General features: G+C 35.5%; 48 protein-coding genes and 1 riboswitch (1 of these 49 cut by a window edge). Of the genes, 28 read left to right on the top strand and 20 right to left on the bottom strand.

The window, feature by feature from the left end; translation table 11 throughout:
* Window positions 1–143 precede the first annotated feature (143 nt).
* The 5 genes from EKL97_RS09250 to EKL97_RS09265 form a co-directional block, all read right to left on the bottom strand.
* The gene (locus EKL97_RS09250; protein ID WP_126457436.1) at window positions 144–1316 is read right to left on the bottom strand and encodes a trans-sulfuration enzyme family protein; all 1173 of its coding nucleotides are present in this window, start codon (window positions 1314–1316) and stop codon (window positions 144–146) included.
* Between the two features lie 142 nt (window positions 1317–1458).
* Window positions 1459–1887 carry an OsmC family protein gene (locus EKL97_RS09255; RefSeq protein WP_126568707.1) on the bottom strand — a complete coding sequence of 143 codons (429 nt, stop codon included), beginning with the start codon at window positions 1885–1887 and terminating at the stop codon, window positions 1459–1461.
* A 193-nt stretch (window positions 1888–2080) separates the two neighbouring features.
* Window positions 2081–4495 carry a bifunctional aspartate kinase/homoserine dehydrogenase I gene (thrA, locus tag EKL97_RS09260; protein WP_126554984.1) on the bottom strand — a complete coding sequence of 805 codons (2415 nt, stop codon included), beginning with the start codon at window positions 4493–4495 and terminating at the stop codon, window positions 2081–2083.
* An 18-nt stretch (window positions 4496–4513) separates the two neighbouring features.
* A complete protein-coding gene (locus tag EKL97_RS15850) occupies window positions 4514–5476 on the bottom strand; it encodes an alpha/beta fold hydrolase (RefSeq protein WP_233588570.1) in 963 nt (320 codons plus the stop codon).
* A gap of 78 nt (window positions 5477–5554) precedes the next feature.
* A riboswitch (SAM riboswitch) is annotated at window positions 5555–5662 on the bottom strand.
* A 232-nt stretch (window positions 5663–5894) separates the two neighbouring features.
* Window positions 5895–6104 carry a hypothetical protein gene (locus EKL97_RS09265; protein WP_126568708.1) on the bottom strand — a complete coding sequence of 70 codons (210 nt, stop codon included), beginning with the start codon at window positions 6102–6104 and terminating at the stop codon, window positions 5895–5897.
* Window positions 6105–6852: 748 nt separating this feature from the next.
* Between EKL97_RS09265 and metK the strand changes: the two genes are divergently transcribed.
* Complete coding sequence (gene metK / locus EKL97_RS09270) at window positions 6853–8103, top strand: methionine adenosyltransferase (RefSeq protein WP_126568709.1); 1251 nt, start codon at window positions 6853–6855, stop codon at window positions 8101–8103.
* A 216-nt stretch (window positions 8104–8319) separates the two neighbouring features.
* On the opposite strand, the gene EKL97_RS09275 is transcribed toward metK, so the two are convergent.
* Entirely contained in the window at window positions 8320–8646 is a 327-nt protein-coding gene (locus EKL97_RS09275) for a hypothetical protein (RefSeq protein ID WP_199742829.1), read from the bottom strand.
* Between the two features lie 114 nt (window positions 8647–8760).
* Here EKL97_RS09275 and EKL97_RS09280 point away from each other — a divergent pair, with 114 nt between their 5' ends.
* Together EKL97_RS09280 and EKL97_RS09285 are read left to right on the top strand one after the other, a co-directional pair.
* Window positions 8761–9552, top strand: a complete 792-nt coding sequence (locus EKL97_RS09280) for a hypothetical protein (RefSeq protein ID WP_126457444.1) — start codon at window positions 8761–8763, stop codon at window positions 9550–9552.
* Window positions 9552–10166 (top strand): deoxynucleoside kinase, encoded by a 615-nt coding sequence (locus tag EKL97_RS09285; RefSeq protein ID WP_126452993.1) that lies wholly within the window; start codon window positions 9552–9554, stop codon window positions 10164–10166. Before EKL97_RS09280 ends, EKL97_RS09285 begins: the two co-directional genes overlap by 1 nt.
* A 111-nt stretch (window positions 10167–10277) precedes the next feature.
* Here the strand turns inward: EKL97_RS09285 and EKL97_RS09290 are convergent, their stop codons facing one another.
* From EKL97_RS09290 to EKL97_RS09310, 5 genes are all read right to left on the bottom strand, one after another.
* Window positions 10278–12737, bottom strand: coding sequence for a sodium-translocating pyrophosphatase (locus EKL97_RS09290; protein ID WP_126568710.1), 2460 nt, complete (start codon window positions 12735–12737; stop codon window positions 10278–10280).
* 112 nt (window positions 12738–12849) lie between these two features.
* A complete protein-coding gene (locus tag EKL97_RS09295; RefSeq protein WP_126452987.1) occupies window positions 12850–13380 on the bottom strand; it encodes an inorganic diphosphatase in 531 nt (176 codons plus the stop codon).
* A 107-nt stretch (window positions 13381–13487) separates the two neighbouring features.
* Window positions 13488–14090: a DNA-3-methyladenine glycosylase family protein gene (locus tag EKL97_RS09300; RefSeq protein WP_126568711.1), complete on the bottom strand. Its 603-nt coding sequence runs from the start codon at window positions 14088–14090 to the stop codon at window positions 13488–13490.
* Between the two features lie 99 nt (window positions 14091–14189).
* The gene (locus tag EKL97_RS09305; protein WP_126568712.1) at window positions 14190–16676 is read right to left on the bottom strand and encodes a DUF5686 and carboxypeptidase-like regulatory domain-containing protein; all 2487 of its coding nucleotides are present in this window, start codon (window positions 16674–16676) and stop codon (window positions 14190–14192) included.
* A 221-nt stretch (window positions 16677–16897) separates the two neighbouring features.
* Window positions 16898–17878, bottom strand: coding sequence for a pyruvate dehydrogenase complex E1 component subunit beta (locus EKL97_RS09310; RefSeq protein ID WP_126568713.1), 981 nt, complete (start codon window positions 17876–17878; stop codon window positions 16898–16900).
* Window positions 17879–18188: 310 nt separating this feature from the next.
* On the opposite strand from EKL97_RS09310, the gene EKL97_RS09315 reads away from it, so the two are divergent.
* The 5 genes from EKL97_RS09315 to EKL97_RS09335 all read left to right on the top strand — a co-directional run bounded on the left by EKL97_RS09315 (window position 18189) and on the right by EKL97_RS09335 (window position 23082).
* Window positions 18189–18935: an electron transfer flavoprotein subunit beta/FixA family protein gene (locus EKL97_RS09315; protein WP_126452978.1), complete on the top strand. Its 747-nt coding sequence runs from the start codon at window positions 18189–18191 to the stop codon at window positions 18933–18935.
* Between the two features lie 102 nt (window positions 18936–19037).
* Window positions 19038–20018, top strand: a complete 981-nt coding sequence (locus EKL97_RS09320; protein ID WP_126457448.1) for an electron transfer flavoprotein subunit alpha/FixB family protein — start codon at window positions 19038–19040, stop codon at window positions 20016–20018.
* Between the two features lie 138 nt (window positions 20019–20156).
* Window positions 20157–20786: a bifunctional nuclease family protein gene (locus EKL97_RS09325; protein ID WP_126452972.1), complete on the top strand. Its 630-nt coding sequence runs from the start codon at window positions 20157–20159 to the stop codon at window positions 20784–20786.
* A 153-nt stretch (window positions 20787–20939) separates the two neighbouring features.
* Window positions 20940–22244: a metal-dependent hydrolase family protein gene (locus EKL97_RS09330; protein WP_126562103.1), complete on the top strand. Its 1305-nt coding sequence runs from the start codon at window positions 20940–20942 to the stop codon at window positions 22242–22244.
* A 13-nt stretch (window positions 22245–22257) separates the two neighbouring features.
* Window positions 22258–23082 carry a thymidylate synthase gene (locus EKL97_RS09335; protein WP_126452966.1) on the top strand — a complete coding sequence of 275 codons (825 nt, stop codon included), beginning with the start codon at window positions 22258–22260 and terminating at the stop codon, window positions 23080–23082.
* 22 nt (window positions 23083–23104) lie between these two features.
* On the opposite strand, the gene EKL97_RS09340 is transcribed toward EKL97_RS09335, so the two are convergent.
* Window positions 23105–23401 (bottom strand): isoamylase early set domain-containing protein, encoded by a 297-nt coding sequence (locus EKL97_RS09340; RefSeq protein WP_126562104.1) that lies wholly within the window; start codon window positions 23399–23401, stop codon window positions 23105–23107.
* Between the two features lie 238 nt (window positions 23402–23639).
* Between EKL97_RS09340 and EKL97_RS09345 the strand changes: the two genes are divergently transcribed.
* From EKL97_RS09345 to EKL97_RS09365, 4 genes are all read left to right on the top strand, one after another.
* Complete coding sequence (locus EKL97_RS09345; RefSeq protein ID WP_126568714.1) at window positions 23640–23972, top strand: 2TM domain-containing protein; 333 nt, start codon at window positions 23640–23642, stop codon at window positions 23970–23972.
* Window positions 23973–23974: 2 nt separating this feature from the next.
* The gene (locus EKL97_RS09350) at window positions 23975–24457 is read left to right on the top strand and encodes a dihydrofolate reductase (protein ID WP_126457453.1); all 483 of its coding nucleotides are present in this window, start codon (window positions 23975–23977) and stop codon (window positions 24455–24457) included.
* Between the two features lie 598 nt (window positions 24458–25055).
* Window positions 25056–25787, top strand: coding sequence for a bifunctional demethylmenaquinone methyltransferase/2-methoxy-6-polyprenyl-1,4-benzoquinol methylase UbiE (gene ubiE, locus EKL97_RS09360; protein ID WP_126564324.1), 732 nt, complete (start codon window positions 25056–25058; stop codon window positions 25785–25787).
* 1 nt (window position 25788) lies between these two features.
* Window positions 25789–26493 (top strand): porin family protein, encoded by a 705-nt coding sequence (locus EKL97_RS09365; RefSeq protein WP_126457455.1) that lies wholly within the window; start codon window positions 25789–25791, stop codon window positions 26491–26493.
* Between the two features lie 53 nt (window positions 26494–26546).
* Here EKL97_RS09365 and EKL97_RS09370 read toward each other — a convergent pair whose 3' ends face one another.
* On the bottom strand, window positions 26547–27272 hold the full coding sequence (locus EKL97_RS09370; protein WP_126457456.1) for a TrmH family RNA methyltransferase: 726 nt from the start codon (window positions 27270–27272) through the stop codon (window positions 26547–26549).
* A gap of 37 nt (window positions 27273–27309) precedes the next feature.
* On the opposite strand from EKL97_RS09370, the gene EKL97_RS09375 reads away from it, so the two are divergent.
* The 3 genes from EKL97_RS09375 to accD all read left to right on the top strand — a co-directional run bounded on the left by EKL97_RS09375 (window position 27310) and on the right by accD (window position 31967).
* Window positions 27310–29877: a BamA/TamA family outer membrane protein gene (locus EKL97_RS09375; protein WP_126568715.1), complete on the top strand. Its 2568-nt coding sequence runs from the start codon at window positions 27310–27312 to the stop codon at window positions 29875–29877.
* A gap of 59 nt (window positions 29878–29936) precedes the next feature.
* Window positions 29937–31004 carry a class II fructose-bisphosphate aldolase gene (gene fbaA, locus EKL97_RS09380; RefSeq protein WP_126562105.1) on the top strand — a complete coding sequence of 356 codons (1068 nt, stop codon included), beginning with the start codon at window positions 29937–29939 and terminating at the stop codon, window positions 31002–31004.
* Window positions 31005–31112: 108 nt separating this feature from the next.
* The gene (gene accD / locus EKL97_RS09385) at window positions 31113–31967 is read left to right on the top strand and encodes an acetyl-CoA carboxylase, carboxyltransferase subunit beta (RefSeq protein WP_126452945.1); all 855 of its coding nucleotides are present in this window, start codon (window positions 31113–31115) and stop codon (window positions 31965–31967) included.
* A gap of 152 nt (window positions 31968–32119) precedes the next feature.
* On the opposite strand, the gene EKL97_RS09390 is transcribed toward accD, so the two are convergent.
* Entirely contained in the window at window positions 32120–33370 is a 1251-nt protein-coding gene (locus EKL97_RS09390; protein WP_126452943.1) for an ABC transporter permease, read from the bottom strand.
* Between the two features lie 197 nt (window positions 33371–33567).
* On the opposite strand from EKL97_RS09390, the gene purH reads away from it, so the two are divergent.
* From purH to rodA, 6 genes are all read left to right on the top strand, one after another.
* Entirely contained in the window at window positions 33568–35094 is a 1527-nt protein-coding gene (purH, locus tag EKL97_RS09395; protein ID WP_126568716.1) for a bifunctional phosphoribosylaminoimidazolecarboxamide formyltransferase/IMP cyclohydrolase, read from the top strand.
* A 53-nt stretch (window positions 35095–35147) separates the two neighbouring features.
* Entirely contained in the window at window positions 35148–36176 is a 1029-nt protein-coding gene (locus EKL97_RS09400; protein ID WP_126452939.1) for a rod shape-determining protein, read from the top strand.
* Window positions 36177–36282: 106 nt separating this feature from the next.
* Window positions 36283–37107 (top strand): rod shape-determining protein MreC, encoded by an 825-nt coding sequence (gene mreC, locus EKL97_RS09405; protein ID WP_126457462.1) that lies wholly within the window; start codon window positions 36283–36285, stop codon window positions 37105–37107.
* A complete protein-coding gene (locus EKL97_RS09410) occupies window positions 37100–37606 on the top strand; it encodes a rod shape-determining protein MreD (RefSeq protein ID WP_126457463.1) in 507 nt (168 codons plus the stop codon). Before mreC ends, EKL97_RS09410 begins: the two co-directional genes overlap by 8 nt.
* Window positions 37603–39552: a penicillin-binding protein 2 gene (mrdA, locus tag EKL97_RS09415; protein ID WP_126554942.1), complete on the top strand. Its 1950-nt coding sequence runs from the start codon at window positions 37603–37605 to the stop codon at window positions 39550–39552. The genes EKL97_RS09410 and mrdA overlap by 4 nt, the downstream gene beginning before the upstream one ends.
* Window positions 39553–39557: 5 nt before the next feature.
* Window positions 39558–40793, top strand: a complete 1236-nt coding sequence (gene rodA, locus EKL97_RS09420; protein ID WP_126457465.1) for a rod shape-determining protein RodA — start codon at window positions 39558–39560, stop codon at window positions 40791–40793.
* Window positions 40794–41149: 356 nt separating this feature from the next.
* Here rodA and EKL97_RS09425 read toward each other — a convergent pair whose 3' ends face one another.
* On the bottom strand, window positions 41150–43408 hold the full coding sequence (locus tag EKL97_RS09425) for a carboxy terminal-processing peptidase (protein WP_126568717.1): 2259 nt from the start codon (window positions 43406–43408) through the stop codon (window positions 41150–41152).
* 206 nt (window positions 43409–43614) lie between these two features.
* Between EKL97_RS09425 and surE the strand changes: the two genes are divergently transcribed.
* From surE to EKL97_RS09450, 5 genes are all read left to right on the top strand, one after another.
* Entirely contained in the window at window positions 43615–44394 is a 780-nt protein-coding gene (gene surE / locus EKL97_RS09430; RefSeq protein WP_126457467.1) for a 5'/3'-nucleotidase SurE, read from the top strand.
* A complete protein-coding gene (locus tag EKL97_RS09435) occupies window positions 44387–44659 on the top strand; it encodes a hypothetical protein (protein WP_126453152.1) in 273 nt (90 codons plus the stop codon). The genes surE and EKL97_RS09435 overlap by 8 nt, the downstream gene beginning before the upstream one ends.
* 101 nt (window positions 44660–44760) lie before the next feature.
* The gene (gene lpxB / locus EKL97_RS09440; protein WP_126457468.1) at window positions 44761–45873 is read left to right on the top strand and encodes a lipid-A-disaccharide synthase; all 1113 of its coding nucleotides are present in this window, start codon (window positions 44761–44763) and stop codon (window positions 45871–45873) included.
* Between the two features lie 49 nt (window positions 45874–45922).
* On the top strand, window positions 45923–46441 hold the full coding sequence (locus EKL97_RS09445) for a C40 family peptidase (protein ID WP_126562109.1): 519 nt from the start codon (window positions 45923–45925) through the stop codon (window positions 46439–46441).
* Window positions 46442–46536: 95 nt separating this feature from the next.
* A complete protein-coding gene (locus tag EKL97_RS09450) occupies window positions 46537–48573 on the top strand; it encodes a ComEC/Rec2 family competence protein (protein ID WP_126568718.1) in 2037 nt (678 codons plus the stop codon).
* 4 nt (window positions 48574–48577) lie between these two features.
* Here EKL97_RS09450 and EKL97_RS09455 read toward each other — a convergent pair whose 3' ends face one another.
* The 4 genes from EKL97_RS09455 to EKL97_RS09470 are packed head-to-tail and all read right to left on the bottom strand — an operon-like array spanning window position 48578 to window position 54616.
* Window positions 48578–49036, bottom strand: coding sequence for a thioredoxin family protein (locus EKL97_RS09455; protein WP_126457471.1), 459 nt, complete (start codon window positions 49034–49036; stop codon window positions 48578–48580).
* A gap of 44 nt (window positions 49037–49080) precedes the next feature.
* Window positions 49081–50886 carry a peptide MFS transporter gene (locus EKL97_RS09460; RefSeq protein WP_126554931.1) on the bottom strand — a complete coding sequence of 602 codons (1806 nt, stop codon included), beginning with the start codon at window positions 50884–50886 and terminating at the stop codon, window positions 49081–49083.
* Window positions 50887–50890: 4 nt separating this feature from the next.
* A complete protein-coding gene (locus tag EKL97_RS09465; protein WP_126568719.1) occupies window positions 50891–52435 on the bottom strand; it encodes a peptide MFS transporter in 1545 nt (514 codons plus the stop codon).
* Between the two features lie 9 nt (window positions 52436–52444).
* Window positions 52445–54616: a S9 family peptidase gene (locus tag EKL97_RS09470; RefSeq protein WP_126562111.1), complete on the bottom strand. Its 2172-nt coding sequence runs from the start codon at window positions 54614–54616 to the stop codon at window positions 52445–52447.
* Window positions 54617–54795: 179 nt separating this feature from the next.
* Between EKL97_RS09470 and EKL97_RS09475 the strand changes: the two genes are divergently transcribed.
* Together EKL97_RS09475 and EKL97_RS09480 are read left to right on the top strand one after the other, a co-directional pair.
* Window positions 54796–56112, top strand: a complete 1317-nt coding sequence (locus EKL97_RS09475) for a hydroxymethylglutaryl-CoA reductase, degradative (protein WP_126568720.1) — start codon at window positions 54796–54798, stop codon at window positions 56110–56112.
* Between the two features lie 51 nt (window positions 56113–56163).
* Entirely contained in the window at window positions 56164–57078 is a 915-nt protein-coding gene (locus EKL97_RS09480; protein WP_126568721.1) for a GYDIA family GHMP kinase, read from the top strand.
* A 58-nt stretch (window positions 57079–57136) separates the two neighbouring features.
* Here EKL97_RS09480 and EKL97_RS09485 read toward each other — a convergent pair whose 3' ends face one another.
* Window positions 57137–57671: the 3' portion of a hypothetical protein gene (locus EKL97_RS09485; protein ID WP_126568722.1), read on the bottom strand. 14 nt of this gene lie beyond the right edge of the window; only the last 535 of its 549 coding nucleotides appear in the window; its start codon lies off the right edge, out of view; it ends in the stop codon at window positions 57137–57139.

Consider the following 57671-nt stretch of genomic DNA (forward strand, 5'->3'; position numbering starts at 1 on the left):
GCAATCACATCTTTTACGGTTTCCAATCCTACTGAAACACGAACTAAACCATCGGTAATACTCACTGCTAAACGTTCTTAAATAAACCACATTGACCACGGTTTAAACCCTGGACTATTGTATGGCTTCAATCGTCATGAACTTTACGAAAGCGCCTGCTCCAAATCAGCAATCACATCTTTTACGGTTTCCAATCCTACTGAAACACGAACTAAACCATCGGTAATACTCACTGCTAAACGTTCTTCAACAGATAATTTGCTATGTGTTGTCGATGCTGGATGCGTAACGATTGTTCTGGTATCTCCTAAATTTGGTGATAAAGAACATAATTTTATTTTATCCAAAAAGTTTCTTCCGGCTTCAAGCCCCCCTTTTATTTCAAAAGCAACAATATTTCCGCCCAACTTCATTTGCTTTTGAGCAATTTCGTATTGTGGATGCGATTTCAAAAACGGATATTTCACGCGATTCACATTCGGATGCTGCTCTAAAAACTCCGCTACTTTCATCGCATTTTCACAATGCCTGTCTAAACGAATCGCCAAAGTTTCTAAACTTTTTGATAATACCCAAGCATTAAAAGGCGATAAAGAAGGACCGGTAAGTCGAGAAAACAAATAGATTTTTTGAATCAATTCAGCATCACCAACTGTTATTCCTCCCAACACTCTACCTTGACCGTCCATTAACTTTGTAGCGGAATGCACCACTAAATGCGCACCCCATTTTATTGGTTGTTGCAGATAAGGTGTTGCAAAACAGTTATCAATTACCAAAATCAAATTATGTTTTTTAGCAATCGTTCCTAAAAGTTCTAAATCGATAATATCAACAGCAGGATTGGTAGGTGATTCCGCAAAAAGAATCTTTGTATTTGGTGTGATGAAACTTTCAATTGTTTCCGGCTTATTAATATCAAAATAGGAGGTTTCAATATTCCATTTTGGAAAATAATTGATAAATAAAGAATGTGTCGCTCCAAAAACACTACTCGAAGAAACAATATGATCTCCAGATTTCAATAAAGCTGCCAAGGTTGAATACACTGCTGCCATTCCTGAAGCAAAGGCAAAACCAGCTGCCGCACCTTCCATTATACACACTTTATCAACAAATTCGTTCGTGTTTGGGTTGCTGTAACGGCTATATATATTTCTGTCTTTCTCTTCGGCAAAAGAAGCACGCATATCTTCGGCATCCTCAAATACAAAACTAGAAGTTAAGTACAAAGGAACCGAGTGCTCTAAATATTGTGTTCTTTCTAATTGGGTACGGATGGCTGAGGTTTCAAAACCAAATTCTTGATCGTTCATTATTATTAGATTTCAAAGAGTTGTTTCACAAAGATTCGCAAAGGAATCACAGAGATTCACAAAGTTTTTCCGCATAATTTTTCTATAAAAAAAAGCTCTTTATTGTTTAAAATTAAAGTTTTAGAAGTTGACTATTTTAGCTTTACGCCAATTCAACTCCGTTCAAAACTACTTTATAGTGTATGGTTGCTGTTGGCTCTAATGTTTTAGAAACCGAACAGTATTTTTCGAAAGAAAGTTGTGCGGCTCTCGTTGCTTTTTCTTCATTAATAGGTCCTTCCAAAAAGAATACTACAGTAATATCCTTGAATGGTTTTGCTTCTCCTACTTGTACCCGTTCTCCTTCGACCTCAGCTTTGAAAGAAGTGATTTCCTGACGCTGTTTTTTTAAAATCGAAATCATATCAATCGCACTGCAACCCGCAACACCCATCAATACTAATTCCATTGGACTTGCGCCTTTATCGTCTCCGCCAAATTCTGGTCGGCTATCCACATTTACTAAGTGACCACGCTCGTTTTTTAATTCAAAGTGGAAGTTGTCGTTTACTCTGTTTAATGTTATTTTCATATTATTCCCCTCCCCAACCCTCCCCGAAGGGAAGGGAGCCAAGACTGGAGGCAGTCCCTTTTTTATTATTTATATTTATTTGGACGCAGATTTTACTTTTATATATGTTAAATCAAAAATCGTCACCCGAGAGCTTGCTCGAACTGGCGAAGCAATCTGCAATCTTTTTATTCCCCCTTCAGGGGTATGGGGGCTACCCTTTATCCGACAATCTCAAAATATCACCAAAAACACCTCTCGCCGTTACCGCAGATCCTGCACCTGCACCTTGAATTACGATTGGTCTGTCGCCATACGATTCAGTGTAAATTTCGAAGAAAGAATCAGAACCTTTTAAGCCTCCCAAAGCAGTATCCGAAGGTACGGAAACTAATTTTACTTCTAGATTACCTTTGTCATTTTGCAAATCGCCTGACAATTCGCCTATGTATCGCAGGACGTGATTGGGCTTTTGGTCGGCTTTTATTTTAGCATAAATTGGATCAAACTCGGTCAATTTATTCAAGAAATCCGAAACATCGCCTTCACGCAAATGTTCTGGAATTAAATTTTGAATATCAATTTCTTCAAACTCATTTTGCAAGTCTAATTCTCTTGCCAAAATCAATAATTTTCTACCTACGTCGTTCCCGCACAAATCTTCTCTTGGATCCGGCTCGGTATACCCATTGTCAATGGCCTCCTTCAATATTTCGCTAAACGAAGCCTCTTTTGCAGAAAAATTATTGAACAAATAACTCAATGTTCCAGAGAAAACACCTTTAATCTTCGTGATATTTTCACCCGAAAGGTGCAATAATTTAATCGTATCAATCAATGGCAATCCTGCACCCACATTAGTTTCATAAAGATAACTCTTTTGATTATCCGCCAGCACTTTTCGTAATTTTTTATAAAAACTATAGCTTAACGTATTAGCCACTTTATTAGACGAAATCAAATCAAAACTGTTTTCAGCTAATTTTATATAATTCCCAACAAATTCAGCACTTGCCGTGTTATCAATCGCAATCAAATTCTCCAAGTGATGCTCATTTGCGTAGGCAATTACATCATCTATAGTATAAGAAAAGCCATTGTTCTGGATTTCATTTTTCCAATTTGGAGTAACGCCATTTTTATTCAAAAGTACATTACTTGAATTGGCAATTGCAAAAACATTCAGTTTGATATCTTTTCTTTTCTCGATAGTTGCTGCTGATTCCAATATTTGGTTAATCAACGTTCCACCAACTAATCCATGTCCGAAAATAGCGATATTGATTTTCTTAGCTACTCCAAAAATCTCTCCGTGAATTACGTTTAAGGCTTTGTTCAATTGCGATTTTTTGACCACCAAACTCACGTTTTTACCCGTAACGGTATTATTGAAAAGAATCGGGACAATTTTATTTTTTATCAACGCCGTGTATGGCTTGTGAAAAGTACTTAAATCCTGACCAATGATAGAAATCACCGAAACATCATCCGTCACCGTGATTTTATTTACATCTTTCGAATAGAAATCATTTTCGAATTCTTTCTCTAATTCAATCATTGCTTTTGTCGCTTTATCAGTGGCAACAACTAAACCAATTCCTCTTTCTGACGAACCTTGAGAAATGATACTTACGCTAATATCATTATCGCCCATCACTCTGAAAATACGGGCATCAACACCTGTTTTTCCCAGTAATCCTCTTCCTTCCAGGTTCACTAACGAAACATTTTCAAGCACCGAAAGTGTTTTGATCCCTTCCTTGTTTGAATTGGAAGTGATTAATGTTCCTTTATTTTCATGGTTGAACGTATTCAAGATACGAAGCGGAATGTTTTTTTCCAACAAAGGAATGATCGTTTTGGCATGAAGAATCGTAGCACCAAAATTGGCTATTTCATTGGCTTCATTAAACGACAAATGGTCAATTTTCTTTGCATCAACTACTAAATCCGGATTAGCGGTATAAATTCCGTCTACATGCGTATAATTCTGTAATTCGTCCGCATTCAAATAATTCGCAATCAACGAAGCGGTGTAATTGCTACCGTTTCTTCCTAAAGTGGTCGTGTCATTATTTGTGTTTGAACCAATGAAACCTGTAACAATATTTACGGTTGTTCCGTTATTTTGTTTGAAATAATTGATGACATTTTTCTTCGAAATTTGTTCCAAAGGTTGTGCATCACCAAATTTCGAATCGGTTTTTATCAATTCCCGAGTATCTGCAAAACGGGCATTTATCCCATTTTCGACCAAAATTGCCGTCAGTAATTTTGCCGAAAGTAGTTCCCCTTTTGATAAAATTTGGTCTTTTATTTTGTTGCTGTAATCACCAATTAAGCTGACGCCTTCGAATAATTTTTCAAGAACATGGAACTCTTCGGATAAATCTACGTCTTGATATTCGTCTTGTTGGTATTTTTTGAAATCATCAAAAAGAGGTTTATAAACTCCGTTTTTAGCGGCAATACTTAAAATTTCTTCTAATTCATCCGTAGCATTTCCTCGCGCCGAAACCACAATAGCAATTTCCTCTCCTTGATTTACTTTATCAATAATAATTGCAACCACCTTATTTATTCCGTCGCCATTCGATAACGATTTTCCTCCAAATTTTAATATTTTCATTGTGTTGTGTTTTTTGGCTTAGAATATATCCTGAAGCAAATTGTGTAATTGTTTGTATTCTATCAAAAAAGCGTCGTGTCCGTGGATGGAAACTATTTCCTGATAGGTAACCCTCTTTTTATATTTTTTTAATTCCTCGTACGTTGCTTTATTTTCATTTGCCGTAAAAAACAAGTCGGAATTGATTCCAATAATATGAATCTCGGCTTCAATTTTTGAAGTTATCTCTTCGAATGATGTGTAGTTTCTGGTGATATCGATTGTTTTCAACAGTTGATTCATCATTTTATATGACGAAATTTGAAAACGTTTCTGCAATTTTTCGCCGTGATGTAGCAACCAGCTTTCTACATTAAAAATCCCCAATTCTTCATTGGTGGTTCGCTGAAATTTTGCAGCAAATGATTCCGGAGTTCTATAGCATAACATAGCATGAGTGCGAGCGTCTTCAATAGGTTTCGAAGAGTTGTTGAGAATTTGTTCCTGCAAAAAGCAATTGGCAATTAGCCAATCCGTCGATTTCCAATCCGTTGCGATAGGAATTAAATGTTGTGCGATTTTTGGTTCTAAAGCGACCATCTCCCAAGCAATTCCGCCACCTACAGAACCCCCAATAATGGCGTATAGTTTTTTAATATCCAGAACCCGAATCCCTTCAATAAAAATCCTGGCAATGTCTCTGGCAGTAAAATCTAAATAATCTTCGATCTCAAAACCATCAAAACCATTTCCGGGAACATTAAATGCGAGTATTGTATATTTTGTTGTATCTATGGTTTTGTGTGCTCCAATTAAATCATTCCACCAACCGTTTTCGCCCACAACTTGTGAATTTCCGGTTAAAGCATGGTTGACCAAAACAATTGGTGCCGTATGCAATTCTGGCCCAAAAACTTGAAAACTTACGTTTAAGGTAGCATAAAAAGCGCCACTTTTAGTGGTGAAATTTTGAAATGTAATAGAGGTTGGTTTATTTTCCAATGGCAAATCTTTTATGATTTTTGATCTGTGTTTGGAAATATTATAAAGAAAGTCAGGCGTTATCTAGACTAATTCTTAGTGTTATCTTTCCACGATGAGCGTGGTAGAATGCAGCACCTTCTTCGATAAATCGAAGGGTTGCTAAGGCTTCATCGGGTCTAATCCCTCTGCCTTTCTTTATAACATTTCAATACGTTTTTGAACTTAAAGAAGCAAATTAACCACTATTTTTTGTAACAACCAAATTTTTATGTGGATTCGTTTATTTCTTTGGGCACCATAAATACAAAAAACAATTCACACGCAATTGTTATTCTGACGAAGTAATGAGAATACTCATCCCGTTTTCTTACTTCGTCAAAACAACACTTTTAAACATCCTTTGAAAATCTCAAAACCAAAAATAAATTCGGATTTATTAAATAAAAAGCGCTTCATTCTCTTGGGAATACATTAGGAAAAGCAATGAATTAGTCACTATTTTTTGTGCCAAAACATCGTTCTTTGAGATCTCAAATCTAGGATGAATCAATCCATTCTTAGAATCGTTTTCCTTTTCTTTTTTATTTCTGAAATTAATACTTTTTAATAACCGAAATGTCTTTGTAAAATACTTTGTTGTGCTCATAATTTTTAGGTGTTAGGTGTTAATATTCATTTTTGGTCTCCTTGTATGAATTGTTGTGAGATTTGAAAAAATCAGAAAAACAAAAAACCCTTTTAGATCCATATCCAAAAGGGTTTTAAGTTATACACTTACTTTTGGAATCAACAGCCGCGAATACACATAATGGCATTGACACAAATCATGTTATTGACTGTTGCGTTATTTATTTTTTGGCTTTTTAGGTTATTCATCGAGGCTTTTTGTGACTAAAAAATCTATTCTGTTTATTACTATTCAAAAAAAAAGCTTCCCGTTATCCGGGAAGCTTTTGATATATAATTTGATTTAAATTATGCAATAAGCAACCCTCAGGAATTTTCCTGTGCGACCTTAAACATATTACAAATATTAAATTTCATTTTTACTTTATTAGAATTTCAAAATTGCAAATTATTTTTTAAATATCCAAATAAGTTTAAGAAAATAATAGCGAAACTATTTTAAATATTATTTTTTCTTAATAATTTAGAACCCGATAAATATTTATTCTCAAAAAAAACAAAAGATTAATTTGCAATTCAAAATGGTTTCATACATTTGCAACCAAATACAAGAGGAAAAATTTGAACTGATTGCAACCTCTTCATAATGAAACAAATTCATTATGAATACTGAACGTTTTTCAGTAGAAAAAATGCTAAAGCAGAAACTCTTCTTTAGTCCTTTTTAGCAATTATTTTTTCTCGCTTAATTTAAAATAATAATTATTATGGCCTATTTATTTACGTCAGAATCTGTAAGCGAAGGACATCCAGACAAAATTGCAGATCAAATTTCAGACGCATTAATTGATAATTTTTTGGCATTTGATGCTGACTCAAAAGTAGCTTGCGAAACTTTAGTAACTACAGGTCAAGTAATCTTGGCAGGTGAAGTAAAATCAAATACCTATTTAGATGTGCAACAAATCGCTCGCGATGTAATCAAGAAAATTGGTTACACAAAAAGCGCCTACATGTTTGAAGCGGATTCTTGTGGTATTCTTTCTGCTATACACGAACAATCTGCTGACATCAATCAAGGTGTTGATAGAGCAAATCCTGAAGAACAAGGTGCTGGTGATCAAGGAATGATGTTTGGTTACGCAACAAATGAAACAGAAAATTACATGCCTTTGGCACTTGATTTATCTCATAAATTATTAAAAGAATTGGCCGTTTTAAGACGTGAAAATAACGAAATCACCTATTTGCGTCCGGATGCTAAATCTCAAGTGACGTTAGAATACAGTGATGACAACAAGCCAACTCGAATTGAAGCTATTGTAATTTCGACACAGCACGATGACTTTGACGAAGAAGCTACTATGCTTGCTAAAATCAAAAAAGACATCATCGAAATTTTGATTCCAAGAATCATTGCAAAAAATCCAACGAGTGCTCATTTATTTAATGATCAAATTAAATACCACATCAATCCAACGGGAAAATTTGTAATTGGAGGACCTCACGGAGATACTGGACTAACAGGTAGAAAAATTATTGTAGACACTTACGGTGGAAAAGGTGCTCACGGTGGTGGTGCATTCTCTGGTAAAGACCCTAGTAAAGTAGACAGAAGTGCAGCTTATGCTACTCGTCACATTGCTAAAAATCTAGTTGCAGCAGGTGTTGCTGACGAAATTTTAGTACAGGTTTCCTACGCAATTGGTGTTGCTAAACCAATGGGGATTTTTATAGAAACTTATGGGACTTCAAAAGTAACCTTAACCGATGGAGAAATTGCTAAAAAAGTAGAAGCTATTTTTGACATGCGCCCGTACTTTATAGAGCAACGTTTGAAATTAAGAAATCCAATCTACAGCGAAACTGCTGCTTACGGGCACATGGGACGTACTCCAGAAACGGTTACTAAAACTTTTACTGCTCCAGGAGGATTAACAAAAACCGTGACTGTTGAATTGTTTACTTGGGAAAAATTAGATTTTGTTGACCAAGTTAAAACTGCTTTTGGATTGTAATTCAGTACAGATTTAAAATGAAAAAGGGGATTTTGTTCAGTCAAAATCCCTTTTTAATTTGGCTATAATTGTACTTTAAAATAAAGGTCACAAATCGTGGTAAAATAATCGTTTCATTCGCATTAAAGCCATTTACGCTAAAGGAGTTGTTCAATCTAGACCTTGTATTTAGTAAATTGTAGGCCTGAATTCTGTATTCAAATTTGGCGTCCTTTTTTAATAAGTTCCGCCGCCGCCACTCATTGCATTCATTATGCGCATTCCACCTCCAGCTTGACCTGTAGCCTCTAACTTTTCTTCTTCTTTATAAATTGATGTCGATTTATCAAAATTAAGAATGAATGTTTTTTCGAACATTTTCTTCATTCTTTCCTCAATCATTTTTTGCACATCAGGAGTCATATCCTTATTGCCTTCCATTCGTGTTTTGAAATCGGAGGTACTGCTTTTCGATTCATACACTGCCATTCCTTGAAATTCCTGAGCGCGAAGCCCCAAAAACGATGCAATTGTTACTATTATTGAGTAAATTACTTTATACATAACTATTGGGTTTTAATGAATAAGAGTGAAAAATACTATTTTTGTTACAAGTATTCTGTTAAAATATTAATAAAACAATCAAAATTATATACCGTTTAATTGTAATTTCGCTGTATGAAAAAAGTAATATTATTGCTGTTTATCGCTTCATTTTCAGTAATTTTTAGTCAGAACCAAAAACTAACAGCCATTAAAATCGATTCTATTCGTTTTGATGGAGATGCGTTTTTAGGTTATGATTCATTTGGTTTTTACTACACCATCCATAACAATGTTTTTTCTAAAATTGGAACACGGAATACTTTAGAATACAAAAATATTTCTTTGGGTAGAATCACAAAAATAGATTTGCATAACCCTTTGAAAATTGTTTTATTTTACGAAAATTTCAATACAGTTATCATCTTGGACAATCAATTGAATGAAACTCAGAAAATCAATTTTTCAGAAAATACAATTCCAATCGTAGCCACTGCAATTGGTATTGCTGCTCTAAATCAGTTGTGGGTTTACAACAGTATGAATCAGCAACTGGGATTATATGATTATTTGAACAAGGATTACAAAACTATTTCAGTTCCTTTTACTGAAAGTATTAAGAATTACGCTTCAGATTTCAACATCTTCTATTGGATGGACGGTAAAAACAACTGGTACACTTGCGATATTTTTGGCAGAATAGCAAACAAAGAAAAAGTTTCTGATTTTGACTCGATTGAAATTATAAATGAAAATCAGATCATCTATTCTAAAAATGGGATTTTAATTTTGCAGGATTTGGAAAAAAACCAAAAAACTGAAATTGAAATTTCAGAAAAATCCTTTAAAAAATTCTATTACAAAGACCAAATTTTATCTATTTTTACAGCTGAAGGAATTACAAATTATAAAATCATACTACCGTAATGCACATAGCAATAGCAGGAAACATAGGCTCTGGAAAGACAACTTTGACACGCTTATTAGCGAAACATTTCAAGTGGGAACCACATTATGAAGACGTAGTAGACAATCCGTACCTAGATGATTTTTACCACCAAATGGAGCGCTGGTCGTTTAATTTACAAATTTATTTCTTGAATAGTCGCTTCCGTCAGGTGATGCAAATTCGTGAAAGTGGCAAAAAAATCATTCAGGACCGAACTATTTATGAAGATGCCCATATTTTTGCTCCTAATTTATATGCAATGGGTTTGATGACCAATCGTGATTTCCAGAATTATTCGTCTCTTTTTGAATTAATGGAATCTACTGTTAAAGCCCCTGATTTATTGATCTATTTAAGGAGTTCTATTCCTAATTTAGTCGGTCAAATACACAAACGCGGCCGTGAATATGAAAACTCAATATCCATTGAGTATTTGAGTCGTTTGAACGAACGCTACGAAGGCTGGATTCAAACCTATGACAAAGGAAAATTATTAATTATTGATGTGGATAACATGAATTTTGTTGATAATCCCGAAGATTTAGGAACTATTTTTAATAGAATTGATGCTGAATTGAATGGGCTGTTTTAGAATCCTCTCCCCAACCCTCTCCGAAGGAGAGGGAGTAGAAACTGGTGATAAAATACATAAAAACAAAAAATGCCTCACAATTGTGAGGCATTTATATTTACAAGATATTGATTACTTTAAAGCATCAATTTTAGCCTGAACTTCTGCGTCAGTTCCCTCAAAACTTTGAATGTTTTCTTTTCCGTTAATATTAGTTTTAATAGTTGCTTTTACTTCTCCATCAACATTGGTTTTTTCTATCGTAACTTTTTCCGAAACCATTTCAGTTACTGCTGCGGAAGCATTTATAAATCTACACGTTTTACTGTCACATCCTTTAGCAAGACACTCTTCTTTAGATATTGAAGTACACATTTCAGAAGCAGCACAACAAGCGGCTTTATTAGCCAATGTATGATTGCCACTACCTAAAATTGGTGCAATTACCAAACCAATCAAACAGGTCAATTTAATTAAAATATTCATTGATGGTCCAGAAGTATCTTTGAACGGATCACCAACAGTATCGCCAGTAATGGCCGCTTTATGCGCATCAGAACCTTTATAGGTCATTTCTCCATTAATCAGAACTCCCGCTTCAAAAGATTTTTTAGCGTTGTCCCAAGCACCACCGGCATTGTTTTGAAAAACAGCCCAAAGCACACCCGAAACGGTAACTCCGGCCATATAACCCCCTAACATTTCGGCGATTAGCTGGTTGTTGTCTCCGTAAACTAATTTGCCAAGCAAAACAATTGCAATTGGAAAACCAATTGTCAATATTCCCGGCAACATCATTTCGCGCAATGCAGCTTTCGTCGAAATATCAACACACTTAGCATATTCCGGTTTTCCGGTTCCTTCCATAATTCCGGGAATCTCCCTGAACTGACGACGTACTTCATACACCATGTCCATTGCGGCTTTCCCGACAGAATTCATCGCTAATGCCGAGAAAACTACAGGTATCATGCCTCCCACGAATAGCATTGCTAAAACTGGTGCTTTAAAAATATTGATTCCGTCAATTCCTGTAAAAGTTACATACGCAGCAAATAGAGCTAGTGAAGTTAATGCTGCCGAAGCGATAGCAAATCCTTTTCCCGTTGCTGCTGTTGTATTTCCTACGGCATCTAAAATGTCGGTTCTTGTGCGTACTTCTTTAGGCAATTCGCTCATTTCAGCAATTCCACCGGCGTTATCCGATATGGGTCCAAAAGCATCGATTGCCAATTGCATGGCCGTTGTTGCCATCATCGCTGAAGCAGCTAAAGCCACACCATAAAATCCTGCTAATGCGTAGGAAGTCCAAATTGCAGCTGCAAATAATAAAACCGTTGGAAACGTAGAAATCATTCCGGTTGCCAATCCTGCAATTACGTTTGTTCCTGCTCCAGTTGAAGATTTTTGAACAATTGCCATAACAGGTTTTGTACCCAATCCTGTATAATACTCAGTTACTGACGAAATGAGTCCACCTACTGCCAAACCTACAATTGTAGCATAAAAAACACGCATGGATGAAATTTCTTTAGTTCCTTCACCAAAAAAATCCATTTTCATGGTTTCTGGCAACATGTATTGCACTAAAAAATAGCAGGCAATAAGGGTTAATCCTATTGAAAGCCAGTTTCCCCTATTTAAAGCGCTTTGCACTTGCGCTTCTTTTGCATTATCATCTGTAATTTTTACCACCATTGTTCCGATAATCGAAAATAAAATACCAAAACCAGCGATTGCCATTGGCAATAAGATAGGTCCTATTCCTCCAAAAGCATCTTGAATAGTTCCGCCCATGTCTTTGATTACATAATTTCCTAAAACCATGGCCGCTAAAACGGTTGCGACATAAGAACCAAATAAATCAGCTCCCATTCCGGCAACATCGCCTACATTATCCCCTACATTGTCCGCAATTGTAGCCGGATTACGGGGATCATCTTCCGGAATTCCAGCTTCTATTTTCCCCACCAAATCAGCTCCAACATCGGCCGCTTTAGTGTATATTCCTCCACCAACTCTAGCGAACAAGGCTATTGATTCTGCTCCCAGAGAAAATCCCGCTAGTGTTTCTAAAACAATGGTCATATCTTCCGTAGAAGTCCAAACGCCATTCATAAAAAAGTGAAAAAAGAAAATAAAGAAAGTGGTCAATCCTAAAACAGCCAATCCCGCAACCCCTAATCCCATTACGGTTCCGCCGCCAAAAGAAACTTTTAGAGCTTGAGGTAAACTGGTACGGGCGGCTTGTGTGGTTCTAACATTGGTTTTTGTTGCAATTTTCATTCCCATGTTCCCAGCTAAAGCCGAGAAAAAAGCACCAAAAACAAAAGCAACTACTATTAATATGTGTGTAGTAGGAACGAAAAAAGAAATTCCGGCTAAAACTATGCTAGCTCCAATGACAAAAAACGTCAACAACCTATATTCTGCTTTCAAGAAAGCCAAGGCTCCTTCGTAAATGTAATCCGAAATCTCTTTCATCTTACCATCACCCGGATCCTGTTTTAATACCCATTTTCTTTTAGCAAACATAAATGCCAGTCCAATAAATGCCATCGCAATAGGCAAATAAATCATAATTGTATTCATAATTTCGGTTTGGTTTTTGGTTAAAATTAATAGTGTAACAAAACGAATTTAAACAAAAAAAGCAACACTCTTAACAGAATGTTGCTTTTTTTGTAAAAATTATGACGTAAAATTATTTAATACTAAACAATCCCTCTGGTTTATTCTCAATTTGATTAAATCGCTCCGTACACTCTGCGATAATTGCATAGGCTTCATTTACATCTCCCCAGCCGCCTACATCTACTTTCTTGTTTTCAAGATCTTTGTACACTTGAAAAAAGTGTTCAATTTCTTTTAATAAATGTGGATTCATGTCTGACAGATCATTCAATGAATTCCAGATTGGATCTGAAACCGGTACACAGATAACTTTTTCATCCGGTCCTTTATCATCCGCCATGTGGAAAACACCAATGGGTTTTACTTCCATAACACAACCGGGAAAAGTAGGTTCGTTTACCAAAACCAATACATCTAATGGATCGCCGTCTAAGGCTAATGTTTCCGGAATAAATCCGTAATCCGCAGGATACATCATTGACGAGAATAACATTCTGTCAAAACGCATTCTTTTTATTTCGAAATCATATTCGTATTTATTTCTACTTCCTCTTGGTATTTCGATTAAGACATCGAAAGTTGTTAATTTGTCTGCAGTCATTTTAGTTTTTCTTTTCTATATTTTATGGTTGCAAAAATAAGTAAAGAATCCCTTTCAACAATGAAAAATCTATGTTATCTGTTGATTAAATTTTAAGAAACAGCACTTTAGTAAAAAACGGTTCTATTTCTTTTCTTTAAATAATGATGCCATAAAAGATAGGTTGCAAAAGAGCGATACGGACTCCATTTCAACGTATGAACTTGCATCTCATTTTTGTCGTGAATATCCAGTAATTCCTTGATTGTGTGTACAACTGCAATATCGCCTAATGGCAATAAATCAGGCTCTTGCAGACAAAACATTAAATAAATATCGATGGTCCAGTTTCCTATCCCTTTGATTTTGATGAGTTCTTCGCGCACTTGCAGAGCCGTTTTGGCTGGCAAACTTTCTAAATCAAGTTCTTTATTTATTAAGGCTGTCGCCAAAGCTTTGATATAAGACGTTTTTTGACGGCTTACGCCAAGATTCCTAAACTCAGCATCCGATATGAGAACAAGAATTTCCGGTGTTACCGTTTTTAGAGTAGTTTTTATTTTCAAAAAAGTAGCTTTAGCGGACTCTATCGATACTTGTTGCTCTAAAATCAACAATACCAGAGTCTCAAAACCTTGCGGTCTTTTGGGAATAACAGGCATTCCGTATTGTTCAATGATTGCTTTGAAAATAGCATCTTTTTCTAAAAGGTAGTCGATGGCTTCTTGCATAATCTGATGTTTTTTTAGCCCGGATGGAAACGGCATCCTTTTTATAAGGCGATTTTTATTCGCCTTATAAAAAGATATAGTGTACAGCCGGAATAGCTCCTAAAAACTGAACCCAAACGACCCTTTAACAGTAAAACGATTCGTTTCCGGCACGTTGAGATAATTGCCTCGCCAGGCGAAATCAATACGGAATACTTTGAAGATATTTCCAATACCAGCACTGTATTCCCAATAGCCTTTTTCAGGTGCATTGTAAACTAATCCAGATGCGTTAATGGCTCTATTTTCATCTGAAATACTTCCATAAACGCCTTTTATGGAAATTAATTCTCTCCAATTGAGTTTGCGCATGAACGGTATTCTGGAAAAAAGACGCCCGTTGAAATTGTGATTCCACTGTAAAGTAGCATATTGATCCGATACAAATTCATAGAAATTAAGATTACTGAAGGTGTTTTCAATCGTGAAAAAAGTTTGATTTCCCGGAATCACATTTATCAATCCTAACGGAACTGTTCCAAAAGTTTTTCCTACTTCCATAATAATATTGGTTCGCCCCAATGGACCAATAACTATAGGCTGTTTGTAATATAATTGTACTTTGTCATATTTGAAATTACTGTTCAAAAGCCCTTTGAATCCATGGCTGTAATTAATAAAAAAACGACTAAAAGGACTGTCAACATTGCTTCTTTCAACCCCAAAACCAATCGTTTTTCGCTTTGGAGAATACTCGATCTGAATGTTCGCTTCGGATTGTTTTACATCACTTTTAGTAGCTAAATTGGCTATGTTGGTATAATAATCCAGGCTAAAAGTAGGCGATGCAGACTCCAGCGTACGATACGAAATCCCAGCCTGAAAAGTCAAGTTTTTTACTGGCTCCATTTCTATGGCAACATTAGTCAAATTGATGTTGGTTAACTTCCCGTTACTGCCAGATGAGAATACGGACGACGAAGCAAAACTTCGGCCTAAAACATCATTTGTAGTAGTTAAACTGGCTCCTATTTGTTCAATGTCTCGCCTATTTCCACCGGATAAAATGATCCTATTTTTCTTGTCGACCATCCATTTTCCGGAAAGTCCGTATTTAAATTTATCATCATCAAACCCATACGCAGTATACGCCTGAATGCGCCAAGGATCGTTAGGACCAAAATAGGTTCTTCCTCCTACTCGCAACCGTACACCCTCTACTTCATTGTATCCAAATGTAGAAAAAACAGGTCCATAATCAAAGTTATTAAACTCCACATAACCACTTCCTAGTATGGATACTAAGCTGTACAATTGTTTGAATTTATTTACGGTTTGCAGGGTATCAAGCATTTTATAAACGCCCAATTCATCCTTGCTTAAGTTTTCAAAACGGTTTTCATTCCAATATTCCTCAGATTTATTGTAGACTTCGTCATCCATATAATTGACTTCGGCTTTATAAAAAGCAACAGGCAATTCTGTATTGAACTGATGGTTCCGGTAAAAACTAGTTCTTTTTCCATAAACACCTTTCGAATTTTCTTTTTTGTTCAAAGCAAAGTCAGACATCAAATAATCCTTGGTCAACAAGAAAACCGAGTCACTGACTACTTCAAATTCCTGCTCTAAGTAAATATCTTTTACCCAGTTGATATTGGCACTTTTGGTCACTGCCATATTGATTTTCTTGATGGCAAATGTGGAATCATTCACCCAAAAATCTCCTTTGAAAGTCAATTCGTTTTTTCGTCTTGGATAAAAAACAATATTATAGCACCATTTATCATCAATATACGAACTGTCTTTCAGTACATAATTGTAGACATCAATCCCTGTTTTAGACAGCGGACTGGTAAAGCTTTTGTCAAAAAAAGTCAAGTAATTATTGTAGATATTATAATCTGAATACAAGTCTTTTACAAAAGATAAAATCTGTTGATTCCCATCAAATCCGGACGTTTTATTGGCTTTTATTTTTTCTTTTACCTTCTTTAATTTGTTGTCTCCATAAACATCATGGAGTGATTCATTTATAAAAATAGGCAAATAGGTTTTCCCGGTTACTCGGGACGTATCCATTTGATCGAATATAAATTCCATCCCTTTAAAAAGTTTGCTTTTCATAAAAGCACTGTCAATAGAATTCATATCAAATTCTATTTTCTCGTACTTTTCCATCTGGTATTGGTCAAACTGATACAACCCGTTTTTACGTTTTCTTTCCCAGATTTTCCTCAGAATATCGAGCGCAGGATTGTCCTTTTTTGATGTTTTTCCGGCAAAAACCACTACTTCGTTTAAGCTTTCGGCTTCATTCAACTGAATTTTGAAATTATAATTTACCGGTTTATCTAAGTAAATTTCTTTTTCAGAAAACCCAACGGAGGATATGAGTAAAGTAGTATATGTTTTTTTGGATTCCAGGTAAAACTTACCGTCCTCATTAGTCACAATTCCTTCACTGGAACCTTTGAAAACCACATTAGCAAATGGAATGGGCAGGTTGGATTTATCAACCACAACACCACTCACTTTTGTTTGCGCAAAACTAGTAGTTGCTGAGACCAACAACAAAAGCAGAAACAATAAGAGATTCTTTTTCATATGTAGATAATATTTGTTTTTGTAGGAATATGGTATCGCCAGATCTTAATTGGTGTTTGAGACAGCTTCTGTCATGGCGATTTCATAGTCATTCAAAAAAAAACTTCATCAAATTAAAGAATTGATGAAGTTTCAAATATAGTTAATTAAGACCGCAGGATTAATTGATTATTAAAAAACGGGTTATTAGCCCTTATTCCAAATCAAACGATTCCAACTGACTATTTTTTATACAGTACTTTTTTAACCGCTTTTACTACATCACCAGCATTAGGCAACCATTCTTTCAATAAAACCGGAGAGTACGGCGCTGGCGTATCTGCAGTCGTAATACGTTGAATAGGCGCATCCAAGAAATCAAAAGCACGTTCTTGAACAATATAGGTAATTTCAGAAGCCACACTTGCAAAAGGCCATGCTTCCTCAAGAACTACTAATCTATTTGTTTTTTTAACCGATGTTAAAATCGTCTCATAATCCATAGGACGTACAGTTCGCAAATCGATAATTTCACAAGAAATTCCTTCTTTGGCTAATTCGTCAGCGGCAATATGCGCCTCTTTGATAATTTTTCCAAAAGAAACAATTGTCACATCCGTACCTTCACGCTTGATATCAGCAACTCCTAACGGAATTACATATTCGCCATCTGGAACTTCACCTTTATCCCCATACATTTGTTCAGATTCCATGAAAATCACAGGATCGTTATCACGAATAGCCGCTTTCAACAAACCTTTGGCATCATAAACCGTAGAAGGAACTACCACTTTAAGACCCGGAGTATTCGCAAACCAGTTTTCTAACGCTTGTGAGTGCGTTGCTCCTAATTGTCCTGCCGAAGCTGTTGGACCACGAAAAACGATTGGCACATTAAATTGTCCACCCGTCATCTGACGCATTTTGGCAGCATTATTTATGATTTGGTCAATACCTACTAAACAAAAATTGAACGTCATGTATTCCACAATCGGTCTGCATCCATTCATGGCTGATCCTACTGCAATACCAGTAAAACCAAGCTCTGCAATTGGAGTATCAATGACTCTTTTCTCACCAAATTCAACTAGCATACCTTTAGATGCTTTGTAAGCACCATTATATTCTGCAACTTCTTCACCCATTAAGTATATGGACTCATCGTGACGCATTTCTTCACTCATCGCTTCGCAAATGGCCTCTCTAAATTGTATCGTTCTCATATTTTTTTATATTTTGTCCTCCTGAGCGCAGTCGAAGGATAATTTTCGAAAAGCAAAAATAAATATTTAATATCATTTAAAAGCATAAATTACTCTAAATTAATTCAGGATTTATAGCGATAATTTTCAGGAGCTATTTCCGGCTCTCCGCTGTATCTTCCTGTGGCTAAAGGAGCCACAAGAAGGATGCCGCTGCTATCCGGGCTACGAAAACGTAGTAGTTAAGTAAAATATTATGCGTGCATAGTATATTATTCAAATTAATATTTTAAATTTGTAAAAGAAATTACGAATAATAAAAAATATAAGTATGAAAATATTAGTTTGCATCAGTCACGTTCCTGATACTACTTCAAAAATTAACTTTGTCAACGGCGATTCAGAATTTGACACCAATGGAGTTCAATATGTAATCAATCCAAATGACGAATTTGGTTTGACACGCGCTATTTGGTTCCAAGAACAACAAGGCGCAACCGTTACGGTTGTGAATGTTGGAGGACCAGAAACCGAACCTACTTTAAGAAAAGCGCTGGCAATAGGTGCCAATGAAGCCATTCGCGTCAACGCTACTCCTACTGACGGATTTTTCGTAGCCAAACAACTTGCTGAAGTAATTAAAAACGGAAGTTACGATGTAATCATTGCCGGAAAAGAGTCTTTAGACTATAATGGCGGAATGGTTCCTGGAATGATAGCCGGGATTTTAGGATACAACTTCCTTAATTCTTGTACAAGTCTTACTGTTGATGGAACTAATGTAAAAGCAGTTCGTGAAATTGATGGTGGAAAAGAAACCGTTGCTACAACTTTACCATTAATCATTGGAGGACAAAAAGGATTGGTGGAAGAAAAAGATTTGCGTATTCCAAACATGAGAGGAATCATGACTGCAAGAACAAAAGCATTAACAATACTGGAGCCTGTTGACGCTGCTGTGAATACAAAAGCAGTAAAATTTGAAAAACCAGCTCCTAAATCAGCCGTAAAATTGATTGCTGCTGACAATTTAGATGAATTAATCAATTTATTACACAACGAAGCAAAAGTAATCTAACTGTCATAAAGCGGAATGTCAAAAGTCAAATGAATAGAAATTTACACTAATTTCCCTTTTCGACTTTAGACTTTTAAACTTTAAGACTAAAATAAAAAAATCATGTCAATATTAATATACGCGGAATACGCTCCCGACGCTTCGGGAGGAAAATTTAAAAAAGTAGCATTCGAATTGGCTTCCTATGCAAAAAAAGTAGCCGAAAGTCTAGGAACCACTGTTACGGCTGTAACCGTAAATGCTGGGGATGTTTCGGAATTATCAAAATACGGAGTAGACAAAGTATTAAAAGTAACCAACGATAAATTATCCGGGTTTACTGCAAAAGCATACGCTGATGTGATCAAACAAGCCGCCCAAAAAGAAAACGTAAAGTTAGTTTTACTTTCATCCACTACAGACAGTATTTATCTTTCCTCACTTGTTGCAGTAGCTTTAGAAGCCGGCTATGCGTCAAATGTGGTTGGATTACCAGTTTCAACGTCGCCTTTTCAAGTAAAAAGAAATGCTTTTTCAAACAAAGCGTTCAATATCACTGAAATTGCCACAGACGTAAAAGTACTTGGGCTTGCCAAAAACTCGTATGGGGTTTTTGAAACACCTTCAACATTAACCGAGGAAGATTTTAACCCAAATATTGGAGAAGCTGATTTTGGTGTAAAAGTAGAATCAGTTGAAAAAGTTTCTGGAAAAGTTTCAATCGCTGATGCGGATATTGTAGTGTCGGCTGGACGTGGATTGAAAGGTCCGGAAAACTGGGGAATGGTAGAGGAGTTAGCAACTGTTCTTGGCGCTGCAACTGCTTGTTCAAAACCAGTTTCTGATTTAGGATGGAGACCTCACGGAGAACACGTTGGGCAAACAGGAAAACCGGTAGCTACAAACCTTTATATTGCAATTGGAATTTCAGGAGCGATTCAACACATTGCGGGAATCAACTCTTCTAAAGTAAAAGTGGTCATCAACAGTGATCCCGAAGCGCCTTTTTTCAAAGTAGCGGATTACGGAATTGTAGGTGACGCGTTTGAAATCGTACCACAATTAATTGAAAAATTTAAAGCTTTCAAAGCTCACAATTCATAAATTATAGCATCCCATTAATTTAAATGCTACTTAAAAACAAGATATTTGTATCTTTGCTTTTAAGTAGCATTTCTTTTTTATAATTGCTGCTTAATTTTTATTAAAAAAAGTACCTCGTACTTTCCCATTACATCAATTATGAGCTTAGTTAAACTATCTATAAAAGGAATTTCATACAGTCAAACTCAAAACGGAGCCTACGCATTAATCTTGAATGAGGTTGACGGAGAACGAAAATTACCCATTGTCATTGGTGCTTTTGAAGCCCAATCCATCGCTATAGCATTGGAAAAAGAAATAAAACCACCACGTCCTCTGACCCATGATTTGTTCAAAAACTTCGCAGAACGATTTGACATTGTAGTCAAACAAGTCATTATTCACAAACTTGTGGACGGTGTTTTTTATTCGAGTATCATTTGCGAAAGGGATAAAATTGAAGAAATTATTGATGCCCGAACTTCAGATGCCATTGCGTTAGCATTGCGTTTTAACGCACCTATATTCACTTACAAAAACATTCTGGACAAAGCCGGAATTTATTTAAAATCAAATCCTTTAGATCCTAATAAAGACTCGCAGGAAATTGACGATGTACTTTCTAATCCGGACACTTTTGGTCGTGAAGAAGAAAGCAATCAATCCGGAGAAACCTATTCTAAACACAGTCTACCGGAATTAAATGAATTGTTAGATCAAGCCGTGTCGCACGAAGATTATGAGAAAGCCGCAAAAATTAGAGATGAAATCTCAAAGAGAGAACTGTAATTGTACCCATTTTTACTTTCCGTAGGATTGAAATAAAATCAGATTGTTACTAAATTTCAAAGGATTGAATCGCTTGTTTTTGAATAAATACACTTAAATTCACCAAAAACACTTAGTACCATGTTTCTTTTATAAAATTGATAAAAATAAGCTATGAAAAAAAACCACTTTCTACTTCTCGCAACATTATTTATTTGTTCAGCTGCCTCATCCCAAGACTATTATCTGCATTGTGGAAAAATTTTAAATACACTATCAGGTAAAGAATTAACAAACCAAACGATCCTTGTTTCTAAAAACAAAATTACAAAAGTACAAGAGGGTTTTATCGCTAAAGTCAAGCCTGAAGACATTGAGATCAACCTGAAAAACAAATATGTTTTACCGGGTCTTATTGACTTACATGTTCACATAGAAGGCGAACATGACACTAAGAGCTACATGTCAAAATATATAGACAACGAAGCTGATGTTGCATTTCAAGCCGTTCGATGTGCCGAAATCACTCTTCTAGCCGGATTCACTACGGTGAGGGATTTAGGTGGAACCGGAGTAAATATCTCCATAAGAAATGCCATCAATAAAGGAATCGTAAAAGGTCCCCGAATTTTTACTGCCGGAAAATCAATTGCTACAACAGGCGGTCATGCAGATCCTACTAACGGAAGCAACCGAAAACTGGTAGGCGATCCAGGTCCACATGAAGGCGTAATCAATTCTCCAGAAGAAGGAGTAAAAGCAGTGAGAGAGCGTTATAAAGAAGGAGCTGATGTTATTAAAATTACAGCTACAGGTGGTGTTTTGAGCGTGGCAAAAAGCGGTAAAAATCCGCAGTTCTCTCTAGAGGAAATTAAAGCCATCACCACAACAGCCAAAGATTACAACATGCTCACCGCTGCCCATGCCCATGGCGACGAAGGAATGCAAAGAGCCATATTGGGCGGTATAAAAACCATTGAGCACGGCACCTTTATGAGTGAAGAGACAATGGAATTAATGAAAAAATACGATGCTTATTTAGTTCCTACCTTAACGGCTGGAAAAGAAGTAGAAAAAAATGCAGAAATTACTGGTTTTTATCCTGACATAGTAGTTCCAAAGGCCAGAGAAGTTGGCCCACAACTGAAAGCTACTTTTGCCAAGGCGTATAAAAAAGGAGTCCAAATTGCTTTTGGAACTGATGCCGGCGTTTTTGCTCATGGTACAAATGCAAAAGAATTTGGGTATATGGTTGAAGCCGGAATGCCTGCATTAGCCGCGATACAATCAGCAACGATTACGAATGCTATGTTATTAGGGCTTGAAAATGAAGCAGGTCAAATCAAAGAAAACTTTTTGGCAGACATCATTGCAGTGGATGAAAATCCTTTGAATGCGATCAAAACTCTGGAAAAGGTCGTATTTGTAATGAAGGACGGAAAAGTATATAAAAACGAACAACCGCTTACCGCACAATAGAATCATATAGACAATGAAGCAATATTTAGATTTAGTACAACACGTAATGGAAAACGGTTGTCAAAAAGGAGATCGTACGGGAACCGGGACAAAAAGTGTCTTTGGTTACCAAATGCGTTTTGACTTAAATGAAGGTTTCCCGATGGTAACTACTAAAAAACTACACCTAAAATCCATTATCTACGAATTGCTTTGGTTCTTAAAAGGAGACACAAATATTAAGTATCTTCAAGAAAACGGCGTTAAAATTTGGGATGCTTGGGCTGATGCCAATGGAAATTTAGGGCCTGTTTACGGCCACCAATGGCGCAATTGGAATAGTGAAGAAATTGATCAAATATCGGAATTAATTAAAGAGTTAAAAACGAATCCTAACAGCCGCAGAATGCTGGTTTCAGCATGGAATCCATCGGTTCTGCCTGACACGACAAAATCATTTGACGAAAATGTAAGTAACAATAAAGTTGCCTTGCCGCCTTGTCATGCGTTCTTTCAGTTTTATGTTTCTGGGGGTAAGCTATCTTGTCAGTTGTACCAGCGAAGCGCTGATATTTTTTTAGGAGTTCCTTTTAATATCGCTTCGTATGCGTTACTCACCATGATGATTGCGCAGGTTTGTGATCTAGAACCTGGTGAATTCATTCACACTTTTGGCGATGCACATATCTATAACAACCATTTTGAACAACTGGAATTGCAATTGACCCGTGAGCCAAAACCATTACCAAAAATGATTTTAAATCCCAATATAAAAGACATCTTTGCGTTTGGTTTTGAAGATTTTACCCTTGAAGGCTATGAACCTCATGCCACGATAAAAGGAAGTGTTGCGGTATAAAATAATAAAAAACGGTGTTTAGCTATACTACTAAAACACCGTTTTCATTTCCAGCAAACGCATTCCATTTGAAAGAATCTGCTTCTGGTTCATTGACAAATACTCCGTCGATAACGTATTTGAATTCGTAAGCAGCGTCTTTGGCCACATCAAATACTCCCTTGAAAGTTCCATTTTTTAATTTACTTAAAGCCCCTTCAGCAACATTCCAATTGTTGAAATCACCCACAACAGAAGCATGACTTGCTGCCTTTGCCGCTACCGAAAAAGTAACTTTACAAACTGGCTTTGTTTTTACAAATTGTTTTTTAATCGGCATAACATATTCATTTATAGGTTTATAAAACAAAGTAAATGTAATATATTGAAGTTTCAATGACCCCTGTGAAGTTTTAATGGAATGCCGTAAACTATGTTAATTTTTGATAAATTTAATAATTTAAAGGATCGTAAATTTACTATTCAAAAATCAGAATACGTTTTCTGTTGAAATAATCCTGAGGCAAAATAGTGACTTTGCAAAATAAATTTTACCTTTATAAACTAAAATCAGGACGATGGAAAAAGAATTACACGAACAATATGAATATGCAAGACGAAGAATAAAACAAAAGAAACGATTGTATTTTCATTTTGTTCTTTTTGTATTGGGAAGTTTATTGCTATTTGTTGCTCATAATTTCCTTGATAGTACGGTAGTCTCGTATTGGTATCTTTGGGTTATTACAATATGGCTATTCCTTTTTATTTTGCATTTTATAAAAATTTTCATCACGGATCGATTTATGAATAAAGATTGGGAAAGAGAACAAATAGACAGACTTGTAGTTTTGCAACAAAGGAAAATAGACCAATTACTGACGCAAGTATCTAACGACGACCCTAAATAATTATGATAGTAATGATTGCGGCCGTAGCCGAGAATAATACGCTAGGAAAAAACAATGAATTAATCTGGCATTTGCCCAACGATTTTAAAAGATTCAAATCACTTACTTCCGGGCATCATATCATAATGGGGAGAAAAACATTTGAAAGTTTTCCCAAACCATTACCAAACAGAACCCACATCATAATCACCCGACAAAAAGAGTATCACGCTGAAGGATGCATAATTGTTGATAGTATTGAAAAAGCACTGGAAGTTTGTCCAAAAGACCAAGACACCTTTATAATTGGTGGCGGCGAAATTTATACTTTGGGACTTCCTTTTACTGATAAAATAGAAATCACACGGGTACATCACTCCTTTGAAGGCGATGCCAGATTCCCTGCGATTAATGAGTCCGAATGGAAAATAATAGTTTCGGAATTTAATGAGAAGGATGAAAAGCATCTTTACGATTATTCCTACCAGACATTCGTTAGGAAATAAAATAAAAAAACATCCTTTTGGGGATGTTTTTTTTTAACCATTGATTAAGAGCAATGACCTAGTCTTGAAACAGTATTTGATAAACTAATATAAAAATTACAAACACTAGTAACACTCCAGAAACGAAGATTATAATGTTTGATGTTTTTTGAGAATACATCTCAAAAAAGCCTTTAATACCAAATACCACGAAGGTACTAAAGACGAAAAAAATTAAAATTTCCAAAAACAAATTTAATCCTAAGAACGTATGATGCGCTTTAACTACAATACTGCCTTGTAAAACAGCATTTTCAAAACAGCTAACAAGAACAAATGAGATAAATAGCGCTAAAAATATCCATTTGATTAGGTTCACTGACTCTTTTTTAATCATTTAATATGGTTCTTTCTTGAATACCAAATTTGCGCAATAAAAATCGGAGATACAATACCCACTTTTAGTGATATTTCAAATAAAAAAAATGATTCTTATTTTAACGGACTTAGTCTTATTTAGTTCGCAAAAAATCATTCCGGCACATAAAACAAAACTTGCTTCTAATTTAAAGAACTCGTTTTTAGTTCATCCCGTTTGTATTATATTTGCATAAAAAAAATGTCAGAAAAGATAACTCCTTATAAAGGTTCTGCCTTAGGTAAAAAAGAACAGGTTGCTCAAATGTTTGACACCATTTCAGGCAACTATGATAAATTGAATCGTGTCATTTCTTTTGGAATTGATATAAAATGGCGTAAAAAAGTTTTGCAGATGGTTGCGAAATCCAATCCAAAAATAATCCTGGATATTGCTACGGGCACCGGAGATTTAGCGATTTTAATGGCACAAACCAATGCTGAAAAAATCATTGGCTTAGACATATCTGCCGGAATGCTGGAAGTTGGCGTCCAAAAAATTGCTGACAAAAACCTTACTGCTACTATTGAAATGATTTTGGGCGACTCAGAAAACATGCCTTTTGAAGACAATTATTTTGATGCGATTACCGTTGCTTTTGGTGTTCGAAATTTTGAAACGCTGGAAAAAGGATTAGCTGAAATTTTAAGAGTTTTAAAACCAAATGGTGTATTTGTAATTTTAGAAACGTCAGTGCCAGACCAAACGCCTTACAAACAAGGCTATACTTTTTACAGTCAAAACATCCTGCCTTTGATAGGTAAATTATTCTCTAAGGATAACGTTGCCTACGGTTATTTATCTGAATCAGCTGCCGCTTTTCCTTATGGCGAGGCGTTAAACAATATTTTAAGAGAAATTGGGTTTATAGATGTTGTAGCATTACCGCAAACCTTTGGTGTGGCGACCATTTACTCAGCTTCTAAAAAATAACATGAAAAAAATAATTGCCTTACTCTTTTTTGCTTTTATTCTAAACGGATACGCCCAAAAGTCTCGAACTATTTTCAGCAAAGATCCCATTGTTAATTTGGAAAATTTTCAAAAAAAGAAAGTTTATTATGGCTTTTACTTAGGATTCAATTCCTATGATTTTAAAATTGATTATAAAATGAAAGGCCCTGATATACTGGTCAAAAAAACAACCGGTTTCAATGTGGGAATTATTGGTGATGTAAAATTACAGGAATACATTAACTTGCGATTTGAACCTGGATTGTATTACACAAAAAGAGACTTGTATTATCCTAATTTTTCAAACAGTGGCGATGCGCTTAGAGAAGTGAACAGCACGTACATTCATTTTCCTTTATTGTTGAAATTTTCCTCCCTAAGAACGGGCAATATTCGCCCCTATTTAGTGGGAGGATTGTCAGCTACTTTAAACTTATCCAGCAACTCTAAGTTGATGGATGATAATTTGCAGGAACGCTTTCGAGTTAAATCATGGACTACTAATTATGAATTAGGCTTTGGAATTGACCTTTTTTCCGAATATTTTATATTTTCGCCTTCCATAAGAGGTGTTTTTGGACTTAATGACGAACTAATTAGAGACAATGACCCCAGCAGTCCTTGGACAGGAAACATTGAAGCCTTAAAGACCAGAGCCATTTTAATTAATTTTACTTTCCATTAAAAAGTAGTTTGGCCGTTTTAAGTTCTCCCGTAAACTATGACTGCGCGTTGCTATCAGCCTCTACAAAACTCACTTAAGACAATTGCTGTTGCTGCAGCTACATTCAGACTTTCCGTTTTTTGAAGATTCCCAAAACGAGGAATTGTGAGTCGGTTGTGGACCTCATTTTCAAGAGCCGGAGAAATTCCATTAGCTTCATTCCCCATGATAATAATTCCCTGTTGAGGAAGAGTTGCTTTATAAATATTTTCTCCATCCATGAAGGTCCCAAAAATTGGAAGTTTTGTCTGCGCTAAAAAAACATTCAAATCAACATAATTAACATTCACCCGGGCAATGGAGCCCATGGTTGCCTGAACCACTTTTGGATTATACAGATCTACCGTTTCCTTTGAACACAAGACTTGTTGTATCCCAAACCAGTCACACAAACGCAATATAGTCCCTAAATTTCCAGGATCCCGAATAGAATCAAGCGCTAGAATCAAACCGGTTTCAGTAATTGATTTTTCTACTGGCATCTTAAAAACGGCTAAACATGTATTCGGAGTAGCCAATGCTGTAACTTTTTTTAAATCATTTTCTGAAATAATGGTTTTTTTTTCTTGGCTTACCGAATCAAAATCATTTTGGGTGGTAAACAAATGTTCCAATTCAAAATTAGAATCCAATAGTTCCTCAATTCCTTTGACACCTTCGGCAAAAAATAATTTATTGGCTATCCTATATTTTTTTTGCTGCAAACTCGTTATAAGCTTTATTTGGTTTTTACTAACCATAAAATAATGTACTTTTGAATTAAATATTTTAGAACACTTGAAAAAAATTTCTACAAAAATAACTGCATTTATTGTAATTGCAATACTAATTTGCGCTTGTGACGCTGTAAAAAGAGTTCCTGACGGGAAATTGCTGCTTACAAAAAATGAAATCGAGGCCAATGGCAAATCCATTAAGGAGGAAACTATTTTTAATCAGTTGTATCAAAAACCAAACAGTACCTTGCTGGGCTATCGTTTGCGCTTGAACCTTTACAATCTTGCCAATCTAAATCCAGATTCAACCTATCAGGCTAAGTTTGCTAACAATCCCGAAAAATACAAAAGACAATCCAAATGGCTGTCTGAAAAACAAGTCAACAGACTCGGAAAGTCTTTTTTATATTATGGCATCCATAATTTTTTAAAAAAAACAGGAGAGCCTCCTGTAATTATCGACAAAGAAAGAGCTGACAAATCAGTATTGCGATTGAAATATTACTATTTCAACAATGGCTATTTTAATGTAAATGCAAATTACAACATAGACACCCTGAGCCTTAAAAAAGCTAAAATAAAATACGCCATAACGCCCGGAAATGCCTTTTTCCTAGATACTTTAAAAACCACTATTTTAACTCCAGCATTAGACTCTTTATACCAAACCAATAAATCCAATACCTTTCTAAAATCAGGCAATCAATACAAAACAGAAGATTTTGAGAATGAAAAAAACCGAATTACCACTCATTTCAGAAATAACGGAGCCTATTATTTTCAGTCCAACTACGTTACTTTTGATATTGACACGATTAAAAAAGTAAATCAAGCAAATATAAACCTGGTCATTAATAATTATTCGTACCAAGATCAGGATTCTAGCAAAACGGTGCCTTTTAAAATTTATAAAATAAGTGATGTAAATATTTATACGGACTATTCCTCAGAGAATAACAACCGGACTATTACAGATAGTACAACCTACAAAAACTTCAATTTATACAGCCATCAAAAATTAAAATACAAACCTCGCGCGATAACTAACGCCATATTCATTACAAAGGGAGGTTTGTATGCTGATTACAAAACAGTCTTGACCACACGCTACCTGAACAACCTCAAAGTATTCAACTACCCCTCCATACAATATGAAGTTGACAAAAGAGACAGTACTGCACAATCGCTGATCGCTAAAGTATACCTGACTCCCCGCAAAAAATATAGTTTTGGGACTACACTAGATGTTACCCATTCTAACATTCAGGATTTTGGTATCGGATTGAGTGTTTCAGAAACAATCAGAAATGTTTTTAATGGTGCTGAAACACTGGAAATTGCAGCCCGTGGCAATATAGGTTCCTCACAAGATCTTGCCAATCCAAATAATAATTTTTTTAATGTATCCGAGTACGGGTTGGATTTAAAATTAAATATTCCTAGAATTTTCATTCCCTTTAGCACTGAAAAAATCATTCCAAAAAGCATGATTCCCTCCACACTAATCACAGTCGGTTTTGCAAAACAAAGAAATCTGGGGTTAGACAAAGAAAATTTCACGGGAGCACTATCGTACAATTGGACTCCAAAAAGAAACCATACTGCCCGATTTGACCTGTTTAACACCCAGTTTGTTCGCAATCTAAATCCCAATAATTATTTCTTTGTTTACAACTCTTCTTACAGAGCATTGAATGCCATAGGGAAGCAATACAACACCAACCCTAACTACTATAACAATGATATCGATAGGGATTTAGTCATTGAAAGAGGCACAACTGGATTTACCCGTGATGTCTTATCAGGAAATGCGAGTTTCTTAAAACCATTAGAAAGTGCTGATATAGAAAGTGTAAAAAGCATTGAGGAAAGAAGACTCCGACTTACGGAAAACGATTTTATACTCGCTACAAGTTTTACGTTTTCAAAAACAACAAAGAAAGACTTATTAGACAATGATTTTTATCTCTTTAGAACAAAAATAGAATCAGCGGGAACACTATTGTCAGCTTTTGCAAAAACGACAAATCAAAAAGAAAATGTCACCGGTAATTATGAGATATTTAATTTAGAATACTCTGAATACCTAAAAACAGAATTTGAATACATCAAACATTGGGATTTATCTAAAGAAAAGATCTTTGCCTTTCGATCCTTTTTTGGCATTGCAGTCCCATTTGGGAATTCAAATTACATTCCTTTTTCAAGGAGTTATTTTTCTGGGGGCTCAAATGACAACCGAGCCTGGCAACCATACAGCTTAGGTCCCGGGAGTAGCGGAGCTGTAGATGATTTTAATGAAGCCAACATGAAAATTGCCATTAGTGGTGAATTTAGATTTAAAATATTAGGCAATTTAAAAGGGGCCCTTTTTGCTGATGCCGGGAACATTTGGAACGTATTGGATAATGTGGTGGATGAGAAATCAACATTTACCAGTTTCAGCGACTTAAAAGACATTGCATTAGGCACGGGATTCGGCCTTCGATATGACCTGAGTTTTTTTGTAATTCGTTTTGATTTAGGATTTAAAACCTATAATCCTGCCAAAGAAACCCGTAAAAGATGGTTTCAAGAATATAATTTTGGAAACTCTGTTTTAAATTTTGGAATAAATTACCCGTTCTAATGCTAAATAATTCTTATTTTTGCAAAACTAAAAACTAAAAAATAACTAAAAAAAACACAATGGCACATACTATTAAACCGGGCGTAGCTACAGGAGATCAAGTACAAGAAATTTTCAATTACGCAAAAGAAAAAGGATTTGCACTTCCGGCAGTAAACGTTACTGGATCAAATACAATCAATGGTGTCCTTGAAACTGCAGCAAAACTTAATGCTCCTGTTATCATTCAGTTTTCTAATGGAGGAGCACAATTTAATGCAGGTAAAGGACTTTCGAATGTTGGTGAAAAAGCAGCTATCGCTGGTGGAATTGCAGGAGCTTTACACATTCACACCATGGCGGAAGCGTATGGAGCAACTGTAATTTTACATACTGACCATTGTGCGAAAAAATTATTACCTTGGATAGACGGCCTATTAGATGCTTCCGAAGCACATTTTGTTAAAACCGGAAAACCATTGTTTTCGTCTCACATGATTGATTTATCTGAAGAGCCTATCGAAGAAAACATCGAAATTTGCAAAGGCTATTTAGAACGAATGAGTAAAATGGGAATGACATTAGAGATCGAACTTGGAATCACAGGTGGTGAAGAAGATGGTGTAGACAACTCTGATGTAGATAGTTCTAAATTATATACACAACCGGAAGAAGTTGCTTACGCATACGAAGAACTTTCAAAAGTAAGTCCACGATTTACAATTGCTGCTGCTTTTGGAAACGTACATGGAGTGTACAAACCCGGAAATGTAAAATTGACTCCAAAAATATTGAAAAATTCTCAGGATTTTGTTCAAAATAAATTCAATACAGGATCTAATCCAGTAGATTTCGTTTTCCACGGTGGTTCTGGTTCTACATTAGAAGAAATAAGAGAAGGGATCAGCTACGGGGTAATAAAAATGAATATCGATACTGATTTGCAATTTGCATTTACAGAAGGAATTCGTGATTACATGGTTAAAAATATTGACTATTTGAAAACTCAAATTGGAAACCCAGAAGGCGCTGATGTTCCAAACAAAAAACATTACGACCCAAGAAAATGGTTGCGTGAAAGTGAAGTTACTTTCAACACAAGACTTGAGCAAGCATTTGCTGACTTGAACAATGTGAATACATTATAAAAATAGTGGTCCGTTTTTAGTGTTCAGATCTCAAATGCTGATAATGGAACACTAAAACTGATTACAAAACACTGAATACCTGATTACTGAACACTGAATACTAAAGAAATGGCTTGGTTTAAAAGAAAAGAAAAAGGGATTACTACCGCTACCGAAGACAAAATGGATATTCCAAAAGGACTTTGGTACAAATCTCCAACCGGAAAAATCATTGATGCCGATGAACTAGCTCGCAACTTATTTGTGAGTCCAGAAGATGGTTTTCATGTCAGAATTGGAAGTGCTGAATATTTTCAAATCTTATTTGACAATAATGAATTTGTTGAATTAGACAAGAATATGACTTCTAAAGATCCTTTGCACTTTGTGGATACCAAGAAATATGCAGATCGTTTGAAAGATGTAATGGAAAAAACCAAACTCAAGGATGCAGTACGCACGGGAGTTGGAAAATCAAAAGGTAAAGATTTAGTTATTTGCTGTATGGATTTTGCCTTCATTGGTGGTTCTATGGGTGCAGTTGTAGGTGAAAAAATAGCGAGAGGAATTGATCACGCCATCAAAAACAACTTGCCTTTTGTCATGATTTCAAAATCAGGTGGAGCCAGAATGATGGAAGCTGCTTATTCATTAATGCAATTAGCCAAAACATCTGTTAAGTTAGCACAACTTGCCGAAGCAAAACTTCCTTATATTTCGTTATGTACAGATCCAACAACTGGAGGAACAACTGCTTCATACGCGATGCTAGGGGACATCAACATATCTGAACCAGGCGCATTAATAGGATTTGCTGGACCTAGAGTAGTACGAGACACAACTGGTAAAGATTTACCTGAGGGTTTTCAGACTGCTGAGTTTTTACTCGAACATGGCTTCTTAGACTTTATCACACCAAGAAAAGAATTGAAAGACAAGATCAACTTGTACATTGATTTGATTCAGAACAATGATATTCGATAAATAAAATCCCAAGCAATTGGGACTTTATATTTGCGCTACATTCTCTTTATAACAAAAAACAGCTTCCAAAAAAATATTGGAAGCTGTTTTTGTTATGCCATTATATTTAAAATTAAGTGTTTACAAAAGAGGATTACTCAAACCTGAGTTTTTTATATCCCGGTACGAATAGCCTCCACCGGATCTAATTTAGAAGCTGCAATTGCAGGTAGAATTCCGGATATTAGACCAATTATAGCCGCTAATCCTGTTCCTAGGACAATATTACCCATACTTAAGACAAACTCGAAGTCTAAGGCTTTTGTTACAATAAGAGTAATAATCCAAACTAAGAGCAATCCTATCAAACCACCAATAACTGATAATATTATCGCTTCAAATAAAAACTGAAACAATATAAACTTGTTTTTGGCTCCCAATGATTTTTGGATCCCAATCAAATTCGTACGCTCTTTTACAGAAACAAACATAATATTAGCAATTCCAAAACCACCTACAAGCAGAGAAAAGCCACTGATAACCCATCCTACAAGATTCATTTGCCCAAGGATACCATCAATAAGGTCAGTAAATCCAGAAAAAACATTAATGAAAAAATTATCTATTTCACCTGCTTTCACTCCCCTAAAGCTTCTTAATTTTTGTGCTATTTCTTCTTTATAAGCTGCCATGTCAGCTCCATTTTCAGGTTTAAAAATAATAACATTTGTCAAAGCAGTATTATTATCCCCGTATAGTTGTCGCACAAAATTGACTGGAATATAAGCTGAGGTGTCATTACTATCCCCAAATAAACCCGCTCCTTGTTTCTTCAAAACCCCAATGACCGTAAAACGATTTCCATACAACCGCACGTTTTTTCCAATGGGTTCTGCATCATCAAAAAGTGATTTTGCAATTTCATTCCCCAAAACAACAACTGTAGCTCCGGAATTGGCTTCGGATTCATTGTAAAATCGTCCGCTTTCAAACTCAAGGCCCTGAATATCTATAAATTCCTGAGAAACAGGAACTATATTGACATCACTAACTGTTTTTGAATCAAATTTAATAGATTCTCTTCTAATAAATATTTGATAGGCCATTTGATCCGTGTTAGTCATTGCACCTTTCATATAGGTGTATTCATCATACTTCACATTAGGAAACTGTTCTCTTTTCCATTGTGGAATTTCCGAAGGTCCGAAAGAAAATTTCATCAAATAAATCGTATTTTTATCTAAACTACTCAAATCTTTAGTGATTTTTCTGTCCAAAGAATCTACAGCAGCGAGTACCGCTATAATAGAAAAAATTCCAATAGTAACGCCTAACAAAGAAAGCAGCGTTCGTAACTTATTGTTGCGCAATGCATTCATCGCAAAGCTAAAACTCTCTTTTAATAATCGAAGGTAAACTAACATACAATCTATTTAGTGTTAAGTAAAATTCTATAAATATTAATCAGAAACCTAATGAAAAATCGTTTCGTTACATTGTGAAAGCGCTATTTTTATGTTTCCCGTTGCAATAGCCGTAAAAATTACAATTATCTCAATTTCAAATGGCTTAATTTTGACATTAAAAAACTATTTTTGCATTTTATAACTATAACTACATAATGAGCACAACTAAAACAATTCAATCTGCATTAATCTCCGTCTTTTCAAAAGAAGGATTAGAACCTATAGTAAGACAACTAAACAGTCAAAATGTTACACTTTATTCTACTGGAGGGACTGAGGATTTTATAAAAAATTTAGGAATTCCCGTAATACCCGTTGAAGATGTGACCTCTTACCCTTCTATTTTGGGTGGAAGAGTAAAAACATTACACCCAAAAGTCTTTGGTGGAATACTAAATCGCCAAGATAATGAGAGTGATGCACAACAAATGCTAGAATTCAACATTCCACAAATTGACTTAGTCATTGTTGACTTATATCCTTTTGAAAAAACGGTTGCTTCAGGAGCAAGTGAAGCAGACATCATTGAAAAAATAGATATTGGTGGTATTTCTTTAATTCGTGCTGCTGCAAAAAACTTCAAGGATACCGTAATTGTGGCTTCGGTAGATCAATACGGCTTGCTTTTAGATTTAATTATCGATCAAAATGGCGCCACAACATTGGAAGACCGAAAATTATTGGCAACAAAAGCATTTCATGTTTCATCGCATTATGACACTGCAATTTTCAATTATTTTAATACTGACGAAACCATTTACAAAGAAAGTATTCCTAACGGTCAAGTGCTGAGATACGGTGAAAACCCACATCAAAAAGGATTTTTCTTTGGAGATTTTGAGGCCATGTTCAACAAAGTGCACGGAAAAGAATTATCATACAATAATTTGTTGGATGTAGATGCGGCTGTAAATTTGATAGCTGAATTCAACAATGACGGCCCTACATTTGCCATATTAAAACACAACAACGCTTGTGGTTTAGCGACACGAACAACTATTACTGAGGCCTATTTAGCCGCATTAGCTTGTGACCCGACATCTGCATTTGGAGGTGTTTTAATTTCCAATACTAAAATTGATGCAGCGACTGCAACAGAGATAAACAAATTATTTTGTGAGGTGGTCATTGCCCCCGAATATGATACTGAGGCCCTGACTATTTTACAAGAAAAGAAAAACCGAATCCTATTAGTTCAGAACGAGGTTGGGTTACCCCAAAAAACGGCACGAACCTGCTTGAACGGACTTTTAATTCAAGAAAGAAATACGGTAACTGACAATAAAGAAGCCTTAAAAACCGTTACCATAACAGCTCCTACTGAACAGGAAATTCAGGATTTAATTTTCGCTTCCAAAATTTGTAAAAACACCAAATCAAACACGATTGTTTTTGCTAAAAACGGAACACTTATTGCATCCGGTACAGGACAAACATCCAGAGTTGATGCCTTAGTACAGGCGATAGAAAAAGCTAAAAATTTTGGATTTGACTTACATGGAGCCTCAATGGCAAGTGATGCATTTTTCCCTTTCCCAGACTGTGTTGAAATAGCTAAAAAAGCAGGTATTACTGCGGTAATTCAGCCAGGCGGATCCATCAAAGACAATTTGAGCATTGACTATTGCAATGAAAATAAACTTGCAATGGTATTTACGGGAACGCGTCATTTTAAACATTAATTTGTTTAACTTTGTGCGTTTCAAATTTATAACATTTTAACCCCAAAAAATTTATGGGATTTTTTGATTTCATGACTGAGGATATCGCGATAGACCTTGGTACCGCTAATACTTTAATCATACATAATGATAAAGTTGTAATAGACAGTCCATCAATTGTTGCCAGAGACAGAGTTTCTGGTAAAATCATTGCTGTGGGCAAAGAAGCCAACTTGATGCAAGGTAAAACACATGAAAACATTAAGACAATACGCCCTTTGAAAGATGGTGTAATTGCTGATTTTGATGCTTCAGAAAAAATGATAAGTATGTTTATCAAAAGCATACCCGCGCTAAAGAAAAGAATGTTTACTCCTGCGTTAAGAATGGTCGTTTGTATTCCCTCTGGCATTACCGAAGTGGAGATGAGAGCCGTAAAAGAGTCTTGTGAAAGAGTAAACGGTAAAGAAGTATACCTAATACACGAACCTATGGCAGCAGCAATAGGTATTGGTATTGATATTATGCAACCAAAAGGAAACATGATTGTAGATATAGGTGGTGGAACAACTGAAATTGCCGTAATCGCCTTAGGTGGTATTGTTTGTGACAAATCAGTAAAAATAGCTGGTGATGTATTCACAAATGATATCGTATATTATATGCGTACCCAACACAATCTTTTTGTTGGAGAAAGTACAGCTGAAAAAATAAAAATTCAAATTGGCGCAGCAATAGAAGATTTAGAAACACCTCCTGAAGACATGTCCGTTCAAGGTAGAGATTTACTTACTGGTAAACCAAAACAGGTAGAAGTATCGTACCGAGAAATTGCAAAAGCATTAGACAAATCAATTCAAAGAATTGAAGATGCCGTTATGGAAACGTTATCACAAACTCCCCCAGAACTAGCTGCCGATATATACAACACAGGAATCTACCTTGCCGGTGGAGGCTCCATGTTAAGAGGTCTTGACAAGCGAATTTCACAAAAAACTGATTTACCAGTTTACATTGCAGAAGATCCGTTAAGAGCTGTAGTAAGAGGGACAGGAATGGCACTAAAAAACATTGCTAAATTTAAAAGTATTTTAATTAAGTAATTTGTTATAGCTACTCTTGTCAATTTACAGGACTGAGATAGCATCCAGCAACAACTATTAGATTCCAAAATAAAACAGACAGCTATTTATATTATACCGTTAGAAAATGCAGCAAATATTTAATTTTATTTTTAAAAACAGTAATCGGTTACTGTTTTTGCTGCTTTTGGGTATTTCATTATCCCTTACCATTCAATCCCACTCCTTTCACAGAAGTAAAATAATTAGTTCTGCAAATTTTCTAAGCGGAGGTGTCTATGAAAAGGTAAACAACCTTAATGAATATTTGAATTTAAAAACTGAAAATGAAGCACTCGCGCTTGAAAACGCAAAATTAAAGAGTCTTATATTTAACAAAAAAGATACCACTGCAATAAAAAAACTAGACAGTCTAAAAGGGATCGAATCAGGAGATATATTAGTATCTAAGGTAATACACAATTCTTATAGTACTCACGAAAATTATTTAACCTTAAATTCAGGAGAACTAGAAGGTGTGAAACCAGACATGGGCGTTATAAACAGCTTAGGAATTATAGGAATCATAGAAAATACCTCACCTAATTATGCCACTGTAATCAGCATTTTAAATAAGAAATTTCAAATTAATGCTAAAATCAAAAAATCCAATCATTTTGGATCTTTGATATGGAACGGAAAAAGTACTGGCTTTGTACAATTGATAGATGTTCCTAGATTAGCCGCTATTAGAAAAGGAGATACCATTGTAACAGGGGGGCAATCTGTAATATTTCCAGAAAACATCAACATAGGAACTATTGACAAAATAGAAATAGACAATCAGACTAATTATTACACCATAAATGTTAAATTATTTAACGATATGACAAATCTAGGTCACGTTTATATTATAACGCGTAAAGATCGTGAAGAAATTATTAATTTAGAAAAAAGAAATAAGGATGAATAGCGCACTGTTAGTCAATATTTCCCGATTCCTTTTGTTATTAGCAATTCAGATTATCATATTTAATAACATGAATTTTTTTGGGTATATAAGCCCATTTCCTTATGTGTTATTTATCATACTTTATCCCGTAAATGGAAATAAATCAGGACTGCTAATTGCTAGTTTTTTACTAGGCCTTATCATGGATATGTTCAGTAATTCTGGAGGAACACATGCGACCGCTTGCTTAGTATTAGCCTACTTTAGACCTTCTGTTTTTAAGTTTTCCTTTGGGTTAAGTTATGAATACCAAACTATAAAACTGAATGATGTATTAACCCCAGAAAGATTTTCTTTTTTATTACTATCGGTTACCATTCATCATTTTACGATGTTTTTGCTGGAAGCTTTTCAATTTAGCTTTATTTTAGATGTCGTATTACGAACTTTATTGAGTACCATATTCACACTCCTTATTTGCATAATTATAATATACCTTATTAAGCCTAATAAAAGATGAGAAAAGCACTATTGCCTTCCCTAATCATTCTTGCTACTTCTTTACTAATATTGCGTATTTTTTATTTGCAAATAGTGGATGACACCTTAAAGTTAAAATCTGAAAATAACGCAATTAAAAAAAAATATGAATATCCTGAAAGAGGCTACATCTATGACCGTAAAGGCGTATTAATGGTTGCGAACCAAGCATCTTATGACATTATGGTCATTCCTAGAGAATTAAAAAACACAGATACTTTAGAACTTTGTCAATTGTTGAAAATTTCAAAAGAAGATTTCATTAAAAGAATTGAAAAAGCTAGAATATATAGTCCGCGGTTACCCTCTGTTTTTTTATCACAATTGAATAAAAGTGAATTTGCAGCTTTTCAAGAAAAAATAAGAAAATATGAAGGTTTTTATTTTCAAAAACGTTCCCTTCGTGATTATGAAGTAAATTTTGGAGCCAATGTTTTTGGGGGCATCACTCAGGTAAATGAAAAACTAGTAGCCAAAAATCCATATTACAATAGCGGTGATTTAATTGGAAGACAGGGAGTTGAAGAAAGCTATGAAGATCTTTTACGCGGGGTAAAAGGGGTTAAATACATTCAAAAAGACAAATACAATAGGGAAATTGGCTCCTATAAAGAAGGGAAATACGACACTATAGCCGTGCAAGGAGAAGATATAAATCTTACTATTGACGCCGAACTTCAAAAATACGGAGAGGAATTGATGATTAATAAAAGAGGCGGAATTGTTGCTATAGAACCTCGCACTGGCGAAATACTAGCACTGGTAACCGCTCCTTCTTATGATCCAGGAATATTGGTAGGAAGACAACGCTCTAAAAACTACACCCAACTATACCATGATTCAATAGCAAAGCCACTGTATGACAGAGGATTACTAGCTGAATATCCGCCAGGATCACCGTTTAAAATTTTAACTGGCTTAGTTGCTCTACAAGAAGGTGTAATAGATGAAAACACAAGCGTATCCTGCAATAATGGTTTTAGTTATGCAAGAGGTCGATTTATGAGATGCCATTGTAGAGGAGGTTCTCTTCAGCTGCACAGAGGTATATATGAATCTTGCAATTCCTATTTTGCCACAGCGTATATGAAGACAATAAACAAATATACAAAACCGGCCACAGCTGTTGATGTTTGGAGCAACCACATAAAAAGCTTTGGACTGGGACAATTTATGGGATATGACTTACCAACAGGTAAAAGAGGAAATATTCCGGATTCTAAAACATACAAACGCATCTATCCAAATGGAGGGTGGAGAAGTACCACGATCGTTTCTAATTCAATAGGACAGGGCGAAGTTCTAATGACACCCATACAACTTGCTAACATGATGGCAACTGTTGCAAATGAAGGTTATTATTACACCCCTCACATCATCAAAAAAATTGAAGGCCACAAAATTGATAAAAAATTCACGACAAAACACACCACCACCATCGACAAAAAACACTTCAAACCCATAATTAGCGGTTTGTTTGATGTGTACAACATGGGGACTGCTAGCGCACTTAAAGTAGAAGGAATAGATATTTGTGGTAAAACCGGTACAGCTGAAAATTTTGCTAAAATTGGAGGCAAAAGAATTCAACTTAAAGATCATTCCATATTTGTAGCATTTGCACCAAAAGACAATCCGAAAATTGCCATTGCTATCATGGTTGAAAATGGGGGATTTGGATCAACAATAGCGGGACCAATTGCCAGTTTGATGATTGAAAAATACCTAAGACAAAAAATCACAAGGATAGATCTGGAAAAAAGAATACTTGCAACCAGCTTACAAAGTCAATATGCCAAATTAGGTGGACTTTCTGACGCAGTCAAATTGCAATTACGCATTAGCGACTCGCTTTTAAATAAAAGAACAATTCCTGCCGTAAGGATTAAAACAGATACATCAAAAGTAAAAAAACAAGTTATTTAAATGTAATGAAAAACCAAAGTATCACAAATAATATTGATTGGATAAGCATAATCATCTATGCGGTATTAGTTATTTTGGGCTGGTTAAATATCTATTCCTCCTCTATGTCTTCGATGCAAGACACCTATGAAAAACAATTGATCTTCATCGTATTGACCATTCCATTAATATTCATAATACTCTCGGTTGACGGGAAATTTTATGAGAAATATGCGAGTATCATCTTTGGAGTATCACTACTCACATTAGCCGGGCTGTTTTTATTTGGCAAAACAATTGCTGGTCAACGTTGCTGGTATGCTATTGGAAGCTTCACGATCCAGCCTTCTGAATTTGCAAAAGCAGCCACTTCATTAGCATTAGCCAAATATTTGAGTGACACACAAATTAATTTAAAAGAAGTCAATAGACAAATACAGGCTCTTGCCATAATCTTCCTACCTGTGCTACTCATTTTGCCTCAGCCAGACCCTGGAAGCGCATTGATATACAGCATATTCATCATTGTTTTGTATCGTGAAGGACTTCCGGCTTGGTATGTTTGGACTGGATTTATTACAATTCTTTTATTTGTGTTTACCTTATTATTAGAACCAGAATATGTAATACTTATTGGATTAGCAATTATAATATTGGTTCATTTCAAATCAAGACTGGCAGACCGAAATATTGTTTTGAGCAGTATTATCTTTGCTCTGATTTCTGGATTTGTGCTATCTGTAGATTATGTATTTGACAACCTGTTCAAACAACATCACCGAGATCGTTTTAATATTCTTTTAGGAAAAACTGTTGACCTCAAAGGAATTGGATACAACACCAATCAATCCGAAATAGCCATAGGATCTGGAGGCTGGTTTGGAAAGGGATTCCTAGAAGGAACACAAACCAAAGGTGGTTTTGTACCGGAACAACACACGGATTACATCTTCACAACTGTAGGCGAAGAATGGGGATTTCTGGGTTCTCTGGCTGTAATCGCCCTTTTTGCCTGTTTACTTCTTCGAATAATATACCTTGCCGAAAGACAAAAAACAAAGTTTAGCAGAGTATATGGTTACTGTGTTGCAGGCGTACTTTTTACTCATTTCTTTGTAAACATAGCCATGGTAGCCGGTATTTTCCCCACCATAGGCGTACCCTTACCTTTCTTTTCCTACGGAGGTTCCGGTCTTTGGGGTTTTACAATATTGCTTTTTATATTTATAAAAATGGATGCCAATAAAGTAAATGAATGGTAATTTGACAAATTTAAGACAAAAGTAATCCACGAACCTCACTATGGATTATTACTCTTTGTTTTTGAATCAAAGACCTAAACAATAAATATATTTATCTTATTGTTACATTGAATTGAATCCTAAAGTTATACGTTAATACCAAAATTCAGATGGTAATTTGCAATAAATCCGGTCTTTTTCAGTAACATTTTAGCACACTAAATTGATAGATAAACAGCATTGATTTACTTATCTAGTCTCCTTCACTGAGTTACAAAACTCGAAAAAACAATTACCCAAATAGAAAAACCCTGTACGTTCTTAAGAATGTACAGGGTTTTTCTATTATTATTGACTGAAACTTGCTGAAAAACTACCTAAGATTTCGCTAATTTATCTTTTTTAATTTTAACAGGAATGCTTTTTTTAGAAATTGCTTTTGATTGCAAATCTTCTAATACATTCAGTGCTTCCTCAACATAAATATCTTTTGCTAAAGCTTCATGCCATCTTTCTCTTTTTTCTTTTAAAGAAGCGTCTTTATTAATTGCATCTGCTTCATGAGGCAGTGAAGTAAACGTAAGTAGATTTTTGTAATCTACAATTGGTTTGTATTTTTTAGCTTTTTCTTCAATTTCAGATTGTGCGATTTTAAATGTATCAATATTCAAACTATACACATTCTCCTCGCTTCTACTATCAATCCACTTCGCATTCTCTTCAATTAATTGAAACTGTGCATTTTTACTAATACGGTTTTTGCTATTTGTTATCGCCTGATTAAAGTTGTCATTATTAGTCCAAACACTGTAGTCAGCCCGATCAATTTTGTCCCAAGGCATTGCATTATCCATATCGCGCTCTCCCATTTTCAAGTAGGCATAACGATCCGGCATAACGATGTCACTTCGTACACCATCTAGTTGAGTAGAACCACCGTTGATTCTATAAAATTTTTGTGTGGTGGTCTTAATAGCACCTAAATCCCCAACGGAGCTACTGCGCACAAACTGGTTCAGGTCAATCACATTTTGAACGGTTCCTTTACCGTACGTTTGTTTGCTCCCAATTATAATTCCTCTTTTGTAATCTTGAATTGCAGCGGCTAAGATCTCAGAAGCTGAGGCAGAAAAACTATTCACCATAATTACTAAAGGGCCATCCCATTCTATTTTTTTATCTCGATCGTACAACACTTCTTTTTTTCTTCCTGCTGATTTAATTTGAACAATGGGACCCTGCTCAATAAATAAGCCTGCAATATCTACAACCGTGGATAATGATCCGCCTCCGTCATCACGAACATCAAGAACAATTCCATCAACACCGGATTGTTTCAGTCGCTCGACTTCAATAGCAACATCTTTACCGGCATCTCTACCGTCTTTATTTTCAAAATCAATATAGAATTTAGGCAAATAAATTATCCCATATTTCATCCCGTTTTTATTCACGATACTTGACTTGGCGTACGTTTCCTCAATTTCAACAATATCTCTGATAATAGAAATAATCTTGATTGTTCCGTCTACTTTTTTAACTGTAAGTCGGACTTCCGAACCTTTTGGTCCTTTAATTTTCTTTACCACATCATCAAGCCGCATCCCAACAACATCAACTGAAACTCCGGAGCCCTGCCCTACTTTCATTATTAAATCTCCTGCTTCCAGTTGTTTCCCTCTCCATGCGGGACCACCGGAAATAAGTTCCGAAATCTCAGTTAAATCATTTTTCTTTTGGAGACGGGCACCAATTCCCTCTAACTTTCCGCTTATACTTACATCAAATCGTTCTTTTTCTTCGGCAGCAAAATAATTCGTGTGCGGATCAAAACGAGCCGTAATAGAATTTATATACACAGAAAACCAATCATTTCTATCCAAATCTTTTATAAACCCAAAATATTCATCTAATGATTTTCCAGAATTTCTTCTGGTTTCTTTTTCTAATTCTTCAAAAGTCTTTGGTTTATCTGGGGTTACCGTGCTGTCCTTTGCTGTTTCTTTAGAAAGTTCTTCTTTTAATTTTTCCTCTTTTTTCAGTATTGCAGCATCCAGTTTTGCCTCATTAGTCTTGTTTTCTTGTAAAGCCAAACGATCTACCAGAGAAGAAAGAGTTGATAATTTAATTTGCTTACGCCATTTATCCTTTAATTCACTTGCACTCTTAGCATAGGGAGCCTTTTCATAATCTATATTAAAGCTTTCATCAACAGAATAATCAAAAGGCTCACTCAAGACATCCTTATAAATCTTTTTACTCTCTTCCATTCTTTTCATCAAACGATCATAGGTAAGATTAAAAAAAGACAAGTCTTTATTCAACAACTGATCGTCTAACAACAACTCAAATTTCGAAAATTCATCGATATCGGATTGCAGGAAAAAACGTTTAGATGGATCTAAAGCCTCAATATAATCTTTATAGATTCCTTTTGAAAAAGTATCGTTAATATCGGCAGGATTGTAATGTCCTTTCTGGATTACAAAAGTCAACAACTCTAGGAGTAATTTATCTTTTTCTGGGTCGTTCTCTTTTGATGCATTATATTTAAAAGCAAACAATGTTAACGAAAGGCATACAACAACAAGTATGATTTTATAATTTCTTTTCATAAAGCTAAGAATTGTATTCATGAATTTTTAATCTAAATTATGGTAAAAACTATGCCAACCGCAGCAGTAGCCCCATAAATTTTTGTTAAAGATATAAATTGTTTTTATTATTTTAAGTTAAATCAACCAACATAACCTATTTTTATATTTTGTTTAGTGATTTCATTCAGGGGGATTACATTTACGCTGAAAACCAAAAATAATCAATCTTTTTACAAACAGATATAATGAAAAAAACAAGACCTTTAATTCTAATAACGAATGACGACGGAATTTCGGCACCGGGACTTCGAGCCTTAATTGCCGTTATGGCAGAAATAGGCGAAATCGTCGTGGTTGCGCCTGACAATCCACAAAGTGCCATGGGGCATGCCATTACCATAAACAGCATGTTGTATTTGAATAAAATCTCTAAAGATAGCGATCCATTTTTAGAGTACAGCTGCTCCGGAACTCCAGTGGACTGTGTGAAACTGGCTGTAAATGAAATCCTAAAAAGAAAACCAGATTTATGTGTTTCCGGTGTCAATCATGGTTCAAATTCATCCATAAATGTAATTTACTCCGGAACCATGAGTGCGGCAGTCGAGGCAGGAATAGAGGGAATTCCAGCTATAGGCTTCTCTCTTTTAGATTATGACTGGAACGCCAATTTTGAAACGATCAAAACCTTTATACGCAAAATCTCTTTAGAAGTTTTAGAAAATGGACTTCCAGAAGGGGTCGTTTTAAATGTTAATTTCCCAAAATTAAACGAAAAGGACATCAAAGGAATTCGTATTTGTCGCCAAGCCAAAGCACTTTGGGTAGAAAAATTTGATAAAAGAAAAACACCGCAAGGAAGGGATTACTATTGGCTGGCAGGAGAATTTGTCAATCAGGACAAAGGCGAAGACACAGACGAATGGGCGCTCGAAAATGGATACATATCAGTTGTTCCAGTTCAATTTGACTTGACAGCACATCATGCCATACAGCAACTTAATACCTGGAAATGGAATGAATAAGAACGATTTAGTCTGGGGAATTTTGGTAGGATTTCTCACTACACTAGTTGGCTGCTATCTCTTTATTACCTTTTTTACTGACTTCCAGTTTATCATTGGAATTCAGATCATAAAAGCGCAGGGAAATTTAGGAAAAATCATCACACTGGGATCCATCCTTACGTTGATAGCCTTTGGCATTCTGCTAAAAATGAATAAAGAAATGATGGCGCGTGGTGTCGTATTGGCCATCATACTAATGACAGTACTCACTTTGTTTATTTAAGAAGGCTTATTAGTTTACCTTTGTAAATTGACATACCATTTATAACAGACCTGAATTTATAAATTTAAATGCTGAATTTATACCTTTCTAATCCAACAAACATGAAATACTACATTATAGCAGGGGAAGCTTCAGGCGATTTGCATGGTTCCAATTTAATGAAAGCACTTTATAAAAAAGATCCTAAAGCTGACATTCGGTTTTGGGGAGGCGATTTAATGAATACAACAGGCGGAACCTTAGTAAAACATTACCGAGAATTAGCTTTTATGGGCTTTATTGAGGTAATTTTTAATTTGAAAACTATTTTAAGCAACATCAAAGTCTGCAAAAAAGACATTCTTGAATTTCAGCCGGACATTCTTATTTTCATTGATTATCCTGGTTTTAATTTACGGATTGCAAAATGGGCAAAAGCGTTAGGAATGAAAACGCACTACTACATTTCTCCACAAATTTGGGCTTGGAAAGAAAGCAGAATTACAGCTATCAAGCGTGATATTGATAAAATGTATGTGATTTTGCCTTTCGAAAAAAAATTCTATGAAGACAAACACCATTTTCCGGTAGAATTTGTCGGGCATCCACTGATTGATGCCATCCACAACCAACCCGAAGTTGATTCAATCCTTTTTAGAACAGAAAACCAATTAAACGACAAACCGATAATTGCAATTTTACCCGGTAGCCGAAAACAGGAAATAACTAAAATGTTATCAGTTATGCTCAGTGTGGCAAATGATTTTCCAGACTATCAGTTCGTGATTGCAGGGGCGCCAAGTCAGGAATTTTCTTTCTATAAAGAATTCATCACTCAAGAAAACATTAAATTCATTTCTAATAAAACCTATGATTTACTGCGTAATGCAACAGCTGCATTAGTAACCTCAGGAACGGCAACACTGGAAACAGCGCTTTTCAAAGTGCCGGAAGTAGTTTGCTACAAAGGCAGCTGGGCTTCCTACCAAATTGCTAAACGAATTATTACCCTGAAATACATCTCATTAGTCAACTTGATTATGGATGAGGAGGTGGTGACCGAACTAATTCAAGAGCAATGCAATCCAAAACGCATTCGAGAAGAACTCAAAAAAATATTAGAAATCAACCACCGCAATACTCTTTTAGAAAAATATGCGTTATTAGAACAGCAATTAGGTGGCATTGGCGCTAGTGAAAAAACAGCAAAACTCATCGTGTCTGATTTACTGTAGATTATCTCTTATTTATAAATAGCTCCCTTTACAAAAAAATTACACTCTTTTGAAACATTTTCTATTTCTTGTATTGGTTCTTACCTTTTTTACGGCTTGTAAATCAACTTCCCCGATAACCAACTCGAAAAAAGCAGACCCAAAAGAGCAATCCATTCAATCCGAAAAAAGGAAAGCACAACGTCTGGTCGAACAATTAATCGATGCTGCTGCTGAAAATATTGGTGTGAAATACAGGTATGGCGGGACAACAAAATCAGGTTTTGACTGTTCCGGCTTGATGGTCAACATCTTTGATTCAAATGAAATAAGTCTGCCTCGCACCTCGATTCAACAATCAAAACACGGTATTATTTTAGATCATGAACAAGAAAAAGCTAAAAAAGGGGATCTGATATTCTTTAAAACCAATAGAAACCGACAAATAAACCACGTAGGAATAGTCATTGAAGTCAATGAAGACGAGATAAAATTCATTCATGCGTCGACCTCAAGAGGCGTTCTGATTTCCTCCACAAAAGAAGTGTATTACAAAACCAGATTTGCTCAACTCAACAGGGTTTTATAGCTCGAGTTCTTCATTACTAATCCCTGTGTTTCTATTTCAACCTATTTTCAAAAAAAATAAATTCGTTACGTACTAAAAATATGTACTTTAGAGTCATGAAAGTACTACAATTTCCTTTGGCAAGAATAACAATTGGGTTTGTTTCAGGACTTCTTTTCGCTTTTTACCTGCATCCTCCATTAGCAGCAGTCATTGTTATACTTTTAACCGCTATGAGTCTCTTTGGGGTGTTGTTTTTTTTATCCAAAAAAAGCAACACCCGTACCGCTTATTTTGGTATTGCCACTTATTTTTTGTCTTTTATCATTGGAACCACTACACAAGTAACCCACACGGATTATTTTCAAAAGGACAACTACACCCACAATACAAATGCTTTTGAGCAGCCTCATTCTATTTCTGTTGTTGTTAGAGAAAAGCTGAAAAGCTCCTTATTTAGAGACCGTTATATAGTCCTTGTCAACCATATTAATGAAAAAGAACAGTCTGGCCGATTGCTCCTTAACGTTCAAAAAAATCATTTAAACCCCGTATTTGCAGCAGGAACCCCTTTGCTAATCAAAGGCACGTTGTCAAGGAATAAACAACCTATGAATCCGAATCAATTTGACTACGGCAAATACCTTGAAAACAAACAAATCTATGCACAACTGTTTGCTGCTGGTGATGAAATAAAAATTGGAAATAAAACAGCGAAAAATATCTGGTACTATTCTTCAAAATTGAGAACGCGAATTATTCGGAATTTAGAAAAAAACAACTTCAATAAAACGGAATTGAATGTTGCCATTGCTCTGATCATGGGGCAACAACAAGATATTTCACCTGATATCATGCGGGATTACCAGTATGCAGGAGCCGTACATATTTTATCCGTTTCAGGACTGCATATTGGCTTCATTTTGCTTTTTGTAACTTATATTCTAAAGCCGATTCCAAATACAAAAAAGGGCTCGTTCCTTAAACTACTCCTTATTCTGGCATCTTTGTCTATTTTTGGTATAATTGCAGGTTTAGCACCATCAGTAGTTCGCTCGGTGACTATGTTTTCCTTTGTGGCTATTGGGAATCATCTGCGCAGAAGCGTCAATATTTACCATACTTTATTAGTTTCTGTGTTATTGATTTTGTTTTTTGAGCCTTCGTTTCTATTTGACGTTGGTTTTCAGTTGAGTTACATTGCTTTGTTTTTCATTATTTGGCTGCAACCACTTTTGGCCTCTGTGTGGCAACCAGAAAACAAAGCTTCAAAATACGTCTGGAACATTCTCACCGTTTCCTTGGCGGCGCAAATAGGTACTTTACCCCTGAGTATTTATTATTTTCATCAGTTTCCGGGTTTATTTTTTGTGACCAATCTAATCATTATTCCAGTACTGAGTTTCATAATGATAGTAGGCGTTTTGGTAATGATTTTGGCCGCATTTGACCTTATTCCGGTTTTTCTCTCCCACCTGCTGGAAACCAGTATTTACTATTTAAACAAGATTATCAACGCAATAGCTTCGATAGAACAGTTTATAATTCAAGATATTCCGCTTAATTTATACCTGTTACTCAGCAGTTATTTAGCTCTAATAAGCCTTGTCATTTGGTTTAAAAAACCTACTTTCCACAAATTAGCAATCGCTTTAACTTGTATTATAGTTGTGCAATTTTCTTGTTTTACAACCCATTGGAACGTGCAAAACGAGCAGGAATTTATTGTTTTCAACAGCCGAAAGAATACCTTGATCACTGAACGAAATGGAGCAAATATCATTGTTTACGCCAATGACAGTCTTTTAAAAACGGCACAAGAAAACAGTCTTATAAAATCCTATCGCATTGGAAACCTTAGCACTTTACGACAGAAAAAAGAACTCCGAAATTTCCTGTATTTTAAAGGCGAAAAAATATTTATTGTAGACCATTCCGGAGTGTATCCCAAAAACATCAATCCGGATGTTATTGTATTGACACAATCCTCTAAAATAAATATGGACCGCCTACTCCAAATAATGAAGCCAAAATTAGTTGTGGCTGATGCGTCCAACTTTAAATCCATACAAAAACAATGGAAAGCCAGTTGCGAGAAACAGAAAATCCCTTTTCACGCAACAGGCGAAAAGGGATTTTATAAATTGAATTAATATTTTATTTTTTCAAAAAACCATTTGCAACTGCTAACCAGGCTGCTGGACCGCCGGCTACATACCCCGTACTGCCAATACCTTCAAAATTGACTTTCCCTTCTTTTGTAGTACCATTTGCGAGTATAATAGTTGGAAACCCTTGTATGCCAAAAATTTGTTGTAATTCATTATTCTGCTTTTTTACCTCTTCAGTCTGTGGTACTCGTCTTGGATAATCTAATTCGACCAAAACGACATTTTCTTTTGCCCAAGCTGCAAATTCAGGAGTCTTCAAGACCTCTTTTTGTAACCGGATGCACCAACCACACCAATCGCTTCCGGTAAAAAACATTAATAATGGTTTTTTAGTTAAGGCTGAAACTTCAAGAGCCTTATTGACATTAGTCTCCCACACTAATTCTTGTGCTTCAGCAGCAAACGAACCAACTAACAATAACAACGTTATTATACCTTTCTTCATATCTATTTTTTTACGGTGGACAAATCAAAAATGATGCCTAAAATTTATCGAACACCATGCATTAATTTCTTAATTATTGGAGTCATCAAAACAGAGAACAAAGCAACTACAATAGAGATAATAGTCAACATCCAAAAGAAGTAACTCAATCCGTGTTCATTGGCGATTTTATCTATATTTTCACCAAACATACCTGCACCTTTCATACCAATTGCTACTGCTAAGTACCAAACTCCAAACATAAAGGCAATCATACGGGCAGGAACTAATTTACTTACATACGACAATCCTACCGGTGAGATACACAGCTCAGCCATTGTATGGAAAAGATAAACTAAAATCAACCAGATCATACTTACTGAAGCTGTTTTTGCACCCGCTTCGATTCCGCTTGCCCCAAAAGCGACACAAGCCATACCAAGCGCTAGCAATGCCATTCCGATTCCGTATTTTAAATTTGCAGAAGGATTGTATTTACTTTCCCACCATTTTGAAAACAATGGAGCCAAAGAGATTATGAATAACGAGTTTAAAGTAGAAAACCAAGTGGCAGGAACTTCTGTCAATGCAGTAGTTACTTTATCAATTTTCAATGCTTGCAATGTTGAATCTGATAAAGTAAGATAACCCGCAGTGTAATAATCTTTAGTCAACATCCATAGTGCTATTCCCCAAATAATTATAAAACTGACACTAAGGATCATATTTGCAACAGCATAAAGTTTAAATGTTTGCTTAAATAATAAAATTAAAACCCCGGTAATAATAACCAACGGTAAAATAGTAATTAACGAATTAATCACTAAAAACACCACACTCCAATTGCCTGTTAAAACACGATCCGTATAATCACTGGCAAAAATGGTCAAACTATTTGGTGACTGCTCAAAAATTGCCCAAAAGAAAATGGTAAGAAAGGCAAAAAAGGTAACTGCTATTAATTTTTCTTTAGTAATTTTAGAATATTGAGTAAATCTATAGATTAACAATAAAATAAATACAAGTAGAGCTGAAACAATTGCAATCGCATTTCCATTAGGACCTAAGAAAGAAAAAATATTTATTTTGCCCCCGGATATTTTTGAAGCAGGATCATTTATAAGCCATAATAATGCTAATATAGAAGAGAAGGCTATTGCTGCCAATTGTATTGGCGAAAAAGGATTTCTTTTGTCAGTATCTAATGCTTCTGCTTTCGCTTTGCTTTCTTTATTTGGTTTTAAACCAATATCTCCAAAGATATCCTGAGACAGCCAAAACTGCAACATTCCAAAGAACATAAAAATTCCGGCTAAACCAAAACCGTAAGTCCAACCCACTTTTTCTCCTAAATAACCGCAAAGTAAAATCCCAAAGAACGCTCCGGCATTAACTCCCATATAAAACAAAGTGTACGCGCCATCTTTCTTTTCAGGACGGTCTTTGTACATTTCAGATACGATAGAGGTCATGTTGGGTTTGAAAAAACCATTCCCAAAAACCAACAATACTAATCCTAAATAAATAGAAAATTCTGTTTCAACAGCCATAGAAGCATGCCCTAAAGTCATTAAGCTTGCCCCAACAACAACAGCCCATCTAAAACCAATTACTTTATCCGCAAAATACCCCCCTAACATTGTGGACAAATAAACCAATCCTACATAGGATCCAAATAAGGCAGAAGCATTTTCGCGAGTCCATTCCCAACCACCATCTGTAAAGGAAGCGGTTAAAAATAATATCAACAAAGAACGCATTCCGTAGAATGAAAATCGTTCCCACATTTCTGTGAAAAACAAAACGAACAATCCCGCAGGATGTCCTAAAACGGTATTCTTAAAAAATTGATCTGTTGTATTTTCACTCATCCTATTAATTGTTTAATTCCTTATCAACTCCGTGCATTAATTTTTTGATTACTGGTGAAAGCAGCAGTAAAACAACCCCAAAACCAAGACCCGTATAAAATAAATATTCAAAAAGCACTAAATAACTCTGCTTTGCTAAATTTAAATCAGGTGCTGTACCATTTGAGGTGTCTACCGAAGCAATATTTGCTAAAATAGACGCAATAAATTCAGAACTGGCTGTTGCCAAAAACCAAACGCCCATCATGAACCCAACGATTTTTGCCGGAGATAATTTAGTTACTGCAGAAAGTCCTACTGGTGACAAACTCAATTCTCCACAAGTATGTAAAAAATAAGCCAATATTAGCCAAATCGCTGCTACTTTTCCAGCACCAGAAAGGTTTATTCCCATCACTAATGCTCCAAAGCCTAGTCCTACTAATGCTAATGCTAATGCAAATTTTACAGCTGTATTCGGATTGTATTTCCCTAATTTCGGCCAAATCCAAGCAAAGACAGGCGCTAGCAATATTATAAACAAGGCATTAAAACTTAAGAACTGCCCGGCAGAAACTTCATAACCAAATATAGTTCGGTCTAAAATCCGGTCAGCAAATAAATTCATGGAAGTATACGCTTGTTCAAACAATGCCCAGAAGACAATAGTAAATACGATCAGAATAGTTAACGCAATCAACTGATCACGTGCTTTACCATCGAGTTGTGTAGCTGCGTAATAAACAATATAAATAAAAGAAATTCCACCCGCAATTTTTAAAGCCCATGAAACTGCATCGTGATTTTGGACCATTTGCCAAAACAATACCGTTGACAAAACACTTCCAATATAAATCAACCACTCATTTTTAAATCCAAACAATTTGTTTTCTAGGAAAGAAGGGTTGTTTGATTCTCCTTTTCCCATCAATAATTTTCTGCCGGAAATAAAAGTCAATAGTCCAAAAAACATTCCGACACCAGCTGCACCAAAACCATAACTCCAACCGTACGTTTCGCCCAACCAAACACATATTAGCGTAGCCATAAAAGATCCTAAGTTGATTCCCATATAAAACAACGTGAATCCAGAATCTCTTCGTTTATCGCCTTTTTCATATAATTCTCCCACTAATGAAGAGATATTGGCTTTAAGAAAACCAACCCCGACAATGATTAACGATAATGAAAAGTAAAATATTTGCAAGGCGGTTTCGTCCCGTGTAATTGCGCCGGTAATGGATTGTGTGGCAGCATTTCCTTCATAAGCCATTCCTATATGACCCAACACCAACATAATCCCACCAAAAACAATGGCTTTTCTAAATCCCAGATATTTATCAGCAATAAAACCTCCTAACACTGGAACGGCATACACTAAAGCAGCGTAACTACCAATTAATAAATTCCCCGAAGTATCCGAAAACAAATGGTACTTTGTCAGATAAAAAATCAACAAGGCTTTCATTCCATAAAAGGAGAAGCGCTCCCACATTTCGGTAAAAAACAATATAAAAAGCGCTTTTGGATGTCCAAAAAAATCTTTTTTAATCAATGCGTCGTTCTTCATAAAGCGCTGTTATAAATTTTCTTTGATGAAATTAGTCATTTTTGTGTACAATTGAATTCTGGTTTTCCCACCATAAATTCCGTGATTATTGTCCGGGTAAATTTGGGAATCAAATTGTTTATTAGCCTGAATCAACGCTTCCATCATCTGCATGGAGTTTTGAACGTGAACATTATCATCTCCTGAACCGTGTATCAAAAGGAATTTCCCTTTCAATTTATCTACATGATTTATTGGGGAATTATCATCGTATCCGCTAGCATTTTCTTGTGGGGTCTGCATGTAGCGTTCCGTGTACACACTGTCATAAAAACGCCAGTTCGTCACAGGAGCTACAGCAATTGCCATTTTGAACGTATCATTTCCTTTCATGATGCAATTAGACGCCATAAAACCACCATACGACCAGCCAAATATACCAATTCTAGCCTTATCAACAAATGCGTAATTTCCTATTACTTTCGCAGCATCAATTTGATCTTCTACTTCGTATTTCCCTAATTGCAGTTGGGTTACTTTTTTGAAATCAGCTCCTTTAAAGCCAGTTCCGCGCCCGTCAACACAAGCTACAATGTATCCTTGTTGCGACAACATCATAAACCAATATTCATTAGAACTTCCCCATCCGTTCACAACCTGCTGAGAACCTGGACCAGAATACTGAATCATAAAAACAGGATATTTTTTAGTTGGGTCAAAATCTTTTGGTTTAATCATCCAAGCATTGAGCTCATTCCCTTTTGCTGTCTTTAAAACAAAAAACTCTTTAGCCGGTAAATCATAGTTTTTTAGCTTTGTTGCCAAATTTTCATTGTTTTCAATAACTTGAACTTGTTTTCCAGCCTTGGCCTCGTTCAATGTATACGTCGGAGGTAGAGACGCACTAGAAAACGTATTGATGTAGTATTGGAAATTCGGACTGAATGTTGCCGCATTAGTTCCTGTATTTTGTGACAAACGGACTTTGTTTTTTCCGTCAAGACCTATTCTATAAACATCTCTGTTAATAGATCCGTTTTCTACCGACTGATAGAAAACTGTATTTGTTTTTTCGTCTAAACCGTAATAATTCGTCACTTCCCATTTTCCTTTGGTCAGTTGGTTTTTCAATTTTCCATTTTTATCATATAAATAAATATGATTGAAACCGTCTTTTTCGCTGGTCCAAATAAAACTGTTGTCTTTCAAGAAAGTCAAGTTATCTGTCACATCAACGTAGGCTTTGTCTTTTTCGTTCAAAACTACTTTTACAGCTCCTGAATTTCCATCGATAAACAACAAATCCAAATTGTTTTGGTGGCGATTCAATACCTGTGCTGATAGTGTATTCTCATCATTTGTCCATTTCATTCTGGCAATATAAAAATCGTTATAATTCCCAAGATTTATGTTTTTTACTGCATTCAAATTTACATCATAAATATGTAAAGAAACTAGAGCATTCTTCTCCCCGGCTTTTGGATATTTGAACGTTTGCATCGTTGGGTACAAGTCTTTTCCAAACATTGACATCGAAAATTCCGGAACCTGACTTTCGTCAAAACGTATGTAGGCTACTTTTTTGCTGTCAGCACTCCAGTCAAAAGCCTTTACAAAAGCAAATTCTTCTTCGTAAACCCAATCCGTAATACCATTAATAATACTGTTTTTTTGTCCGTCTGTAGTTATTGGAGTTGATTTATCAGCAGCTAAATCATGTACATACAGATTATTTTCTTTGGCGTATGCAATCTTTTTCCCATCAGGTGAAAAAGTAGGCTCCTGAACGGGAGAATCGAATAGTTTTCTTAATTTCTTATTGGCAATGTCATATAAATAGTAATCCGCTGTAAAGGAGTGGCGGAAGATTTGATTGGTATTGCAAGCCAATAGAATCATTTTTTCTGAAGCGTCAAACGTATAACTGTCAATCCCTCCTGATAATTCGGCGTACGATTTTGTATCTATTAATGTAGACACTTTTTTTAAAGTTGCAAAATCATACAAATCAATCTGCATGCTTCTGGACTGTCTGTCGGTATTCAAAACCGTATATTGATTTGTGTTTTTCAACGACTGCAATTCATCCATGCCTTGCGCCCGAAAAGTGCCGTTATAAATGGCATCAATGGTGATTTTTTGCTGCCCTGCAACTGCAAAACAAACGAATAAAAATAATGCAATAATTTTTCTTGAATACATGATATTTATTTAAATATAAAAACCGTCAATTTTAGTGAAAAATTTACAATAATTTCACATTATATGTGTTAAATCTTAAAAACAATATTTTAAACCACCTTTTATTGAGGATAATAGGATTGCTACTAAAACGGCTAAAACCGTATATTTGCATTTAATTATACTATAATCAATTGAAAATGAATAAGGCCATTAGCGGATTTTCTAAACTATCCAAAGAAGAAAAAATTAAATGGATTGCCGATCAATATTTTTCAACACCCACAGAAGCCATCGCCTTGCTGAAAAACTACTGGAATTCTGATGAAAAAATACAGAAATTACACGATGAATTCATCGAAAACACGATAACCAATTTCTACATACCGCTTGGAGTTGCTCCTAATTTCCTGATTAATGGAAAATACAGCACGATTCCCATGGCTATTGAAGAAAGTTCTGTGGTTGCCGCTGCCGCAAAAGCTGCTAAATTTTGGTCCACGCGTGGCGGATTTAAAGCAACCGTAATCAATACTGAAAAAATTGGTCAGGTTCATTTTATTTATAAAGGTGATGTTTCAAAATTGAATTTGTTTTTTGTCCAACACAAAAATAAATTCTTTTCAGAAACCGAGTCGATTACCACAAATATGCAAAAACGTGGTGGCGGAATTTTAGACATTATTTTAAAAGATAAAACCGATTTATTGCCCCATTATTTTCAGCTGCATGCCACTTTTGAAACCAAAGACAGCATGGGCGCTAATTTTATCAATTCGTGTCTGGAACAGTTTGCTAAAACCTTAAAAGAAGAAGTCCAAAACTATAGTCTATTCACCGAATCAGAAAAAGAGATTGAAGTAGTAATGAGTATCCTTTCGAATTACGTTCCTAATTGTATCGTAAGAGCCGAAGTTTCTTGTCCGATTGCTGACTTGGAAGAAAAACACATTTTAAATCCTCAAGAATTTGCAGAGAAATTTGTGCAAGCCGTACAAATCGCCGAAGTCGAGCCGTACAGAGCCGTTACGCATAACAAAGGAATCATGAACGGAGTAGATGCGGTAGTTTTGGCAACTGGGAATGATTTCCGCGCTGTCGAAGCCGGAATTCATGCCTATGCTTCCCGAAACGGAAAATATTCCAGTCTCTCCCACGCCAAAATAGAAAATGGTATTTTTACTTTTTGGCTAGAAATCCCTTTAGCATTAGGAACTGTTGGTGGTTTGACTTCCTTACATCCATTGGTAAAATTATCCTTAGAAATGTTAGAAAAACCTTCTGCCAAGGAATTAATGCAGTTTGTAGCCGTAGCCGGTTTAGCCCAAAACTTTGCCGCATTGCGTTCTTTGACTACCACAGGAATTCAGGAAGGACACATGAAAATGCATTTAAATAACATCATCAACCAATTTGAAGCTACTGATGAAGAACGTATTTTAATCCAGAAACATTTTAGAAAAAATGCCGTTTCGCATAGCGCTGTGGTCACCTATATTGAAAGTTTAAGAAAATAATTTTATCTTGAAGCAACAAAGAATAAGGTTGCTTCGTTCCTCGCAAAGACAATGAAGAAAACATTTTACAGTAACGGAAAACTTTTAATCACAGGTGAATATCTAGTCCTTGATGGCGCCAAAGCGTTTGCATTACCAACAAAAATGGGGCAAAACCTCATTATAGAAAAGGGAAATAATAAGGAAATCATCTGGAAAAGTTATGATGCAGATGGAAGTATTTGGTTTGAAGACACTCTTTTATTTTCTGATATTTCAAAGGAAGTTCAAACTAAAAATGAATCGGTCAAGGCTACACTTAAGATTATTTTGCACGAGGCATTCAAATTAAATCCGGGTTTCATTTTAAATTCAGAGGGATACACAATCACGACTGAACTTAGCTTTCCCAAAAGCTGGGGTTTGGGCACGTCATCGACTTTGATAAACAACATTGCTCAGTGGTTAGACATCGATGCTTTTACATTACTTAAAAACAGTTTTGGAGGTAGTGGTTATGATATTGCCTGTGCACAAAACGACACCCCTATTGTCTATCATTTGGAAAAAGGTACTCCTATTGTTGAAAAAGTATCTTTTAATCCGGATTTTACTAACAATCTTTACTTTGTCTATCTGAATAAAAAGCAAAGCAGCAAAAGCGCAATAACAGCCTACGATATGAATAAAAAGAATAATCTCCCGAGAACGATTGCTTTAAATGACGTGATAACCTCTGAAGTTTTGAATGCGACTACAATTCAATCTTTTGCTGCAGCACTACAAAAACACGAAGTACAAATGAGTATTGTTCTGGAAACACAAACGATAAAAGAGTCTTTGTTTCCAGATTTCAATGGCGTGATAAAAAGCCTGGGAGCTTGGGGAGGCGATTTTGTAATGGCAATTGCAATTGAAAATCCAACTGACTATTTTATTTCAAAAGGATATGAAACTATCATCTCGTACAAAGAGATAATTCTATAAACAAAAAAAATCCCGTTTAGTTTTATACCAAAAGGGATTTTTAATTTATCCTGATAGACTAAAAAGTATAGCCAATCCTTAAATGTAAATCAGCAGCGGTTTCCCATTCTCGTATTTCAAAATAGTATCTTTTACCTAAACCAATTCCTAATTCATAATTAAAATTACTTTCAGAAATCGATCTTCGGATTCCCCATTTTGGAATTAAGGTCATTTGATTAGATACATTTACGTTATCTCTATTAGAAATAACAAACCAATCGGGATAATAATTAATCCCAAGTGTCAAAAAATTGGCACTGTTATTTTTGATAACTTTTCCTGTAGCCTCTCTTTTTACAATATTGTAATACCATCTTGGCTCTAAACCTAATTTGGGTGTTAATGCATAAATTGTTTTTCCGACAAAATCTCCACCACGTACACCACCATCAAAACCTATTTCTGACCTAAGCACTAATTGGTTCGACAATCTTGATTCATGATTTATCCAAAGGCCAAAAAAACCAGCTTGAACATTATAAATAGATTTTTCTAAACCCTCGTTTTGCGCACTAGCTACGTCACAAAAGAGTAGCAACATAAATAAATAA

Source organism: Flavobacterium sp. LS1P28 (assembly GCF_003970335.1).
GTDB lineage: Bacteria > Bacteroidota > Bacteroidia > Flavobacteriales > Flavobacteriaceae > Flavobacterium.

What these genes read in the sequence shown, in the direction of transcription:
- EKL97_RS09300 (WP_126568711.1), bottom strand. Translation starts at nt 14,090, where the DNA reads ATGCAAGAAGCCATCGACTACCTTTTAGAAAAAGATGCTATTTTCAAA.
- EKL97_RS09350 (WP_126457453.1), top strand. Translation starts at nt 23,975, where the DNA reads ATGATAGTAATGATTGCGGCCGTAGCCGAGAATAATACGCTAGGAAAA.
- EKL97_RS09480 (WP_126568721.1), top strand. Translation starts at nt 56,164, where the DNA reads ATGAAGAAAACATTTTACAGTAACGGAAAACTTTTAATCACAGGTGAA.
- EKL97_RS09275 (WP_199742829.1), bottom strand. Translation starts at nt 8,646, where the DNA reads ATGTATAAAGTAATTTACTCAATAATAGTAACAATTGCATCGTTTTTG.
- EKL97_RS09290 (WP_126568710.1), bottom strand. Translation starts at nt 12,737, where the DNA reads ATGAATACAATTATGATTTATTTGCCTATTGCGATGGCATTTATTGGA.
- EKL97_RS09465 (WP_126568719.1), bottom strand. Translation starts at nt 52,435, where the DNA reads ATGAAGAACGACGCATTGATTAAAAAAGATTTTTTTGGACATCCAAAA.
- mreC (WP_126457462.1), top strand. Translation starts at nt 36,283, where the DNA reads ATGCAGCAAATATTTAATTTTATTTTTAAAAACAGTAATCGGTTACTG.
- lpxB (WP_126457468.1), top strand. Translation starts at nt 44,761, where the DNA reads ATGAAATACTACATTATAGCAGGGGAAGCTTCAGGCGATTTGCATGGT.
- EKL97_RS09265 (WP_126568708.1), bottom strand. Translation starts at nt 6,104, where the DNA reads ATGAGCACAACAAAGTATTTTACAAAGACATTTCGGTTATTAAAAAGT.
- EKL97_RS09330 (WP_126562103.1), top strand. Translation starts at nt 20,940, where the DNA reads ATGAAAAAAAACCACTTTCTACTTCTCGCAACATTATTTATTTGTTCA.
- EKL97_RS09315 (WP_126452978.1), top strand. Translation starts at nt 18,189, where the DNA reads ATGAAAATATTAGTTTGCATCAGTCACGTTCCTGATACTACTTCAAAA.
- EKL97_RS09305 (WP_126568712.1), bottom strand. Translation starts at nt 16,676, where the DNA reads ATGAAAAAGAATCTCTTATTGTTTCTGCTTTTGTTGTTGGTCTCAGCA.
- accD (WP_126452945.1), top strand. Translation starts at nt 31,113, where the DNA reads ATGGCTTGGTTTAAAAGAAAAGAAAAAGGGATTACTACCGCTACCGAA.
- purH (WP_126568716.1), top strand. Translation starts at nt 33,568, where the DNA reads ATGAGCACAACTAAAACAATTCAATCTGCATTAATCTCCGTCTTTTCA.
- EKL97_RS09365 (WP_126457455.1), top strand. Translation starts at nt 25,789, where the DNA reads ATGAAAAAAATAATTGCCTTACTCTTTTTTGCTTTTATTCTAAACGGA.
- EKL97_RS09285 (WP_126452993.1), top strand. Translation starts at nt 9,552, where the DNA reads ATGCACATAGCAATAGCAGGAAACATAGGCTCTGGAAAGACAACTTTG.
- EKL97_RS09325 (WP_126452972.1), top strand. Translation starts at nt 20,157, where the DNA reads ATGAGCTTAGTTAAACTATCTATAAAAGGAATTTCATACAGTCAAACT.
- EKL97_RS09320 (WP_126457448.1), top strand. Translation starts at nt 19,038, where the DNA reads ATGTCAATATTAATATACGCGGAATACGCTCCCGACGCTTCGGGAGGA.
- EKL97_RS09455 (WP_126457471.1), bottom strand. Translation starts at nt 49,036, where the DNA reads ATGAAGAAAGGTATAATAACGTTGTTATTGTTAGTTGGTTCGTTTGCT.
- EKL97_RS09475 (WP_126568720.1), top strand. Translation starts at nt 54,796, where the DNA reads ATGAATAAGGCCATTAGCGGATTTTCTAAACTATCCAAAGAAGAAAAA.
- EKL97_RS09310 (WP_126568713.1), bottom strand. Translation starts at nt 17,878, where the DNA reads ATGAGAACGATACAATTTAGAGAGGCCATTTGCGAAGCGATGAGTGAA.
- thrA (WP_126554984.1), bottom strand. Translation starts at nt 4,495, where the DNA reads ATGAAAATATTAAAATTTGGAGGAAAATCGTTATCGAATGGCGACGGA.
- EKL97_RS09345 (WP_126568714.1), top strand. Translation starts at nt 23,640, where the DNA reads ATGGAAAAAGAATTACACGAACAATATGAATATGCAAGACGAAGAATA.
- rodA (WP_126457465.1), top strand. Translation starts at nt 39,558, where the DNA reads ATGAAAAACCAAAGTATCACAAATAATATTGATTGGATAAGCATAATC.
- EKL97_RS09410 (WP_126457463.1), top strand. Translation starts at nt 37,100, where the DNA reads ATGAATAGCGCACTGTTAGTCAATATTTCCCGATTCCTTTTGTTATTA.
- EKL97_RS09400 (WP_126452939.1), top strand. Translation starts at nt 35,148, where the DNA reads ATGGGATTTTTTGATTTCATGACTGAGGATATCGCGATAGACCTTGGT.
- fbaA (WP_126562105.1), top strand. Translation starts at nt 29,937, where the DNA reads ATGGCACATACTATTAAACCGGGCGTAGCTACAGGAGATCAAGTACAA.
- EKL97_RS09340 (WP_126562104.1), bottom strand. Translation starts at nt 23,401, where the DNA reads ATGCCGATTAAAAAACAATTTGTAAAAACAAAGCCAGTTTGTAAAGTT.
- EKL97_RS09370 (WP_126457456.1), bottom strand. Translation starts at nt 27,272, where the DNA reads ATGGTTAGTAAAAACCAAATAAAGCTTATAACGAGTTTGCAGCAAAAA.
- mrdA (WP_126554942.1), top strand. Translation starts at nt 37,603, where the DNA reads ATGAGAAAAGCACTATTGCCTTCCCTAATCATTCTTGCTACTTCTTTA.
- EKL97_RS09250 (WP_126457436.1), bottom strand. Translation starts at nt 1,316, where the DNA reads ATGAACGATCAAGAATTTGGTTTTGAAACCTCAGCCATCCGTACCCAA.
- EKL97_RS09255 (WP_126568707.1), bottom strand. Translation starts at nt 1,887, where the DNA reads ATGAAAATAACATTAAACAGAGTAAACGACAACTTCCACTTTGAATTA.
- metK (WP_126568709.1), top strand. Translation starts at nt 6,853, where the DNA reads ATGGCCTATTTATTTACGTCAGAATCTGTAAGCGAAGGACATCCAGAC.
- EKL97_RS09425 (WP_126568717.1), bottom strand. Translation starts at nt 43,408, where the DNA reads ATGAATACAATTCTTAGCTTTATGAAAAGAAATTATAAAATCATACTT.
- EKL97_RS09335 (WP_126452966.1), top strand. Translation starts at nt 22,258, where the DNA reads ATGAAGCAATATTTAGATTTAGTACAACACGTAATGGAAAACGGTTGT.
- EKL97_RS09450 (WP_126568718.1), top strand. Translation starts at nt 46,537, where the DNA reads ATGAAAGTACTACAATTTCCTTTGGCAAGAATAACAATTGGGTTTGTT.
- surE (WP_126457467.1), top strand. Translation starts at nt 43,615, where the DNA reads ATGAAAAAAACAAGACCTTTAATTCTAATAACGAATGACGACGGAATT.
- EKL97_RS09280 (WP_126457444.1), top strand. Translation starts at nt 8,761, where the DNA reads ATGAAAAAAGTAATATTATTGCTGTTTATCGCTTCATTTTCAGTAATT.
- EKL97_RS09460 (WP_126554931.1), bottom strand. Translation starts at nt 50,886, where the DNA reads ATGAGTGAAAATACAACAGATCAATTTTTTAAGAATACCGTTTTAGGA.
- EKL97_RS09295 (WP_126452987.1), bottom strand. Translation starts at nt 13,380, where the DNA reads ATGACTGCAGACAAATTAACAACTTTCGATGTCTTAATCGAAATACCA.
- EKL97_RS09390 (WP_126452943.1), bottom strand. Translation starts at nt 33,370, where the DNA reads ATGTTAGTTTACCTTCGATTATTAAAAGAGAGTTTTAGCTTTGCGATG.
- ubiE (WP_126564324.1), top strand. Translation starts at nt 25,056, where the DNA reads ATGTCAGAAAAGATAACTCCTTATAAAGGTTCTGCCTTAGGTAAAAAA.
- EKL97_RS09435 (WP_126453152.1), top strand. Translation starts at nt 44,387, where the DNA reads ATGAATAAGAACGATTTAGTCTGGGGAATTTTGGTAGGATTTCTCACT.
- EKL97_RS09470 (WP_126562111.1), bottom strand. Translation starts at nt 54,616, where the DNA reads ATGTATTCAAGAAAAATTATTGCATTATTTTTATTCGTTTGTTTTGCA.